This window comes from Paenibacillus sp. OSY-SE (assembly GCF_000283315.1).
Taxonomy (GTDB): domain Bacteria; phylum Bacillota; class Bacilli; order Paenibacillales; family Paenibacillaceae; genus Paenibacillus_B; species Paenibacillus_B profundus.
Genome location: NZ_ALKF01000163.1, coordinates 1 through 57,210 on the forward strand (window position 1 = coordinate 1; position 57,210 = coordinate 57,210).

The 57,210-nt window shown below is 51.5% G+C and carries 46 protein-coding genes and 2 pseudogenes; 41 read left to right on the top strand and 7 right to left on the bottom strand.

Annotation, left to right across the window (positions count from 1 at the left end):
• Positions 1-1,183 precede the first annotated feature (1,183 nt).
• Together A372_RS33550 and A372_RS33555 are read left to right on the top strand one after the other, a co-directional pair.
• A pseudogene (locus A372_RS33550) lies at positions 1,184-2,686 on the top strand (spore germination protein).
• A gap of 35 nt (positions 2,687-2,721) precedes the next feature.
• On the top strand, positions 2,722-3,048 hold the full coding sequence (locus A372_RS33555) for a Ger(x)C family spore germination C-terminal domain-containing protein (protein WP_337483664.1): 327 nt from the start codon (positions 2,722-2,724) through the stop codon (positions 3,046-3,048).
• Positions 3,049-3,134: 86 nt separating this feature from the next.
• Here the strand turns inward: A372_RS33555 and A372_RS0108025 are convergent, their stop codons facing one another.
• On the bottom strand, positions 3,135-5,129 hold the full coding sequence (locus tag A372_RS0108025; RefSeq protein ID WP_019420319.1) for a methyl-accepting chemotaxis protein: 1,995 nt from the start codon (positions 5,127-5,129) through the stop codon (positions 3,135-3,137).
• Positions 5,130-5,489: 360 nt separating this feature from the next.
• Between A372_RS0108025 and A372_RS0108030 the strand changes: the two genes are divergently transcribed.
• From A372_RS0108030 to A372_RS0108080, 12 genes and pseudogenes are all read left to right on the top strand, one after another.
• A complete protein-coding gene (locus tag A372_RS0108030) occupies positions 5,490-6,869 on the top strand; it encodes an Ig-like domain-containing protein (RefSeq protein ID WP_019420320.1) in 1,380 nt (459 codons plus the stop codon).
• 421 nt (positions 6,870-7,290) lie between these two features.
• Positions 7,291-7,473 carry a sigma factor gene (locus A372_RS39255; protein ID WP_019420321.1) on the top strand — a complete coding sequence of 61 codons (183 nt, stop codon included), beginning with the start codon at positions 7,291-7,293 and terminating at the stop codon, positions 7,471-7,473.
• 60 nt (positions 7,474-7,533) lie between these two features.
• Positions 7,534-7,647: pseudogene (locus A372_RS39260) on the top strand (sigma factor-like helix-turn-helix DNA-binding protein); the annotation flags it as partial.
• Entirely contained in the window at positions 7,644-7,781 is a 138-nt protein-coding gene (locus tag A372_RS37260; RefSeq protein ID WP_157259484.1) for a hypothetical protein, read from the top strand. The pseudogene A372_RS39260 and the gene A372_RS37260, both read left to right, overlap by 4 nt.
• Complete coding sequence (locus A372_RS0108045) at positions 7,778-9,517, top strand: DUF4179 domain-containing protein (RefSeq protein WP_019420323.1); 1,740 nt, start codon at positions 7,778-7,780, stop codon at positions 9,515-9,517. Before A372_RS37260 ends, A372_RS0108045 begins: the two co-directional genes overlap by 4 nt.
• Before the next feature lie 187 nt (positions 9,518-9,704).
• Complete coding sequence (locus A372_RS0108050; protein ID WP_019420324.1) at positions 9,705-11,351, top strand: SWIM zinc finger family protein; 1,647 nt, start codon at positions 9,705-9,707, stop codon at positions 11,349-11,351.
• Complete coding sequence (locus A372_RS0108055) at positions 11,348-14,404, top strand: DEAD/DEAH box helicase (protein WP_019420325.1); 3,057 nt, start codon at positions 11,348-11,350, stop codon at positions 14,402-14,404. Before A372_RS0108050 ends, A372_RS0108055 begins: the two co-directional genes overlap by 4 nt.
• Before the next feature lie 187 nt (positions 14,405-14,591).
• On the top strand, positions 14,592-15,266 hold the full coding sequence (locus A372_RS0108060; RefSeq protein WP_019420326.1) for an SOS response-associated peptidase: 675 nt from the start codon (positions 14,592-14,594) through the stop codon (positions 15,264-15,266).
• A gap of 241 nt (positions 15,267-15,507) precedes the next feature.
• A complete protein-coding gene (locus A372_RS0108065; RefSeq protein WP_019420327.1) occupies positions 15,508-16,455 on the top strand; it encodes a PD-(D/E)XK nuclease family protein in 948 nt (315 codons plus the stop codon).
• An 89-nt stretch (positions 16,456-16,544) separates the two neighbouring features.
• Positions 16,545-17,282, top strand: a complete 738-nt coding sequence (locus A372_RS0108070; RefSeq protein ID WP_019420328.1) for a DNA-3-methyladenine glycosylase — start codon at positions 16,545-16,547, stop codon at positions 17,280-17,282.
• 640 nt (positions 17,283-17,922) lie between these two features.
• A complete protein-coding gene (locus tag A372_RS0108075) occupies positions 17,923-18,360 on the top strand; it encodes an ArsR/SmtB family transcription factor (RefSeq protein ID WP_019420329.1) in 438 nt (145 codons plus the stop codon).
• Complete coding sequence (locus A372_RS0108080; RefSeq protein ID WP_019420330.1) at positions 18,329-20,590, top strand: heavy metal translocating P-type ATPase; 2,262 nt, start codon at positions 18,329-18,331, stop codon at positions 20,588-20,590. Before A372_RS0108075 ends, A372_RS0108080 begins: the two co-directional genes overlap by 32 nt.
• Positions 20,591-20,659: 69 nt before the next feature.
• On the opposite strand, the gene A372_RS0108085 is transcribed toward A372_RS0108080, so the two are convergent.
• The gene (locus tag A372_RS0108085) at positions 20,660-21,202 is read right to left on the bottom strand and encodes a GNAT family N-acetyltransferase (protein WP_019420331.1); all 543 of its coding nucleotides are present in this window, start codon (positions 21,200-21,202) and stop codon (positions 20,660-20,662) included.
• Positions 21,203-21,393: 191 nt separating this feature from the next.
• On the opposite strand from A372_RS0108085, the gene A372_RS0108090 reads away from it, so the two are divergent.
• The gene (locus A372_RS0108090; protein ID WP_019420332.1) at positions 21,394-22,698 is read left to right on the top strand and encodes a hypothetical protein; all 1,305 of its coding nucleotides are present in this window, start codon (positions 21,394-21,396) and stop codon (positions 22,696-22,698) included.
• 49 nt (positions 22,699-22,747) lie between these two features.
• Here A372_RS0108090 and A372_RS0108095 read toward each other — a convergent pair whose 3' ends face one another.
• Positions 22,748-23,527, bottom strand: a complete 780-nt coding sequence (locus A372_RS0108095; RefSeq protein ID WP_019420333.1) for a methyltransferase domain-containing protein — start codon at positions 23,525-23,527, stop codon at positions 22,748-22,750.
• A gap of 243 nt (positions 23,528-23,770) precedes the next feature.
• On the opposite strand from A372_RS0108095, the gene A372_RS0108100 reads away from it, so the two are divergent.
• The 6 genes from A372_RS0108100 to A372_RS0108125 all read left to right on the top strand — a co-directional run bounded on the left by A372_RS0108100 (position 23,771) and on the right by A372_RS0108125 (position 30,977).
• On the top strand, positions 23,771-24,487 hold the full coding sequence (locus A372_RS0108100) for a DsbA family protein (RefSeq protein WP_407672887.1): 717 nt from the start codon (positions 23,771-23,773) through the stop codon (positions 24,485-24,487).
• A gap of 22 nt (positions 24,488-24,509) precedes the next feature.
• On the top strand, positions 24,510-24,932 hold the full coding sequence (locus tag A372_RS0108105; protein WP_019420335.1) for a disulfide oxidoreductase: 423 nt from the start codon (positions 24,510-24,512) through the stop codon (positions 24,930-24,932).
• 38 nt (positions 24,933-24,970) lie between these two features.
• Positions 24,971-26,245: a methyl-accepting chemotaxis protein gene (locus tag A372_RS0108110; RefSeq protein WP_237728504.1), complete on the top strand. Its 1,275-nt coding sequence runs from the start codon at positions 24,971-24,973 to the stop codon at positions 26,243-26,245.
• A 212-nt stretch (positions 26,246-26,457) separates the two neighbouring features.
• Positions 26,458-28,200, top strand: coding sequence for a glycoside hydrolase family 35 protein (locus A372_RS0108115; protein WP_019420337.1), 1,743 nt, complete (start codon positions 26,458-26,460; stop codon positions 28,198-28,200).
• A gap of 171 nt (positions 28,201-28,371) precedes the next feature.
• Entirely contained in the window at positions 28,372-29,214 is an 843-nt protein-coding gene (locus A372_RS0108120; RefSeq protein WP_019420338.1) for an alkaline phosphatase family protein, read from the top strand.
• Positions 29,215-29,240: 26 nt separating this feature from the next.
• The gene (locus A372_RS0108125) at positions 29,241-30,977 is read left to right on the top strand and encodes a DUF4091 domain-containing protein (protein WP_019420339.1); all 1,737 of its coding nucleotides are present in this window, start codon (positions 29,241-29,243) and stop codon (positions 30,975-30,977) included.
• Positions 30,978-31,380: 403 nt separating this feature from the next.
• On the opposite strand, the gene A372_RS0108130 is transcribed toward A372_RS0108125, so the two are convergent.
• A complete protein-coding gene (locus A372_RS0108130) occupies positions 31,381-32,409 on the bottom strand; it encodes an alpha/beta hydrolase (RefSeq protein WP_019420340.1) in 1,029 nt (342 codons plus the stop codon).
• Between the two features lie 177 nt (positions 32,410-32,586).
• On the opposite strand from A372_RS0108130, the gene A372_RS0108135 reads away from it, so the two are divergent.
• From A372_RS0108135 to A372_RS0108160, 6 genes are all read left to right on the top strand, one after another.
• On the top strand, positions 32,587-34,143 hold the full coding sequence (locus tag A372_RS0108135; RefSeq protein ID WP_019420341.1) for a cobyrinate a,c-diamide synthase: 1,557 nt from the start codon (positions 32,587-32,589) through the stop codon (positions 34,141-34,143).
• A 151-nt stretch (positions 34,144-34,294) separates the two neighbouring features.
• Positions 34,295-36,145, top strand: coding sequence for an asparagine synthase (glutamine-hydrolyzing) (gene asnB, locus A372_RS0108140; RefSeq protein ID WP_019420342.1), 1,851 nt, complete (start codon positions 34,295-34,297; stop codon positions 36,143-36,145).
• A gap of 249 nt (positions 36,146-36,394) precedes the next feature.
• Positions 36,395-37,486 carry a cohesin domain-containing protein gene (locus A372_RS0108145; protein WP_019420343.1) on the top strand — a complete coding sequence of 364 codons (1,092 nt, stop codon included), beginning with the start codon at positions 36,395-36,397 and terminating at the stop codon, positions 37,484-37,486.
• 164 nt (positions 37,487-37,650) lie between these two features.
• On the top strand, positions 37,651-37,857 hold the full coding sequence (locus tag A372_RS0108150; protein WP_019420344.1) for a hypothetical protein: 207 nt from the start codon (positions 37,651-37,653) through the stop codon (positions 37,855-37,857).
• Positions 37,858-37,870: 13 nt separating this feature from the next.
• The gene (locus A372_RS0108155; RefSeq protein ID WP_019420345.1) at positions 37,871-38,167 is read left to right on the top strand and encodes a spore coat protein; all 297 of its coding nucleotides are present in this window, start codon (positions 37,871-37,873) and stop codon (positions 38,165-38,167) included.
• Positions 38,168-38,306: 139 nt separating this feature from the next.
• Entirely contained in the window at positions 38,307-38,591 is a 285-nt protein-coding gene (locus A372_RS0108160) for a WGxxGxxG family protein (protein WP_019420346.1), read from the top strand.
• A 197-nt stretch (positions 38,592-38,788) separates the two neighbouring features.
• Here A372_RS0108160 and A372_RS0108165 read toward each other — a convergent pair whose 3' ends face one another.
• Positions 38,789-40,426: an MDR family MFS transporter gene (locus A372_RS0108165; RefSeq protein WP_019420347.1), complete on the bottom strand. Its 1,638-nt coding sequence runs from the start codon at positions 40,424-40,426 to the stop codon at positions 38,789-38,791.
• A gap of 313 nt (positions 40,427-40,739) precedes the next feature.
• Between A372_RS0108165 and A372_RS0108170 the strand changes: the two genes are divergently transcribed.
• From A372_RS0108170 to A372_RS33565, 5 genes are all read left to right on the top strand, one after another.
• Positions 40,740-41,669: a TetR/AcrR family transcriptional regulator gene (locus A372_RS0108170; RefSeq protein ID WP_019420348.1), complete on the top strand. Its 930-nt coding sequence runs from the start codon at positions 40,740-40,742 to the stop codon at positions 41,667-41,669.
• Positions 41,651-42,388, top strand: coding sequence for an energy-coupling factor transporter transmembrane component T family protein (locus A372_RS0108175; protein ID WP_019420349.1), 738 nt, complete (start codon positions 41,651-41,653; stop codon positions 42,386-42,388). The genes A372_RS0108170 and A372_RS0108175 overlap by 19 nt, the downstream gene beginning before the upstream one ends.
• A gap of 132 nt (positions 42,389-42,520) precedes the next feature.
• On the top strand, positions 42,521-43,129 hold the full coding sequence (locus tag A372_RS0108180; protein ID WP_019420350.1) for an ECF transporter S component: 609 nt from the start codon (positions 42,521-42,523) through the stop codon (positions 43,127-43,129).
• 15 nt (positions 43,130-43,144) lie between these two features.
• Positions 43,145-44,785: an ABC transporter ATP-binding protein gene (locus A372_RS0108185; RefSeq protein ID WP_019420351.1), complete on the top strand. Its 1,641-nt coding sequence runs from the start codon at positions 43,145-43,147 to the stop codon at positions 44,783-44,785.
• 102 nt (positions 44,786-44,887) lie between these two features.
• Positions 44,888-46,435, top strand: a complete 1,548-nt coding sequence (locus A372_RS33565) for an MDR family MFS transporter (RefSeq protein WP_237728505.1) — start codon at positions 44,888-44,890, stop codon at positions 46,433-46,435.
• A 105-nt stretch (positions 46,436-46,540) separates the two neighbouring features.
• Here A372_RS33565 and A372_RS0108195 read toward each other — a convergent pair whose 3' ends face one another.
• Positions 46,541-47,014 carry a MarR family winged helix-turn-helix transcriptional regulator gene (locus tag A372_RS0108195; RefSeq protein WP_019420353.1) on the bottom strand — a complete coding sequence of 158 codons (474 nt, stop codon included), beginning with the start codon at positions 47,012-47,014 and terminating at the stop codon, positions 46,541-46,543.
• A gap of 151 nt (positions 47,015-47,165) precedes the next feature.
• Between A372_RS0108195 and A372_RS0108200 the strand changes: the two genes are divergently transcribed.
• The 4 genes from A372_RS0108200 (at position 47,166) to A372_RS0108215 (ending at position 50,675) form a co-directional block, all read left to right on the top strand.
• A complete protein-coding gene (locus tag A372_RS0108200) occupies positions 47,166-48,161 on the top strand; it encodes an NAD(P)H-quinone oxidoreductase (protein ID WP_019420354.1) in 996 nt (331 codons plus the stop codon).
• A 26-nt stretch (positions 48,162-48,187) separates the two neighbouring features.
• On the top strand, positions 48,188-48,886 hold the full coding sequence (locus tag A372_RS0108205; protein WP_019420355.1) for an ABC transporter ATP-binding protein: 699 nt from the start codon (positions 48,188-48,190) through the stop codon (positions 48,884-48,886).
• The gene (locus A372_RS0108210) at positions 48,886-50,190 is read left to right on the top strand and encodes an ABC transporter permease (RefSeq protein ID WP_019420356.1); all 1,305 of its coding nucleotides are present in this window, start codon (positions 48,886-48,888) and stop codon (positions 50,188-50,190) included. Before A372_RS0108205 ends, A372_RS0108210 begins: the two co-directional genes overlap by 1 nt.
• 68 nt (positions 50,191-50,258) lie before the next feature.
• Positions 50,259-50,675, top strand: a complete 417-nt coding sequence (locus A372_RS0108215) for a hypothetical protein (RefSeq protein ID WP_019420357.1) — start codon at positions 50,259-50,261, stop codon at positions 50,673-50,675.
• Between the two features lie 115 nt (positions 50,676-50,790).
• Here the strand turns inward: A372_RS0108215 and A372_RS0108220 are convergent, their stop codons facing one another.
• Complete coding sequence (locus tag A372_RS0108220; RefSeq protein WP_019420358.1) at positions 50,791-52,059, bottom strand: NAD(P)/FAD-dependent oxidoreductase; 1,269 nt, start codon at positions 52,057-52,059, stop codon at positions 50,791-50,793.
• Between the two features lie 145 nt (positions 52,060-52,204).
• Here A372_RS0108220 and A372_RS0108225 point away from each other — a divergent pair, with 145 nt between their 5' ends.
• The 5 genes from A372_RS0108225 (at position 52,205) to nadE (ending at position 56,489) form a co-directional block, all read left to right on the top strand.
• Positions 52,205-53,953: a two-component system sensor histidine kinase NtrB gene (locus tag A372_RS0108225; RefSeq protein WP_019420359.1), complete on the top strand. Its 1,749-nt coding sequence runs from the start codon at positions 52,205-52,207 to the stop codon at positions 53,951-53,953.
• A 46-nt stretch (positions 53,954-53,999) separates the two neighbouring features.
• Complete coding sequence (locus A372_RS0108230; protein ID WP_019420360.1) at positions 54,000-54,800, top strand: hypothetical protein; 801 nt, start codon at positions 54,000-54,002, stop codon at positions 54,798-54,800.
• Positions 54,801-54,879: 79 nt separating this feature from the next.
• The gene (locus A372_RS37895) at positions 54,880-54,999 is read left to right on the top strand and encodes a hypothetical protein (protein ID WP_019420361.1); all 120 of its coding nucleotides are present in this window, start codon (positions 54,880-54,882) and stop codon (positions 54,997-54,999) included.
• Between the two features lie 157 nt (positions 55,000-55,156).
• Positions 55,157-55,591, top strand: coding sequence for a BrxA/BrxB family bacilliredoxin (locus tag A372_RS0108240; RefSeq protein ID WP_019420362.1), 435 nt, complete (start codon positions 55,157-55,159; stop codon positions 55,589-55,591).
• An 88-nt stretch (positions 55,592-55,679) separates the two neighbouring features.
• The gene (nadE, locus tag A372_RS0108245; protein ID WP_019420363.1) at positions 55,680-56,489 is read left to right on the top strand and encodes an ammonia-dependent NAD(+) synthetase; all 810 of its coding nucleotides are present in this window, start codon (positions 55,680-55,682) and stop codon (positions 56,487-56,489) included.
• Positions 56,490-57,210: the final 721 nt, after the last annotated feature.

Below are 57,210 nucleotides of genomic sequence, written 5' to 3' on the forward strand. Positions count from 1 at the left end.
CAAACATTAGCTGGTTTTTTTGCCGTTCGACTTGTTGAGATAAGGAAGTCTGTTGCTGAGCACAATGAGCATAGAACTTATGATGCATCTGAGCCTTATGAGCCCCCTAGCTTCAGCGAATCTTTATATTTCTTGATTTCATTGGATTTTGTCCAATGAGACGGGGACGAATGCGAGTCTTGTATGAAAGTCATTGGATTTCATCCAGCCAGATCCGCCCAACAAGGCTGAAAAACAGAAATCCGCCCGATTTGACTGGAGGTTTTCCAATGGAATGAAGATTTCCAGTTTAAAGCAGGGGAAACCACTGCACATTTTCCAATGAATGCTCTGTCGCTCGTTACATCTCACTCCGTTAGAGGTTATAAACATCAAATAACATCCCGCCAGCTCGCCAGCTACCGTACTCATCTTCATCGCCTTTTACTCATTCTCCCACACGCTCAGAAACAGATTTTTGCTTAGAAGGCGAATCAACTTAGTAAATCAACCTGGGCAGGGCAGCTTAGATGCAATATTAGAATAGCAAAACCCAGAGCACAAACTGAGATACAGACTTAGACACAGAGCTAGACACAGACCTAGACACAGACCTAGACACAGACCTAGACACAGACTTAGACACAGACCTAGACACAGACCTAGATACAGACTTAGACACAGACTTAGATACAAACTGAGATACAGACTTAGATACGGATTTAGGAATAGAACCTAGGACAGAAACAGAACTCTTCTGGAGATGGAGTCAGAGTCGGCAAGCGGTACAGAGCTGTTTCGGAATATGCTGTTGTCACACAAAGGTGGCCACTTCTGACTCTATGGGAGAGTGAAGCTAAGGGCTTGGAAGGAGACTATAAGCGCTCAGGTCACAGAAGCGGTAACGAATGAGGGGCTTCCATCGGCAAATCACTTGCATAAGCTGTACGCTTGCACATACACGGTTAGCGTTATCATGGCCAAGCATGACTAACAGGATCGACGCTATGCCAGTGCAGAGGCTGTTTGACTAAAACGCATATTACTGAACAGGTGATCATGAATGTGGAATATGTTTGTTTCCTATCTTCCGAGCTGGAGCGTTCTCTTTCAGGCTGTGATTGCGGTGTCCATTCTATATGGCCTTTCAAGGATAATGTCCAAGACCAAACAACCCATCGATGAATAGACAGGACAAGAAGCCGTGGATCAAACTCCACAGCTTGACTTTACAGGGAAGCTGGATACCGATTTGGATCGGGTGCGAACCGAATTCGGACATCAATCAGATTTGAATTTTCGAACGTTTTGTCTGGGCAATACCAATCAGCAGGCAGCGATTTTATTTGTGAACGGCATTTCCGACAGGGATTTGATTGATAAGCATATATTGAAATCGCTCATGGGCGACCTCGCGTTGACGGGGCATGATCATTCCCCGGATTTGCCTGCACCGTCTTACACGGCACAATATATCAAAAACAACATATTGTCCGTCGGCATACTGAAAGAAGTCGATTGCTTGGCCGATTTATCAACCGAATTGCTGCGGGGTCATACCGCGTTGTTTCTAGACAACAGCCCGGAGGTCATTATTCTCGGCACGAGGAAGGAGATTACGCGCAGCGCGCAGGAACCGCCAGCGGAGATACTGGTTAGGGGCCCCCGGCTTGGCTTTAACGAGAGCATTTGCGATAATACAACGCTATTGCGGCAACATGGTTAAAATACGAACTTGACCATAACCCAACTCCGTGTCGGGCAACGCGTTACGAAGGAACTCGTTATAGCGTACGTCGAGGATATTGCCGATGAAAAATTGGTCCAAGAGGTTCGCGAAAGAATTGAGCGGATTAACCTTGATGATATCCAAGATACCGGATATATTGAACAGTTTATTGAGGACAATTTCCTGTCTCCGTTTCCGCAAGTTCAGAGCACGGAACGGCTTAATCGCGTCATCAGTGCAATAATGGAAGGGCGGGTTGCGATTATGCTGGATGGAACTCCCTTCGTCTTGACCGTCCTGACGACATTCAACATGCTGCTGCAATCGCCGGAGGACTATTATGAACGGTGGATTCTGGGGACATTGGTTCGCCTGCTGCGCTACTTCGCCGCATTTATTTCCACTTTTGGCCCGTCGTTGTATATTTCATTCATCTCGTTTCATCAGGGGCTGATACCGACGAAGCTGGCGCTCTCGATTGCGGATACCCGGGTGGGAGTGCCATTTCCATCGCTGATTGAAGTGTTGATTATGGAAGTGGCGCTGGAGATCTTGCGGGAAGCAGGGCTCCGATTACCCAAGCCCATAGGTCAGACGATTGGAATCGTTGGCGGGCTGGTTATCGGGGAAGCCGCGGTACAAGCCGGGATCGTCAGTCCTATCATGGTTATTGTAGTGGCGGATACCGCTATATCCTCGTTCGCGATTCCCCAGTACAATGCAGGCATTTCGTTAAGGGTTCTTCGTTTCATCGCCATGATTTTCGCAGCTGTATTCGGACTGTACGGGGGAGTGCTGTTCTTCTTGATGCTGTGCAGTCATCTGGTCAAGCTGAAGAGCTTCGGGGTGCCTTACATTAATCCGGCAGCTCCATATCGTCCTCAGGATTGGAAGGATTACCTCGTGCGGGCAGGGCGGTGTTGTCAAAGCATACGACTCACGGACCGGAAAGGTGATCGTATACGAAATCATCGTTAAAGAGCAAGATTCGCCCCCATGTAAATGGAAACCGCATTTCCTTCGATGTGCAGATTGAATCGGATGGCCGTATCGGGGAACAATGGACGAGCGGGAATGACTTCGACAACCGCTTCATCAGGCAGGTGGAGGCGGATACCGTCAAGCGGGTGAAGCAGCGGATAGGCAAGATGCTGCACAAGGTTCAGAAGGAATATTGCGCAGATGTCATCGGACTGGGCGAACAAGTGAGAATTCATTATCCGCGGGTGTGGGAAAAAATAAAAGGGGATTGGGATGACATCTTCGCTGATGCATCCATCCGGTATAGCGTGAAGGCGAAAGTGAAAGAGTTCGGCACAACGAGTATCAAAATAAAATAACGAACAGGCAGGAATCACTCAAAATAAAGGACGTAAGGAATATATCCTTACGTCCTCTTCTTTAAGCTGCCCGTCTGCCGCAGGCATTATCGTTTGCCGTTCGGCTCCATATTTAGCTTGAAGCCTGCAACCAATGCTTGCAGCTCCTCGGCGATGCTCGACAGATGAATCGCCGATGCGGCAATCTCCTCCATCGATGCGTTCTGCTCCTCGCTGGCGGCAGCCACCATGTCCATCTCGTTGGCGGTATCGTGGCTCATGACGCTGACCTCGTCGAAAGCGACAATCATCGCTTCATTGGACAGCGACAATTGCTCGCCCACGTGAGCTACCTGCCCGAGCTGCGTGTCGATGTTGGCAATTGCGCTGTACATGTCAGCGAAGCAATGTTCGACGGACTGCGTCAGCTCGCTTCCGGCTGAGGCGGACTCCACGCCTTCCTCCATGCGGTGCAGCATGAGACGGGCCCGCTCCTGTATATCACCGATAAGTGATGCGATCTTGCTGGCAGCGGTTCCCGCCTGGTCTGCCAGCTTGCGCACCTCTTGAGCGACGACAGCGAAGCCGCGTCCTTCTTGGCCTGCTCGCGCAGCCTCGATAGCGGCGTTCAGAGCGAGCAGGTTCGTCTGCGAGGCGATAGCTTGGATGAAGCCGGTAATGCCGCTAATTTCCTCGGCCACTTGGTTCAAGGTCTCCGTCTCTGCCTTGGAGCGGTTGGAATGGTCGAGTATGGCAACCATTTGCCGCTTGGCCGCGCTGAGCGCCTCCTCACCGGTATTCGCCAATTCATTGATATGCTGCGACGCTTCCGTACTTGCGTGTACGATGCGGAGCGTATTCTCCAGCTCTCTACGGGTAATCTCCGAAGTCTGCTTGACTGCTTGCACGCTGCTGTTCATATCGGAGGACTTCGCCGATACTTCCTGCATCGAGGCGGCCACCTGTTCGATCGTGCTGACGTTCTGCTCCGAATTGGCGGACAGCTCCTGTGAGGCAGCAGACACTTGCTCGGAGTGGGTGCTAATTTCAATCAGCACATCAGACAGCGATTGCGACATCGTATTAAAATTGGCTTCAAGCTGGCCGATCTCATCGATTCGCCCTTTCTCTGCGACACGAACGGTTAGATCCCCTTGAGCGACGGTGTCAGTCACCGACTTCAAGCGCATAATCGGCACGATCATCCGCTTCATAAATATCCAGATAAACAAACCGATCAGTCCGAGCAAAAGGGCGATAAACAAGCCTGCAATCCACTGCAGCTTGCTCGTCTTCTCTGCAATTTCGCTCGAGTCCAGGACAGAGACGACGTTCAATCCTAGAGCATTCCGTTTGTCATAGCTGTAATATTCCTTGCGGCCTTCACCCGCGAGCATGAACGTTCCTTGCTCCTGCTTGCGCATGTCCTCGAATTGTTCGCCCTTCACGGGCTCACCCTTCGTAAAGTGCGGGTGGGACATCGTGACATTGTTACGGTCGAATAAACTAACATATCCCCGATCTCCGATCGTGAATGAGCCGACCATCTCATTCAAGTTATCGATTGCGACATCGATGCCTGCTACACCGGAGCCGTCTGCTGTTGTCTTGGAAAAGGTAATGACATATCTGCCGCTCATGACGTCAATATAAGGATCCGTCATGGCCAGCTGCCCTTTCTGTTTCATGGCTTGTTTGTACCAACCGCGTGTAGCCGGATCGTAGTCGGTTTTTGCATTTTCGGAAGAGGTGTAGAAGTTCCCTTTTGAAGATACGAATGCGGCAAGCACATTATCCGAATCTTTCGCCACGTTGCGAATGCGGTCGTATATGTAGGTGTCGCGGTTCTGCCCAGGGGGAATGCTGAGGTCAGCAAGACTGCTTATCGTAACGGAGAAATCTTGTTGCGTTTCATTAAACACTTGGTTCATCATCTTGGTAACCTCGTCGACTTGGGACAGCAGCTCGCGCTCCAGCTGGTTGCGGGCTAGATGGGTCAACGTATAGCTTAGTACAACAGAAGGAATGACGACAAGCGCAATGAGAAGAAGCAACATCTGTTTGGTCAAGGATGCTTTATAACGGTCAAATAACTTTTTCATAATGAGTGGTAACTCCTCTCTAGGATGAAAAGATAATGAAGATCATGTTGTGGCAAAAGTATTTATCGGTATCTGGAGAAAAAAGTGAATATGGTAACCGTTCTCAATATTAATGTAAATATTGGTAAGGTAATTATGGAAGAATTTAATGGGCATCGAGGCGTGTGTGAAAGCGGTTGTACTAGGTTTGAACTGCCCGATTTCATCAAAAAGCAACACTTTTTCTCATCAACAGCCGTTATAAGGAATAGAGACTTTCTAAATCATGTGAACCTTTCGTATTGTTTAGAAACTCTAATTGTTAGGCATCGGAACGGAGAATCAAATTATTTAGCTAGGCAGTTGAGAGAGGAGAAACTTATGAAGTTAGTATTTGAACCAGGCAAACGCCGCTGCGGATTCATCTTGCTATTCGCATGTGCCATACTGATCCTTACCATATTATGGCCGGCAAGCATGCAAGCTCAAGGCAATACAGCTGCAGCTTCATTTAAATTGAAGGCTCAAGCCAAATCCTTATATCTTGTCATTGGCAAGGAAGCCGACGTGCCGAAGGTGAACGCTGTATATAAGGACGGCAGAATAGAAGACGTTACCGGATCCATCACGTGGCAGTCCAGTTCGGACGTGTTGACTATCGTTGGAGGCAAGGTGAGCGGCAGATATGGCGCCTCAGCGAAGCTGAAAGGCACATACGGCAATCAGACGGTTACCGTTCCCGTACGTATTCAAGAGGACTTCGTGAAGTATGGGGTGGAGCCAGCTTCCGTCACATTAAGTGTGGGTTCCTCCAAGCCGATTAAAGTAATGGGTTATTACTCCAGTGGTAAGAAAGTATCGATCGCAAATAAAATCCAATGGAAATCCGGAAATGAGCAAGTTGCGAGGGTAAGCGGCGCTACGATAAAAGGAGTGGCAGAAGGCAGTGCGACCGTGACGGGCGTTTTTGGCGAGCAAAAGTTCGAAGTTCCCGTGCAGATTACACCGAAGATTAAAAAATTAACCGTAACGCCTGCGAAGCTGGTTCTGACACCCGGTAAATCAGCCGCTTATTCCGTTCAAGCCATTTATGAAGGCGGGCGCAAGGTGGATGTCTCATCGCAGGTGACTGCTAAAGTTTCCGGTACGGGCATTCAAGTGAGCAACGGCACCGTTACGGCGGCAGGCCAGTCGAAGGGCAGTGCGAGCGTAAAACTGTATTATGGAGGAAAGGGGGTATCACTGCCCGTGAGCCTGCAGGAGAGCTTGACGGGCATCGAGGTTCAACCGACGTCTCTCGTTATCGGAGCCGGAGCCTCCAAGCCTATCAAAGTGATCGGCACCTATTCCAACGGCAAAAAGGTATCGCTTGCGAGCAAGGTCACATGGACGTCCGGAAATGGGCAAATCGCTAAAGTGACGGGTGCCAACGTTAAGGGCCTGACGGAAGGCACGACGAAAATCGTCGGCGTTTACGGTGACCGCACGTTTGAAATTCCGGTTCAGGTCACGCCGAAGTTGCAGAAATTGACGGTCACGTCATCGAGCTCAAAGCTCGCGCCGTATCAAACAACTACTTATCGGGTACAGGCCGTGTCCAGCAGTGGGAACAGCACCGATGTAACGTCGCTCGCCCAAGCCAAGTCAAATGGGAAAGCAACCGCCAATCAGGGCACGATCACTGCGGTGAGCAAAGGCAAGGCCGTCATTACATTTACATACGGCGGCAAAAAAGCATCCTTGCGTATCACGATAGAGTAGCATCGAGGCACAATGATGTGTGTGATGGCAACAACTCATAATAACGGGCACAGCTTCGCGTAACAGCGAGTGCTGTGCCTTTTGTCATGTGCGGAACACGCGCAGCGGAATCATGTTATGAGGAAATTAAAAAAAAGGAAAGCCAAAACCGACCGCCGTCTGTCTAATAGTACGTATTCAAAAAGATCACTTTTCAGCACCGAGAAGGTTGCAAGAACTTGAAGAAGGAGGAGCGGAGTGTAGGCGAGGCTACATGAGCACCTGAAATGTTTCCAAAGGAAACATGCTTCGGAAGCATAAGCTCTTCGAGAGTGAATGCAAGATTCGATGTCGAATGGCATTCTTGAGATACTTCGTGATCAAAAGTGGACTTTTTGAATAACCTCTAACAGGGAAAGGGAAAGGAGACGTCATCGTAGCAATGAATACCGATAAGCTGGTGAGGAAAGCGCAAAAAGGGGACGACAAAGCGTATGCCATGCTGTTCCAGGAATACGAAGAGATGATTTACCGGACGGCTTACATGTACGTGAAGAACGAAGAGGATGCGCTCGATGTCGTGCAGGAGACGGCGATCTCTCCTTTAAATCCATTACTTCCTTGAAAGAGGCGCACTATTTCAAAACATGGTTGACCCGCATCGCGATCAACTCAAGGTCACACGTTAAAGTCGATTTCGGAAATGTTGGATATCCCCTTAGGTACGGCAAAAACGATATTGTACCGAGGGCTGGACAAACTCCGCAAATGCGTGAAGAGGGGGGGGGATGTATCATGAACAATCGAATTAGCCGCGAAGTAGAAACGATTGAAATCCCCTCAGAGCTGCGGGAGAGAAGCAGGCGGCCAAGAAGGAGCAACAGGGAATTCGTCGCAGACGAACGGGAAGCTTCATCAAAAAAGCGGCAGTGACCGCCGCCGGCATCGCTATCGCCATCTCCGTAAGCGCCGCCGTGTCACCCGCCTTCGCTTCGATGATCAAGTCGCTATTTCTGTCCGTTGGTCTGGACGCCGGCATCGAGAAGGCAGTAGAGCAAGGGTATTCCCAGCCCGTCAATCTGGAAGTGACGGATCAGGGCATTACGCTCAGGGTGAAGGAAGTGATGGCCGATCCATTCCGCGTATCGCTTATGTACGGGATTGAGAAGGACGGTAAGCCGATTAATCCGGATCTGTTGTTTACCGATTTCATGTCAATGAAGCCTGACACGGATCCGTACATAAACAACTATGTGGTTACCGACTTGGACGGAAATGATCTGAAAGGCGTCAATCTGCCGCTAGCGCGTACCCATGGCGACAACGCGATTCTCGAGGTCGGGATTGATGACCCGACACAAGGGTACTTCATCCGCTCTCCGAAGGATATTCCGGACACGATCGTCGTTCATTTCGACATCAATCTGCTTGGGGAGACGAAGGGGAAGTGGCAGTTGAAGGTTCCGGTATCGCTGGCCCCAGCCAAGAGCGCGACCAACTTCATTCCGTTGAACAAGCGCTATGAGTCTCCATTTGGCTTCAAGCTGGACTTTCTCCAGCTCCGGCATGGGCCGAGCAAGTCGGAGTTGCTCGTCGACATTCGCGAATCTCAGGCTTGGAGTAACCAATATGGGACGTTGGGACCGCAATTCCTGTACCGCATAAAGGACGAGCAAGGGCAGGTTGTGGCGGCGTGGGACGGTATTAACGACATGACCTATAGTCTTGAAAGCAAAAATGCGCTCCTTAAGCAAAGCAGCGGCGGAGCCAGTCCCTTATGGCAATACCAAGGCCGAGTTGAAAGGACGGGGATTCATTCTCGAATTGGATCAGCGGCTGGATCAGCGAAAACGCGCTGGTTTTTGGAAGCAGAAGGCCGTGCCGCTATCGTGAGCGTGGACGCAACGACAAATGAAGTGCTGACGGTTAGTTTGAATTACGACATATCTGACTTGCCAGACAATTACGCGGAGGCGTTGAAGACCGCGCAAGCCGAATATAAGCAACAGATGGGTACGCACAAGGAGGTGTTTGCTTCGGTAAGCTACTACTACAATCGCGGCAACGGGCAAGAGCTTATGACCTTCAGCATGAAGCAAGAGGAGGGAGAAGTATTTATACAGCCTAATCTTGTCAGCGTAGATTTGAAAACGGGCAAAGTGGCTGGTTACTTCTTGTTCCCCGGATTAGCCAAAGCGGATGCCAAGATGAAGCAATTGGCGGAGCAAACCGTAAAGAACATGCCGCAAGCTAATGAACTTCCTTTCCAAGATGTTTTTCATTACAAGGACGGGCCTATCAACATATGGGAATTCCGTAATATGGCCGTCGACGGGAGCGCGCGGCAAGGCGGGAAGAAGGCGCAAAAAGCGGTTCAGTCCGTGACGATCGGGGCAGAGAGCAACAAGGTGCTCGAGGTCGTCATCAGTCCGAAGAATAACAATGGCAAAGATAAAGCGGTATCGAAAGCGGATGCTTTGAAAATCGTGACGCCAGTCGCCAAGCAGGTGTTCGGAATTGATTTGAAGTCGTATGAGCTGAAAATCGACCCGGATTGGGGAGATTGCATCTTCGCGAGCAAAGGCAAGCCATCGCTCGTTGCGAAATTCGACAATAAGGGAAATCTGAGCCGAATTCATCTGGCCGTGGATAGTAACAATCGCAAATAAAAGTGAGGCATTTCTGTAATAGTACGTTGCTGTGAATGGAATTGTTCATCCAAGCGGGTTGTTGATTTAAATCAGCAGCCCGTTTTTCGTTGTCTTTTCTTCTATATTCCGATTATTTTGTGTAAACTGAAAGGATATAGAATGCGGCTTTCAGGGTAGAACGCCGTCAAAGTGGAGGTACTTGTGGTTGTCACAACTGGGACTGTCCGTTAATGAATTCAACCGTTTAACCGAACAGATGAAGCGTCACTTCAGCTATTCCACGCTGGAACAGGGCTGGCGTTATTACCGCAAGCAAGCCGTGTCCGGGATGCAGGCAGAGGTGAATGCAGAGGTTAAGTCAAGCAAGGAGCAGTGGATAACGGCGGAGGTGCATGAAACGAAGCGCTACCGTGTCCGCTTCAACGTGAAGCAAGTAAAGCGAAGCGATTGCACATGTCCGGACGGTGGATATTGCAAACATATGGCTGCCGTGTTCTTCCAGCTGTGCGAGCAGACCGGCGGCAAGCCAGAATTGTATTTGGCCGAATTCCGTCAAGTATATATCGACGAGGAACGCCACCGAGCGGCTACGCGCAAGCGGGCGGAGCAGAAGGCGGAGCTTGAGCGCCGCAAGCAGGCAAGGCAGATGGCCTTGTCCCCGTCGGCTCCGGCCAAGGAATGGCATGATTTTTTTCATAAAAAGTATGGCAAGGCATTCACCGACTTCCATTCGCCAGTGACCGGCATTGTGAAATGGACGAAGGAGGAGCTGTATCGTGCTGCCGACGTGCTGCCGAAGCCGGTTGTGCCCTTGTACCACATGCATGTGCTGTTGTTCCTCATTCAACAGCTGTCCATCCGTTATCGCCATGGAGGCACCACGGGAATTCAAGGCAGGGATGCTCCCGTTGCAGAAGTCGTGGCGCCGTGCCTGAATCAATTGCAATCCTTGGCGGAATCTTTCGCGCTCTCATCTATACCGTCTGTCTACGAAAAGCATGTATCTGACTTGGGCGTGATGGCTGAGGCGATTGCTTTCTCGGAAGAGGAATCGCCAGTGGACGGGCTGGAGCCGTTCGCTGTGCTATGGTCGACGGTGCTCAATCGGCGTGAATGGATGGAGGAAGCTTGTGAGCGGCTCAAGACGATGCTTGCTCCTGTATCCGCGTTGCGGCCGCGGCGGAGGGATGCCATCCGTGCCGCGCTCCTTCATCTTGAGGTGATGCTCGGATACGAAGAGCAGGCGGTAAAGCGCTTGAACGAGCTGACGTATTATAAGGAGCCGGGGCGTTATTGGATGTATCTGCATGAGCACGTGCGGCACAATCGGCTGGATCGTCTCGCAATCTGGTTGGAGGCGCTCGCGCCTTTCGTGCGCCAGTCAGGCCGCCGTGAAGATATGAAGCAATATTGGGAATTTTGGGAGTGTGTATATGAACTGGCACAGGACCAGGCTGGAATGGAGTCGCTTATCTTAACGTTAATGCCAGGCGTATATCCTTATTTGTCTGCCTTTCTGTTGGATCGGAAGCGCTACCGGGATTGGGCGGAAATCCAATTGCTGCAGCGCATCTCTCCGGAAGAAGTGGCGCCTTCAGAGCTGGACATCGTGGAGCGTGCCGCGCCAGAAGTGGTGCTGCCGCTGTACCATCAAGCTGTGGAGCGGCATATCGAGGAGCGCAGCCGCGAGCATTACCGTGCTGCGGTGCATCTTCTGCAGCGCATGCATCGATTATATGAGAACATTCACTCGCTTTCCGTATGGGAGCGGTATATGGACGGTCTCTTCGATCGCTACTCCCGCCTGAGGGCGCTGCAGGAGGAAATCAAAAGAGGGGCGCTGATTGTATGATAGAACGAGCGTTGTCTTGGATGGTGGAAATCCGCAGGCGCGGGGATGGAAGCTTCTTTTTGTTCAATACTGGATTACTGCGCGATATACAGGCGCTTAAGCATATGTTGTTCGCTTGGCACGCGCCTTCCTTCTACGGCACGATGCTTCGCACGGAAGAGGACGATCGTAAAGAAGGAATCGTGGTGACAGCATCAGAACTGCTTGAGATGGTAACGCAGCCGGCTACGGCTCGCTGGGCGGAAGTGGCGCAGGGCGGCAGCCTCCGCATTGCGGCACAGAGCGCCAAGCTTTACGGGAAGATAGTTGCCGAGGGGCGATTTCAACCTTCTTACACCAAATGGAAGCAAGGGTCGTTCGGATGGGACTTGCTATTGACGGAGACGGAACAAACCGAATGGACTGATCTTCACGAACAAGCCCGCTTGTTGGGGGATGACGGTGCAGGATTGTCAGATTGGTTCGACGGCCTGATGGCAGAACTGCTGCAGCAGCGTGATGAATATTCGGTATTGTGGCGAAAGGCAGTAAGTGCCAGACCGGAATTAGAGGCTCTGCGCTTGCCTGTAGAGCGTTCTCCTTGGTGGGATGAGCAGGATTGGCTGAATTCCATCAGATGGGAGCAGGACGACACTCCATTCCGTGTCGTGCTGCGCTTGGATGAACCGGAAGAAGATCGCGGTTCTTGGAGCTTGCATGTGCTGTTGCAAGACAAGAATGATGCCGATCATCAGCTTGCATGCAAATTTGACCGCATAGCGGGAGAGGCTGCTCGCGACGAGGCGAGGCAGGCAGCGAAGGGAATTGCAGAAGACGTTGCAACTGTTGCAACAGGTGCTGCGGAAGTGGGAGCAGAAGGCGATATGGACCATTCGGACATACAAGCTGATGAGAAGACAGAAGAGCAAGTCTCCCCAGTCATCGGCTCGTTCCCGGAACTATGGCTTCCGTTCATCGGCCCTCGGCTCAAGCGGGATGTCGACAAGCTGCTGCAGATTTTGCCTTGGCTGGCGAACGACGAAGGCAGCAGCCGCATGAAGACGCGGTTGACCGAGACAGAGGCATGGCAATTTCTCGCTGACGGGAGCCTGCTTCTGGCGGAAGCGGGTTTCCACGTCGTAGTACCTGCCTGGTGGCAGAGGGTGCGCCAGATGAAGACGCGGCTCAAAGCCAAATTAACTTCTTCCGCCGGCTTCTCATCGGTGTCTATGATCGGCCTGGAGCATATGGTGCAGTTTGATTGGAAGCTGGCGGTCGGAGATTTGCAATTAAGTGAAGCCGAATTCCGAACGCTGATTGAAGAAGATCGCAGGCTTGTGCGTCTGCACGGTCAATGGATTCAACTGAATCCGGAAGAAGTAGAGCAGATTCGCAGCATGATGAAGAAGGTTGGTAGCGAAGGAGTCACCTTGGGCGAAGTGCTGGAGCTGCATTTAAACGCGGAGCGGGCGCGGCTCGAGGAGGAATTGGGCGAGGATGCGCTACAGCGGGGCAATGAAATGCAGCTGGAAATGGAACTGAACGAACAGCTGCAGCAACTCATCGGCAACCTGCAGCATCATTCGTCGGTCCCGCAGTGCGAAGCGCCAGCCGCGCTTCAAGGGACGTTGCGCGCTTATCAGGCCGAAGGGTACTCCTGGCTTATGTTCATGCGGCGCTTCGGCCTCGGGGCCTGTCTTGCCGATGATATGGGACTCGGGAAGACGATACAGTGGATCGCTTATCTTCTGCGTGTGAAGGAAGAAGCGCCTGCAGGAGGGCCCTCGCTTCTCATCTGCCCGACATCGCTTATCGGCAATTGGCAGAAGGAGCTGCAGCGCTTTGCGCCCCAATTGCGCGTCCGCTTGCACTACGGGCCCACTCGGATTAGAGGGGCTGGCTTCTTGAATGAGATTGGAGATGCCGACGTCGTTATCACGACCTATACGCTCGCTCTGCTGGACCGCGAGCAGCTGCGGATGACAACGTGGAATTCACTCTGTCTCGATGAAGCGCAAAATATTAAAAATCCGTATGCCAAGCAGTCCGTTGCGATTCGCAAGCTGAACGCGCAGCACCGCATCGCTTTAACGGGGACGCCGATGGAGAACCACCTAATCGAGCTGTGGTCGATTATGGACTTTCTCAATCCGGGCTATCTCGGCACGCTGTCACAGTTCCGGCGAACGTATGTGAATCCGATTGAGCGGACTCAAGATGCGGAGTGGACCATGCTCGTGCAGCGGCTCGTTCAGCCATTCCTGTTGCGCCGTTTGAAGAAAGACCCAGAGATTCAACTGCATCTGCCCGAGAAAAATGAATCCAAGGTGTATGTGCCGCTCACTGCGGAGCAAGCGTCCGTATATGAACAGACGCTGCAGCAGTTGTTCGGCGACCTGGAGCAGCTCGGGACGATGGAACGCAGAGGGCGTATTCTTGCGGCGTTGACGAAGCTGAAGCAGGTATGCAATCATCCGGGGCTGCTTAATAAAGAAGCGGCAGCCCGTTCGGGACCGGAACGTTCCGGGAAGCTAATCCGTTTGCTGGAGATGCTCGCCGAGCTCAGGGCTGAGAATGAGCGCAGTCTCATCTTTACCCAATATGCGGAGACTGGCCGACTGCTGCAATCCGTTCTTGCGAAGGAGCTGGGGGAGAAAATACCTTTCCTTCACGGCGGAGTGCCGAAGGCGGATCGGGATAGCATGGTGCAGCATTTCCAGGACGATACGTTGCCTGAAAATGAGCGTCCTGGCGTGTTCATACTGTCCCTGAAGGCTGGGGGAACGGGGCTGAATTTGACGGCCGCCAATCACGTATTTCATTATGACCGCTGGTGGAATCCCGCGGTCGAGAATCAGGCGTCTGACCGCGCCTACCGTATCGGGCAGACCCGCAACGTGCAAGTTTATAAGCTGATCGCCCTCGGTACATTGGAAGAGCGGATAGATGATATGATCGAGCAGAAGCAGGCGTTGAGCGAGCAAATTATTGGCACCGGCGACAAATGGATAACGGAGATGTCCACGACCGAGCTTAGGGAATTGTTCGCGCTGCGCAGCCAGTGGATGGATTGAGCAAATGAAAGATATAAGAATGAAATAAAGAAGCACACTTCGCAATTATTTGCGGCGGTTGTGCTTCTTTTTGCAATGATACCCCTCCTGTCTTGAATAATATTCCTTTCTTTACAAACAATACGATTCAAGTGTGTGTTCAAAAGGGGACTTTTTGAACAACCTCTTCAACAGGAGGATGATGTGGATGTGCAGGAGATTTTCATTAGCGGCGGATTTACCGGAGGTTACGCAATATTTTCAAATTAACAGAGTGATGTTCCATTACAAGCACCGGTTCAACATCAGCCCGACGCAGACGGTTCCGGTCGTGCTGCAAACAGGCGGCGAACGAATACTGGATGAGTACCGGTGGGGAATGGTCCCGTTCTGGGGCAAAGACTCGCTGAATGCGGACATTTATGCGGTACATGAGAATTCTGCCTATTGGAAAGTCGTTGAGCGGCAAAGGTGCATTATTCCTTGCAGCGGGTTCTATTATTGGCGGCAGGAAGGAAAGAAGAGCTATCCGATGCGTGCGGTGCTGCGGACGAGAGGAATCTTCGGAGTGGCCGGACTGTATGATATATGGAAGGATTCGCGCGGCGAGGCGTACCGTACCTGTACACTACTCATGACCCGGGCCAATGATCTGATTGCGGAATTTGATGCGCGGATGCCAGCGATTTTGGAGCAGAGTGAGGCGGAGGCCTGGCTGAACAGTGAGACGACAGAAGTAGAGGCGTTGGCCCGCATGCTGCGTCCTTACAGCCCGGCGCGAATGAATGTCTACCCGGTGTCGCCGCTTGTCAATAACGACTTGTATGATACTTCGGACTGCATCAAAGAGATGGATTTGAAAGTCGCATGGGTAAAAAATTGAAAGCACGCAAATCCGAAGCCGCTGCCCTATCGGGTAAGCGGCTTCGTTGATCCCGGTGAATTGGAGAGGGCAGACATATAGAAGTTATCCGGCAGTATCGTTGTCATGCATGAACGTTTTTTACAATCGAATACCGGACGGTATAATAGATTCAAGATGCAAAGAAGTCGTTCCTTCACCGCGGAAGAGGCTCAAGGTGCTGCGGGAAGCTGTGTGAACGATAAAAGGAGTGGATATATCCGTGCAGCGAAATGCTTACCCGGAATGGTCGTGGTCGCCGTCGCGGCATACGTTGTTCGAAGAGTGCCGCCGCAAATATTACTATCACTATTATGCTGCGCATAACGGCTGGTTGGCCGATGCGCCGGAGCTAGCCAAGCAGGCGTATCGCCTGAAGCAGATGACGAACCTGTATCTGGTATTTGGAGATGCGATGCATAAAATGGCGGAGACGACGCTGATGCAGTTCAATCAGGCAGGACGCCTGCTGGAAGCGGATGAGCTGACGCGGCGAGTGCGCAACTTGTTGAATCAAGCGTATAAGGATTCATTAGATCAAGCGGCATGGCGGGAGCAGCCGAAGAAGCGCACGATGCTGCATGAGATGTATTATGACGGCGAGCTTCCGCACCATGTAACCGACACGATTAAACGCCGCATTCCGATACTTGCGGACCGATTTTTAGGAAGCCGCAGCCTGCAGCAGTTCGTCCAGGAGCAGCAAGCTCGCCTGCTGGAAATCGAACGGCTCAATACGATCGAGGTAGCGGGTACGAAAGTGTATGTGAAGCTTGACTTCATGTTCCGCCAAGATAATCGGCACGTCATAGTGGATTGGAAGACGGGACAGGAAGACGAACGGAACAAGACGCAGCTGAGGCTGTATGGTCTGTACGTGCATCGGATGTACGAAGTGCCGTATGAACGTCTTGATATACGAACGGAGTATTTGCTGAGCGGACAATGTTACGAGGATCAGGTCGAAGGTGAAGAGATGGCGGAGTTAGAGCGGCACGTGGTCACAAGCATTCAGTTGATGAGAGATTATTTGGCGGAGCCGGCGATCAACCGCCCGTTATCGGTAGATTCCTTCGAGCCGACAGAGAATGCTCGCCGCTGCCGCCGCTGCGCATTCCTAGAAATATGTGAGTATGGACAGCGGTCGGAAGACACTTCCTCCGCCTCTTGAGCTTAGCGCCGTCGTCAGAAATCGAGTGGCATGAACAAAAGGAGAGCCAAACTGAAGCAACAGTATGGAAAAGGAAGGGGGATGGACAGATGACGGAAGCGGTGAATAGGGGGGCGGAACAGGTAGAGGACTCTACAGGAACGACGTTTTTTGTGCCGCTGCCGCCAGATGGGCGGTATACCCGTGGTACGTATCAGCACGATGCAGTTACGCTGGCCATTATGATGCTCGGCAGTGTGCTGGTGCGCAGGACGGAAGCGGGCATCATCAGGAGCCGAATTGTTGAGACGGAAGCTTATGCCGGTCCTGAAGATAAAGGCTGCCATGCTTATAATGGACGGCGGACGGCGCGGACGGAGACGATGTTCCATGACGGCGGAACGGCCTATGTCTATTTCATTTACGGCATGTATCATTGCCTGAACGTGGTGGCGAACGCAACGGACAAGCCGGAAGCGGTGCTTATCCGGGCAATCGCGCCGCTGACGGACGACGATGAAGCGAGAATGAAGCAGTTCCGCCGCATTCGTTCGCGGAAAGCGGCGGATTTATGCAACGGTCCGGGAAAGCTCTGTCAGGCGCTACAGATCGATAAGCAATGCAACGGCATAGATATGATGCATAGCGATGATCTGTGGATGGAAGGCGGGACATGGCCGGGGGCGGACAGGATTGTGTGTGCGCCGCGCATCAACATTCCGTATGCGCAAGAATATGAGAGCAAGCTGTGGCGGTTCTATGTGCAGGATGATCCGTACGTGTCGGTTAACGATAAGCAGGCCGTGCCGTTGACGGCGGCTTGGAGCGCGTTGTATGAAGCAGAGTGATTGGACAAGCGTTAGGCTAAAGGGAGCGACGGTAAGACGGTAATCTATGGTGTATCCTGTCGGTAATGAAGATGCCGAAAAGGGGATGCGCCTTTTTTCCATATCCTTTCAACAGAGAACATGTTGTCGGTCTACTGTGCAACGGTCCTTACGTCCACTCTCCCATACAGTCAGGGAGGATACTGACAGGGATATGGCACATGCTGTTAGTATAGATACCATGGCAATAAGCAGCCGATTATGATGACAGTGAACCAGAATTGTCATAGGTCGTGTCGTCTCCTGATGGAAGGGGAGAGTGATGCAAAGGGACGGTTGGGGGAATCCCCTTCAGTGTGAATGCATCACTGCACGAACGGAACATTTCGTTAATAATGAAGTGTCCATGCCTTACAATTTTACAGAGGCATTCAAACACTGCCGCTCATTTTTGTAAGGTGCCGATAAAGTTTTTTCATAACATTAAAATATTCGTTTGAATTTACGAACGAGTCGTTGTATACTACAAATATATAAACATTCAAACATTAGTTTGATTATTGTAATGTTTACGATTATCTTGCAAATGCAGTTCCGCTTTTCAATTTACATGCTTAATATTTAATCAACTTTACAACAATATACTGGTGAGGTGACGCAAATGGCTGCACGGAAAATAATGAAGTCTGACGAGAATGGGCTTGACCACGTGAAAGACGACGTATGTGAAATCGTATGCTACGATACGGAAAAGATTAACTCCTTAAAAGGGCGTGTAGAGGATAACGAAGTACAGGGAATGGCGCAGATGTTCAAAGCGCTGTCCGATCCGACACGCATGAAAATGGCGTGCTTGCTGGATGAGGGTGAGGAACTGTGCGTCTGTGATATGGCGATATTGACTGGCCAATCGATAGCGACGACGTCCCATCATTTGCGCTTGATGAAGTCGCTTGGCATCGCCAAGTCGCGCAAGGAAGGGAAGAACGTCTTTTATACATTGAACGACCATCATATCAGTACGCTGATTCGGATGACGCTTGAGCATCTCAGAGAGGAGCATTGCCATGACGACACGGGGCATTCCACAACAAACTGATGAACGAGCCGCATATCGTGTGCAAGGGCTGTCTTGCGCGAACTGCGCGAAAGGTCTGGAGGAGGAAATACGCCGCCTTGACCATGGAGACAATGCCGTCCTGAATTATAACAGCGGCACGCTGAAGCTGAGCCGCAACATTGATATGGCCAAAGTGAAGCGTATATTGCGAACGGATGGAGCTAGAATTGTCGAGTCAGGGTCTGGGGCAAGCTCGAAGTCGAAAGGGCATTCTCATGCTGAGGGACATAATCATTCACACGCCGACAGTCACGATCACGCTCATGGCCATGATCACGACCATGGGCATGAACATGGCGATGGTCACGGGCATGACCACAGCCACGGAGATATGAAGAAGATGAAGTGGTTCCTCGGCAGCTCCGGTATTTTATTTATCTCTACCTTTTTGTTGGATGGCCGGATTCCGAGCGCGTTTCTTATCGCCGTATATTTGTTGGCTATGCTGTTAAGCGGACATGTGACGTTCCTGAAAGGCTTGCGCAACCTGATCCGCCTTCGCTTCAACATGGATACGCTGATGACGGTGGCTTTGACCGGTGCGGTGTTGATCGGAGAGTGGAAGGAAGCGACGCTCGTTGCCATTCTGTTCGGTCTGAACGAACTGCTTGAGGGCTATGGGATGGAGCGTGCGCGCCAATCGATGGAAGCACTGCTTGCAGTAGCGCCGAAGCAGGCAACAGTACTGCGGGATGGGCAGTCGGTGACGATCCCGATTGAACAGCTCGTCATGGGCGATACAGTACTCGTTCGTCCCGGAGAGAAGATTCCTTCCGATGGTACGGTGCTTGAAGGGCATAGCGCCGTTAATGAGGCGGCTATTACAGGGGAGTCGCTGCCGGTATCGAAACAGAACGGCGACGTGGTGTTTGGTGGCAGCGTGAATACAGACGGCGTCTTGAAGGTGCGGATTGATAAGGCGTACGAGGATTCATCGCTCGCGAAAATACTGCATCTCGTTCAGGAAGCGCAGGATACGAAGACGCCGACGGAATTGTTCATCGACCGCTTTGCGAAGGTGTATACACCAATTATTATGATTGTGGCTGCGCTTGTCATTCTCGTACCGCCGCTGCTGTTCGATGGAGACTGGTACAAGTGGCTTTATCAAGGGTTGGCTGTACTCATTGTCGGTTGTCCGTGCGCGCTCATTCTATCGTCGCCAATTGCCATTGTAAGCGGGATTACCCGCACTGCCCGCAACGGTATTCTCGTAAAGGGCGGCGTTCATTTGGAGCAGCTCGGCAAGATTGAAGCACTCGCCTTCGACAAAACGGGTACGCTGACCAAAGGGGAACCCGCTGTGCAGGCGGAATCGATTTACCGGCCGGACCAATTCTATCAAGTAGTCGGTGCGGTGGAGCAAGCCTCGTTGCATCCGCTCGCCAAAGCTATTATGCGATACTTAGAAGCGAAGGGCGAAGCGGCGTTCCCAGAACCGTCGCATAGCGAGACGGTTCCGGGTGAAGGCATCCGTGCCATCATCGACGGAGCGACGTATTGGGTCGGCAGCGAGCGCGTGCTGGATAAATTGGCGCCGCAAGGAGATGCCGCGGAGCGCGTGCGGAAGGCGCGTGAAGAAGCGGAACAGCTGAAAGCGCGCGGTCTGACGCTCGTCGTAGTCGTCTCCGAGCATACGCAAGAGCCGCTCGGATTGTTCGGACTCGCAGACGAAATTCGCGAAGAGAGCAAAGATACGATCGCAGCGCTGCATGCAGCAGGCGTCAAGCATACGGTCATGCTGACTGGAGACCATGCGCAATCGGCACGGCAAGTTGCAGATAATGTGGGCGTAACCGATTGGTATGCGCAGCTGCTGCCGCAGCAGAAGGTTGAGAAGATTAAGGAACTGTCGCAGCAATACCGTGTCGCCATGGTTGGCGACGGCATCAATGATGCGCCGGCGTTGGCTTCGGCACAGCTTGGAATCGCGATGGGCAAAGGAACAGACAGCGCCGTCGAGACGGCCGACATCGTGCTGATGCAGGATCATCTTGGCAAGCTTCCGATTGCGATTCGTATTTCCCACAAGGTGAACCGGATCATCCGCTGGAACATTGGCATTACATTGGTTCTTAAAATTGTTGCCCTGCTGCTCACTATTCCAGGATGGTTGACGCTTTGGATCGCTATTCTGTCCGATATGGGCGCGACCATCTTAGTGACACTGCTCGGACTTACGATTCTGCTTGGCAAAGATCGCGAATAAGCATCTTATAACATAGAAGGCCGCTATCCCTCCTTAACGGGCGGAGCAGCGGCCTTTTTCGCAGCGAAGCTACATTGGGGAAGTTGTTTTTTCATAGATGTTAAATCCGCTCGAATGGCTCCCTTTATACTCATATCCAATACTCTGGTAGAAGGCGTTCAGCGCATCATTGCTTGCGATGCAATCCAAGCGAAGCCGGTCTTTGCCAGCGAATGAGATTCCTTGATCCACCCATCTCATCATTGCTGCGCCGAGTCGTCTGCCGGAATAAGCGCGATGAATGGCCAGTCGATGCAAATAAATGCTGCTCTCGTGCCCCTCTTCGCCCCATAGGGAGCAGTCCCATTCACTCGGCTGCTGCAGCATCATGATGACACCGGCTATCTGATCGCCCTGCTTGAAGACGAACACGTCTCCGTTTGCAATCGCGCCGGTCATATCATGTGTGTCTTCACCTTCCAATAATCCACTCCATTGGCTAGAGCCTTTGCTTCGCAGCCATTCGGCCGTCTGTACCAACAGCGACATCACTGCGCTCGTATCTTCTGGTGTTGCTTGAGCCGCTGCAATGTCGTCAGCAATCATATCTTCTTTTATAGTGAATTCACTCATATCTCCACTCCTCTCGTACGTTTCGCTGCGTCCATAATAATGCTATTTTAGCGCAATCCTGCAAGCGCGACAAAGTGCTGGCGTCAAATATGTCAGGATGGAATGATACCGCAATCAGGAGTAAAAAGTTGGATCGCCGGGCAACCTTAACACCATAAACTAACTGTTACTGTTAAGGAGTGGGCGAAGCGATGAATTCCATTGGCACCGATGGCCGGGGAGACCATACGGCACATCTGCGGCCGGAGGAACGGCCGAACCGGGCATATGCCGTCACAACAACCTATGCCAGACGATTGGCGTGCGTCCTTGCGGTGCTGCTGCTGGCAGGTTGCACCGATACGATGTCTGCCTCCACAGGAGAAGCGGCATTTCATGCAGGAGAGCCGCTTGTTAATGAGCAAGTCATACATGCGCCTTGGATTGCAACGAAGAACACGGTGCGCGTCAATACGAACGACCCGGTTAAAGCGGCTGTAACCATTTCACGGACGGTATGGCCAGCGACTGACGATAACCAGCGGCCGAATGGAGTGGTGCTCGTACCGAATGACGACTGGGCGATTGCCATGGCGGCAGCTGATTTAATTCATTTTCCGAATAACGGACCAGTGCTTTATATTAAGAAGGATGGCATTCCTGACGAAACGCTATCTGAGCTAAAACGGCTAAAACCGAAAGGTTCCCCAGAAAATGGCGGGGTGCAGGCGATCGTGGTCGGTGATGTAGATGCCAGCGTCACGGAAGAAATCAAGGAGCTCGGTTTGCAGGTTGATGTCATTAAAGGCGATCAGCCTGCGAAGGTTGCCGCTGATATCGATGCATATTATACGCGGGTGAACAAGGAACAGCCGAAATCGGTCGTCATTGCATCGACAGATGATGCGAAGTTCGCTCTGCCGGCTGTCAACTGGATTGCCCATATGCCGGAGCCGGTGCTCTACGTCAGCAATAAGGGGATCCCGCAGGCGACAGCCGATGCGTTGGCGAAGCGGCGCAAGCAAGCGGTCATGTATGTAATCGGGCCAGAGCAAGCGGTGCCTGAAGACGTGGCCAAGGAGCTAGAAGTGTTCGGCAGAGTCGTGCGCATTCAAGGGAAGGACCCGATGCAGCAAGCGATTGCGTTCGCCAAGTATAAAGATAACAAGACGGGCTTCGGCTGGGGCATTACGACGGCGGGGCATAACTTCTCCTTCGTGCGGGAGGGGGATGAATGGTTGGCGATTGCACAGGCTCCGTTCGCGCATCTGGGCAAGCATGCGCCGCTGCTATGGATGAGCGGGGGGCAAGTTCCGGACGATGTGCGGACGTATCTCGAGTCCGTCCGGCCAAGGTACAATACAACGCCGGTGGAAGGGCCTTATAATGCAGCTTGGCTTACGGGAGCCGAAGGGAGCGTAATGCCGAGCGTTCAAAGCGAGATCGATGCCTTGCTTGAGATTGAGCCTAAGAAGGCTGGGAGCAAGAGCAGCCCTCACGCGGGACATCATGGGTAACAAGTTAGAGAGCTTAGCTGTGGACTGACATGGCTAAGCTCTCGTCATGTCAGCCCGGCTTCAAGGCAGAGAAGCGCAGCCGCCTGTAGTCCGCAACCCATTGTCCCTGTACGTAAATGAACGGGCGGCACTCTTCTGTGACAAGCTCGAAGAATCGGCCTTGTTCCTGTGCTGGCAGTGCCTGCACAAAGTCCCCGGCGAAGCTCTTCAGCCAGTAGCTGAGGCCGTCGTCCCCATCCGGCAGCGGAGTGGGACGGTCGAAATGGACGGCGTAATCAACGCGGAACCCGGCCTGCTCCAAGCGCGAGGCGTACTCGCCTATGGTCGGATAATACCAGGGGCTGAGCGCAGCTGCGTCAATTCCGTATTTGGATGACAGCACGTGCGATATTCCGTGCAGAATGGTTCCGACATTGTCCCGCCCACCGAATTCCGCCACGAATCTGCCGCCTGGCTGCAGTGAGGAATATACGTGACGGATAACGTCGTCTGCGTTTTTCATCCAGTGAAGCGCGGCATTGGAGAAGACAGCGTCAAATGATGAGGTGAACCGGTTCGGAAGACTGTTCTCCGCATCGGCGATCTCAAAGGACAGCGTTGGATATTTTCGGCATGCCTGTTCAATCATGTCCGCTGATTTATCGATACCCTCTGTATGAGCGCCCGAAGCGGCAATCTGTGCAGTAAGATCCCCAGTGCCACAGCCCAAATCAAGAATGCGTTCCCCCTCCTGGGGGCGAAGCAGATCGACAACGTCTTTGCCGTAGACGGAAATGAAGCGCAGCTTATCATCATACAGCTCGGGTTTCCATTCATTATGAGACGGCATATTCATCACCTCGCGTGTAAAGTCGTTCAAAAAGTCCCTAATGTTTATTGTAGTATGGCAGAATTTAGATTATAGGACAAATATATAATACCTATCCCTATTATAGGGTACAACTATATAACATGGGAGATGTTAACAAATAATGGCGTAAGTCACGATTTTAAATGTTTTTTTTGACAAAAGAAATGGAAATATGACGAGCTTTCCAGTACATTTAAACTAGGTGAAAAAAAGTTAGAAGAGGTGAATGTATTGGCAAAGTCATCATCACGCAAAGGTAAAAAAGGAAACGAACGCATGTTTCTCATTATGTTGCCGATTGCCATTATCGTACTGCTCGGTATTATTTTTGTGTTAAATAAACAAGGAGAGAAAATTAAAACGGACGAAATGGCGAACAAGCCAGCGGTAGAATTCAATCTTGAAGGCCAGCCGACGCTTGGTTCAAAGGACGCGAAGGTGTCGATCGTGGAGTTCGGCGACTACAAGTGCCCGGCCTGCAAAATTTGGACGGATCAGCTTTATCCGAAGTTAAAAGCGGATTTCGTGGATACGGGCAAGGCTACGTTTACATTTATGAACAAGCTGGTCATTCCTAAATCCGAGCTGGCTTCCGAAGCGGCAGAAGAAGTATTTCGCCAAAACCCGGAATCGTTCTGGACCTTCCATCATGAATTGTATACATCCCAGCAAAGTGAGCAAAAGGATTGGGTAACAGTCCCGTTCCTTGTTGATTTGGCGAAGCGTGTCGTGCCCGATATTGACGCAGGCCAGCTTGAGCAGGCTTTAAACGATCGCACGATGCAAGGCAAGGTAGCAAGCGATGAAGAGATGGCTCACAAAGCCGGAGTGAACGGCACGCCGACCGTATTCGTGAACGGCAAAGAATTTACGGGACAATGGGATAATTACAGTCAATTGAAAGCGTTTGTTGAGACGGCGCTGAACGAAGCGAAATAATGGATGGGGGCGTGGAAGCTATATGATGGTTATCCGGCGTTACGCCTTGCATTTCGCTTGGCTCGTTTCATTTGTCGCGGCAGGCGGGAGCTTGTATATGAGTGATATTTTACTGTGGGAGCCGTGCAAGCTGTGCTGGTTTCAGCGCATCTTCATGTACCCGATGGTGATTCTGCTCGGCATTGCCGCTTACCGGAATGACCGCAGTGTAGTTCGTTATGCCCTGCCGTTATCGATAGTCGGAGGATTGATTTCGACTTATCATTACATGGTGCAAAAAATTCCTGCAATGGCCAACACATCGCCTTGTCGCTCCGGCATCCCTTGCAATACGGATTATGTGGATGCATACGGATGGATTACGATACCGCTTCTGGCATTCGTTGCTTTTTTGTTCATCACGATATTGCTGCTCCTTGCGCGTAAGCACGAACCACAAGAATAGAGTGCGACGGGTTATCATCAACACATGGGGGAGATAGAATGATGAAATTCGGACTGCAGAAGAAAATGGTGTTCGGCATGCTTATCGTATCTGGAGTTACCTATGCGACAAGCGGTTTCTTTATCTTCGTACTGAAGCCGTATATTGCCCCGAATATGGGCGATATAGCATATGATGCGATTATTTTTATGCTCGGCATATTTTGGACGTGCCTGCTCGGATGGTTGGCCGCAAGCTTGATTGTGAAGCCGCTCATTCAGCTGACGAAAGCGGCGGACGAAGCGGCGCAAGGCCGATTGAGCGTGACGCTGCCTACCTATCGCTTCCAGGATGAAGTTCGGGTCTTGACCCATTCTTTCGGTAAAATGATTCATAACCTTCAAGGGATGATTGTAGAAATTAAGAGTAGTGTAGACATTACAACTCGCAATACTTCCATGCTCAGCGACGCGATGACGCATGCGGCCGAGCAAATTGAGCATATTTCACGCACTGCGGAGGATATGAACCATGGGGCGGAGCAGCAAGCGACCTGGACGGCGCAATCGGCTGCATCGGTAGAAGAAATTCATGCCTCTGCCGTCGCCGTACAGGAACGAGCAGGTGAGACCGAGCGCATGACGGCAGATACGCTGGACACGCTGGCAGAGAGCGAAGATATTTTGAAATCGATCATCGATGGCATGCTGCATGCCGCGGAAGCCGGACAAGCCTCGATTAACTCGGTACAGCGGTTGAACGAGCAGGCTGAGCAGATCGGGGATATATCGATCGCGGTGCGTGAAATTGCGGACCAGACGCATTTGCTCGCCCTGAACGCTTCCATTGAAGCGGCGCGCGCAGGAGAGCAGGGGGCAGGCTTTGCCGTCATTGCGTCCCAAGTCCGGAAGCTGGCGGAACAGAGCGCGGCAGCTGTCAGCAGCATCAACGAGCGGATTGTCCATATGCAGTCCCAAGTGGTGGAAGCAGTGGGGCACATTACGGCTCAGGTCGAGACGGTAAGTCTGGAAGCCGGGAAAAAAGATGATGCTGCGCGTGCGCTCAATACGATTGCTGAGGTAACGAAGCAGGCGTCGACAGCTGTGCATGACATTGCGACGTCGGTCGGTCAACAGACGGAACGGTTCGCGTCCACGTTGCACCAAACGCGGCAAATGGCCGCCGTCGTCAATGAAATGGCGGCAGGCACGCGCCAAGTGGCGAGCGCAACGCAGGAGCAGACGGCTGTCATGGAAGAAATGGCAGCTTCCTCCGACGTTTTGCGTGATCAAGCGAGCCGTTTGAAAGCGCAAATTGAAGTGTTTAAAAGCTGATTATAAGCTATAATTTCATACAGAATGATTGCGACCTGCACACTTTTGAGTGATGCAGGTTATTTTTTTGCAACATTTGTGCATATAGAGGTAAATAAAATGCATGTTCAATCTCGAAAAAAACGCTATCATGGAGATACAATGGAAAAGTTCTTTATTTCTTCTTTACGACTATGTAGGAACATAATGATACAGCTGAAGGAGAGAGATTCATGACAACGCTTTCGTACCAAGGCAAGCAGTTTTTTGTAGAGGGCAAGCCAACTCAACTTATCTCGGGCGCCGTTCATTATTATCGTATCGTGCCGGAGTATTGGGAAGATCGGCTGCTTAAGCTGAAGGCGCTCGGCTGCAATTGTGTGGAGACGTACATTGCGTGGAACATGCACGAGCCGCGGGAAGGACAGTTCAATTTCGAAGGGATGGCGGATGTAGCCGAGTTCGTTCGTGTCGCTGAGAGAGTGGGACTGTATGTCATTGTTCGTCCAAGCCCGTACATCTGCGCGGAATGGGAATTCGGCGGTCTGCCGGCTTGGCTCTTGAAGGACGAGATGCGTCTCCGCTGCAGCGATCCGCGTTATTTGGACAAAGTAGCCGCTTATTATGATGCGCTCCTTCCTCAACTTACGCCGCTGCTCGCTACGCAAGGCGGTCCGATTATCGCGGTGCAAATCGAGAACGAATACGGCAGCTACGGGAATGACCATGCCTACTTGCAGTCACTGCGCCAGATGCTTATCGAGCGCGGTGTAGACGTGCTGCTGTTCACCTCCGACGGACCACAGGACGATATGCTGCAAGGCGGCATGGCGGAAGGCGTGCTGGCGACAGTCAACTTCGGCTCCCGCGTGGAGGAAGCCTTCGATAAGCTGAAGGAATATCAACAGGATGCGCCGCTCATGTGCATGGAGTATTGGAACGGCTGGTTCGACCATTGGTTCGAGCAGCATCACACCCGCAATATCGAAGACGCATCCAATGTGCTGGACGACATGCTGCGCATCGGGGCATCGGTCAACTTCTACATGGCGCATGGCGGAACGAACTTCGGCTTCTGGAACGGGGCGAACCACGGCGGCAAGTACGAGCCGACCGTCACGAGCTATGACTATGACGTGGCAATTAGCGAAGCAGGCGATCTTACGCCGAAGTATTATGCGTTCCGTGAAGTGATTGGGAAGTACGCGGAGCTTCCGGAAGGTGAATTGCCGGCGAATACGCCTAAAGCGGATTATGGCGCTGTGCAGGTGTCACGACGTGTCAACTTGTTCGACACACTCGCTTCGATGGCCGATGCGAAGACAAGTGTATGTCCAGAACCGATGGAGAAATACGGGCAGAACTACGGCTTTATTATGTACTCCACGCGTATTTCGGGGCCTCGTCCGGAGAGCCGCCTGACGATTCAAGACGTGCGCGACCGCGCCCTCGTCTTCCTGGATCGGAAGCTGGTCGGTGTCGTCGAGCGTTGGGATCCGAAGTCCATTCCGGTCGTCATTCCGGAAGGCGGCGCGCAGCTCGACATTCTCGTGGAAAATATGGGCCGGGTCAACTACGGTCCTGAGCTGTATGACCGTAAAGGCATCACGCACGGCGTACGCTTGAATGGGCAATTCCTGTTCCACTGGGAAGTGCGCAATCTGGAGCTGGAAACGCTCGACGGCCTGCGCTTCGATGCGCCGGCTTCAGAGCTGGAAGGCGAGCAGCCGGGTTTCTATGAAGCAACGCTGACGATTGAGGGGACGCCGAAAGATACGTTCCTGCGTCTCGACGGATGGAAGAAAGGCGTTGTCTTCATCAACGGCTTCAACCTGGGCCGTTATTGGGAAGTGGGGCCCCAGCAGACGCTGTTCGTGCCTGCGCCGATATTGCGCGAGGGTGGCAACGACATCGTCGTGTTTGAATTGCACGCAGCGGGAAATCAACTTTGCTTCGAAGCGGAGCCTTCCTTGTAAGGCCGGGGCGGACGAAAATTGAATGCGAAGGGGGTGTCTGTTTCCTGCGGGCATCCCTTGATTGCCTTTACTACAGTTGTCTTTGCAACGGTTGTCTGTGTACGAAATGTCGGATGCTGCTGATACTGTTTCAATCCGAAAGCCATTTTTCAACATAAGGGGAGAACTTGAATGAGTAAGCGCACACGTATCGCCACACGCGTATTTATTCTCGGCATGGACGGGGCAGGCAATTGGAACGAGGAAGCCTCCACCCCGAATATGGACCGTATTATTAAGCAAGCGGGCGTCATGACGCAGCACGCACAGACGGAATTGCCGACGATTAGCGCCCAATGCTGGGGTTCGATGCTGCATGGGGTGACACCGGATCGGCACGGCGTCAACAACGATATTGCGGCGGAAACCCCGTTTCCGAAGAATTCTCCTTATCCGTCGTTCTTCCGCGTCGCGCGGGAAGCGGATGCCACGATGAAGCTGGCCTCGTTCACGGCATGGGTGCCGATTAACTTCGGACTTGTGGAGGACGGCCTGGACATTTATAAAGCTTCTGCCAATGATGAAGAGCTGACGCGACTCGCAAGCCAATATTTGCGCGAAGTTGATGATATCGATATCTTCTATTTCGCGATTGACTTGCCAGATGCCGCAGGACACCGGTATGGTTACAGCACTGCAGAGCACGTGGAGTCGATCGGGGCAGCGGATGAGATGTTCGGTCAAGTGCTGGACGCGATTGAAGCAAGAGGTTGGCTGGAAGACAGCCTCATTCTGTTCGTCACGGATCACGGTGGCGGCGGGGCGGTAGCGACAGGTCACGGCAGCGACCATCCGATGGATCAGACGATATTTTGGGGTAGCGCGGGTCCGGGGGTGAACCGTTCGGCCCGACTGGACGGCTTGACGTTCAAAGACACGGCAGCTGTCGTGGCGACAGCGCTCGGATTGCCGATTCCGGCAGCTTGGGATGCACGGTTGCCAGAGGATGTGTTCGTACGTGAAGTCATTCTGTAATCGGTAAAAAAGGGGGGATACACGGTATGACGATGTATGTAGGCGTAACAGATATGTTCCACAAGGAAGTGCGCAGCTACAATGAATGGAATCGGTATACGACACTCGCGAAGAAGCGGCATCAGCGCGTTGTCAGCTGCAAGCGGGATAGTGCAGCGTTTCAAGTATTGGTATCGAGCGACGAGCCGTTCCTTCTCGCGAAGAATGCCGATACGCTGTTCTGGAAGGGTGGAGCGCTGAACATTGCTCGCGTGGAGGTTGCCATTGCAGGAGCATCTGTTCATCCAGACGTGAAGCTGATCGGATTCATGCGGGACGACGACGGAACGCCGAAGGCAGATCTGCTGCTTGAAGATTCGCATATGCGGGTGGAAGCGCGCCAAGTGCAGCCGGTATGGGTGGAACTTCCAGCGGGAGAGTCGATGAGGGCAGGAACGTACCATGGCCGTGTCCGCCTATTCACTCATCAAATGTTCGAGGATGAGCAGTGTGTCGGCGAGTGCACGTTCGAATGGATCGTGGCGGAAGAGACACTTCCTGAAGCGAAGGATTACCGCTTCTATCTGGATTTGTGGCAGCATAGCTCGAATATCGCGCGGAAATATAACACCGGCCTCTGGACAGAAGAGCATTTTGCTGTATTGGATGCTTATTTAGAAAGTATGGGCCAACTGGGGCAGAAATCCGTCACGGTCGTCGTCTCCGAAGTTCCATGGTCTGGGCAAATGTCCCATAACGACCGGGACCCGTCGGACTTGTTCGAATACAGCATCGTATCCGTGCAGAAGGCGGCGGATGGGGCGTTCCGTTACGATTTCTCCGCCTTGGAACGCTATATCGAGCTCGGCGAGCAGCACGGCATATCTCGTGAAATCGAAGTGTTCGGCCTTTTGAACATTTGGCAGGACACGCATGCAGGATATGGTGCGCTGGTCGAAGGCGTATCAGATGCGATTCGTGTCCGTTACTATGACGAAGCGAGCAGCACATACCGCTTCATGCGCGGGGAGAGCGAGCTGCGCGCCTACGTTCAAGCGCTGGAGGCTCACTTTACGGCTACGGGACGGGTGGAGCGAGTGCGGATTTTGGCGGACGAACCGGCGGATTACGACCTCTTCAATGAGAAGCTCTCTTGGCTGCGCCAGGCGGCGCCGACCTTCAAGTATAAAGTCGCCATCAATCACGTCGAGTTCGTGGAAAAAGGAATGGAAGGCGTGTCCGATTACGTGCCGAGCTTCTACTGTGTCGTGAAGGAGCATGAGCGGCTGATGGAGCAGCGCCCGTCGATTGACGGAACGCTGTTGTATTACGTCTGCTGTAGTCCGGACCGCCCGAACACGTTCCTTGGTTCACCGGCGCTGGAGAGCCGACTCGTCGCGTGGTATGTTGAGCAGCTTGGACTGGACGGCTTCCTGCGCTGGAATTATACTGTATGGCCAGATCATCCTCTCGAGAAGTTAGCATACCGCTCAGAGATTTGGAAGGCCGGGGATACGAACTTCGTCTATCCGGGTCCGCTCGGCAAGCCGCTCTTGTCGCTGCGCTACAAATGGCTGCAGCGCGGCATCCGCGATTTCGAGCTCATGCAGCTGCTGAAGGAGCAGGGCGAAGGCGAACGGGTTAAGGCGGCCTTGGCACGCGTATTCCGCTATAAGCAGATTGCAGATTGCGATCCCGACCGCCGTGCACATGCAGAGGCGATGTATAGCTTGAGCGTGGCAGACTATGACGAACTGCTTCTCGGTGTAACAGAGCGAGTATAAATTATAAATGGAGAGGCTGTTCCAATGGTCACACAGACCAAGGGTCAGCCCCTTTTCTTTTAAAACGAGAACAGATTGACGGGCTTCCGTTCAATAGTCCTTATGTCCATTCTCCCATATAATCAGGCAGGATAACGTTAAGGGCAAGGAGTATGCAGCTTCGAATAGATACCATGGCATGAAGCGGCTGATATGATGTAAGTTAATGGGAGTTAACTATAATTATCATTGGACATGCCACCTTCTGAAGAAAGGGGAGAATGGAACAAAGGGGCCGATGAATCGAATCGCTCTGTTCGCATCATACCATTGCACGAACGGATCTTTTCGTTAATATTGCAGAGTCATGCCTTGCTATTCGATAGAGGTTTTCTCATGATGTGGTCTGCATGGCTGCAATCACTTACGTGGCACCCTGCAAGACCGAACTCCCTTCATTGGGGGCCAACTGCTCCGGTAGTGAATCACATACTGGCATTCTCGCGGAAGCTGGCTGCTCCAATTCCTCTGATTGAGGTTTTCCAACCACTTGCAGGACAAAGTCCGTAACATTAGCTTCATACCGTTCTTTATCTATGCAATAGGAAACACCATGTGTGGCCCCATCCACCAGCATGAACGCTTTCGGTTCGGGCTTTGCGTTGTACAGGTCGGCACTCATGTAGGTCGGAACGAAAATATCCTTGCTGCCATGAATGAACATAATCGGCAGTCTGCATGTCTTCATGACGCGGATAGGGCTTACATCCTCAAGCTCGAATCCGGCTTTGCGCTTTAACAAGCGATTGATGAGCGGCATAATCGGCCAGGCGGGCATATGATTGAGCTTCGTGACCTGATGATGGATTAGCTCCGTTAAGTCCGAATACGGGCAATCCGCAATAATGAACCGGACCTGTGGACGGTGCATGGCGGCATACTCGAGTACGGTTCCGCCGCCCAGCGACTGGCCGTGCAGACCGATTGCGCAGTCTTCCCCTTTACGGGCGATGACCCAATCTACCCATGCCTGCACGTCTTTTTTTTCGTTAAATCCGAAGGTGGTATACTGCCCCTCGCTCTGGCCGTGACGGCGCTGATCTACGAGCAGAACGTTAAAGCCCAGCTTGAAGAACATCGCCATGAATTGGGCGGACCAGGTCAGTGCCGACGTATAGCCGTGCACGATGATGATGACACGTTTGGATGCAGGAAATGATTCGATATAATACCCGTGCAGCGCTAAGCCATCATGGCTGCGGATGAACAGCTCCTCTTTATCGCAATCGTCATACTGCTTCTTACGGAACACCTTATGCTGTTCAAGCAAATCGAGGCATTGCTCATAGGTGGAGCTCTTCATCCGCGTCATCTGAAAAACGGCAAATTGCGGAATTATCCAGATGGACAGCAGGATGAACAGAATGATGCCGCCTACTATCGAAATCCACATGTCAATCCACTCCTTAGTCCACGTAGTCTTGTCTTCTTATGTCTATTAGAGTGTGCAATTTCATCCCAATTTACACTTGTCATTCGACTGCATTCTACTCACGTACTACATAGTGCAGGTTGGCGAAGATGTTCAGGTTTTGTACAATGAGAACATAAGGAATGAAGAAAACGGGGGATGACATTGAATTCGGAAGAGCATGTAATTCAGGAAGAACGCAGTGCGCGTGAACGGAAGGGCAGTGTGGGGGGAACGGTGGCGAATTGGCCAAGTCCGGCACGCAGGCTGCTTATCGCTGGAACGGGGAGCGGCGTCGGCAAGACGACCGTTACACTCGGCATTATGAGGGCGTTAACTCGCAATGGCTGGAAGGTGCAGCCATTCAAGTGCGGCCCTGATTACATTGACCCCACTTATCACACCGCAGTGACAGGCGTACCGTCGCGCAATCTTGACAGTTGGATGTGCGGTCCAGATGGCATGCGTGACATCTTCGCCCGGAGAGCGAACGGAGCGGACATCGCCATTATGGAAGGCGTCATGGGATTGTATGACGGACGTAGAGCAGACTCCGACGAGGGAAGCTCTGCTTCCGTTGCGAAGCAGCTGGATTGTCCGGTGCTGCTCGTCATTGATGCTTCGGGCATGGCTAGAAGCGCTGCTGCTATGGTAGCTGGCTTTCAACATTTCGATGCGGAGGTTCGCATTGCCGGAGTGATCGCTAACAACGTCGGCAGTGAGGGGCATGGCAAGCTGCTCCGCGAAGCAATTGAGTCCGCATGCGGCGTGCCGCTGATCGGCTTTGTGCTGCGTGATACAGAGCTGGCCGTTCCAGAACGACATCTGGGGTTGGTGCCAGCCATCGAACGAGGAACGCTTGACTCACTGTTCGAGCGTATGGCTGATGCCGTCGAAGCGCATACGGATCTGAATGAGATCGTTCGGATCGCAGAGTCAGCGCCGTTGCGGAACATGGACGACTTGAGCTTAGGCGCAGCGGATAGCAACGATATTCCGAGCAAGCAGAGCAGCTTCTCTTCCGTACGAGAGGCAGGGCAAGAGCTCGGCGTCACTCAGGAGCCGCTGCGTTTGGCGCTTGCTTATGACGCGGCATTTCACTTCTACTATCCGGACAATATGGAGCTGCTCGAAGCGTGCGGCTTCGAGCTTGTCCGCTTCTCGCCGCTGGCAGATGAGCCGGTGCCGGATGGTGTCGACGGCTTGTATATTGGCGGCGGCTTCCCAGAAGCGTTCGCGCCGGAATTGGCGAAGTGCAGCCGCGCATTGGCTTCCATCCGCCAAGTTATTGAGGCAGGAACACCGACATTTGCTGAATGCGGGGGTTATATGCTTCTGACCGAGCGGCTTGTGTTAACGGATGGAAGCGTCTATCCGCTCATCGGCATCCTCCCAGGCGAGACGCGCATGGGAACGAAGCTGGCTGCACTCGGTTACCGTGAAGTGACAGGGGAAGCAGGTAATTTCCTGCTGCCAATGGAGCAGATGGCGCGCGGACATGAGTTCCATTATTCGACAGTTCACGTGGAGGAGGCGCAAGCGCTCCCTCCGGCATACCGTTCCCGCGGATTGGCCGGAGAGCGGCCCGAAGGAGCGGTGTATCAGGATCGACTCCAACTCGTGGCCGGCTATACGCACATCCACTTCGGGTCGAATTCCGCCATTGTGACAAATTGGGCGCAAGCCTGTGTCGCATTTCGTCAAAAACGTTTATAATGTATCCTAGGACGAGCCCCGCGCATGCGGGGTCTTCCACTGTTCATGAATAAGAATTCACAAGCTTCATACTAGTGTGGTAAACAACCTCTATTAAATACTTAGACAATGAACGTTACGTTATGCTGATAAGCGAAAGGATTTGGAACAGATGTGTGGCATTGCCGGTATATATCATTTTCATGATCAACAACCTTCTGAACATATCGTCCGCAGCATGATGGATTTAATTCATCATCGCGGACCGGATGATGCAAAGCTGTGGATCGGCGATCGCGTCGGTCTCGGATTTCGCCGTCTATCCATTATTGACGTTGCCGTTGGGGCACAGCCGCTCAGCAACGAGGACGATTCGGTATGGATTATATTCAACGGTGAGATTTATAACTATTTGGAACTGCGCGAAGATTTGATTCAACGCGGCCATCAGTTCAAGACACATACCGATACGGAAGTTATTCTTCACCTATATGAAGAGCACGGCTCCAAGTGCGTGAATCACCTGCGCGGCATGTTCGGGTTTGCGATCTGGGACCGCAACAAGCAGGAGCTATTCATTGCGCGCGACCATTTCGGTATCAAGCCGGTCTATTATTTCATGAACGAAGAGATGTTCCTCTTCGGTTCGGAGATTAAGAGCCTCTTGGCCGTACCGGGTGTACCGCGTCAAGTGAATATGAACGGCTTGTATAATTATTTGACGTTTCAATATGTGCCTGATCCTGAAACGATGTATGCGGGTATTCACAAGCTGCCGCCTGCACACTGCATTACGATTCCGTTCGGTGGCAAGCCGGTCATTGAGAAGTACTGGGACCCGATGTTCGAGCCGGTGGAGCGTCCGCTGACGCAAATTATCGAGGAAATCCGCGATGTTATGCGCGACTCTGTGGAGCATCATCTGCATAGCGAAGTACAGCGCGGCTGCTTCCTCTCTAGTGGTATCGACTCGACCATTACGTCGACTTTGATGCGCTCCATCGAACCGATTAAAACATTTAGCGTCGGATTTGAAGGTCCGAACGATGAGACGATCATTGCACGTGATACGGCCAGACAGATAGACACGGAGCATTATGACCGCATAATTACACAGGAGATGTATTTTGATGCGGTGCCGCGTGCCATCTGGCATTTGGATGAGCCGGTAGCTGATCCTTCTGCGATCGCATTATACGAGGTGGCGCGCCTAGCGAAGGAGCATGTCACCGTGGTACTGTCGGGCGAAGGGGCCGATGAGCTGTTCGGGGGATACCGCATCTACCGTGAACCGCATTCATTGCGTTACTTGTCATGGATGCCGGAAGGTATGCAGCGCATGATGAACCGTATTGTGCGTTCCGTTCCGTTCTCGTTCTACGGGAAAAATTATTTGCTGCGCGGAACGACTCCGCTTGAGGAGCGTTTCTTAGGCAATGCGAACATTATGACGGATGATGCGAAGACAGAGCTGTTGCGGGCAAGCGCAGACGAAATGTCATCCTTCACGAAGCCGTTCGATATTGCACGCCAATATTATGACCGGACGCGGCACCTTGATCCGGTGTCCCGCATGCAGTATATCGATATGAACCTGTGGATGCCAGGAGATATTCTAATGAAAGCGGACAAGCTGACGATGGCTCATTCGCTCGAACTGCGCGTGCCGTTCCTGGACCGCAAAGTATTCGATATCGCCCGCCGCATCCCGGCTCAACACCGCATTGCGGAAGGGACGACGAAGTACGCGTTGCGCAAAGCGATGGAAGGCATCATTCCGGATTCGGTCCTGCATCGTCCGAAGCTCGGCTTCCCGGTTCCAATGCGGGATTGGCTGCGTACAGAGCGCGCGAACATTATGTGGGAAGAGTTGTCTTCCAGCGGCATCGATCACATCATTAACCTGACGTCGGTCGAGGATATGTTCCGCCGGCATAAGAACGGTCAAGGAGACTACTCGCGCAAAATTTGGGTATTGTATGTGTTCGGTCTGTGGTACCGGACATATATGAGAAAGCAGTAGCATCGAATTATAGAGTAATGAGACGGATACCCGCCATTCTTGTTTTTTGCATGAATTCGGGTTGTCGACAAGATTAGCACTTCTCCATAGGAGAGGTGCTTTTTCGCTTGTTCATGCAAATATCGACAATTATACATGTTAAATAATACCTATATTGACATATATAGAAAGTATTGTTTGGGAAATGCTGAAAATCTATATTAAAGTACTAGGTGAACCTATTAAATATTGATATGGAGGTCATCGCGTATGTACAAAAAAATAGTTCCCGCGTCTTTGTTTGCCTTGGTACTCATTTTTGTGTTTTCTGTAACGACTGTGTTTGGAGCTGCTAAAATAGGGGAGCCGCTTAATTATCCGGAAAAGGGCTGGGATCGATATTCGTATACGTCACCCGAAATAACCTATGAAGGAAATTGGTGGGTTGGGAATGTCGCAAAACATAGCACCAATAAGGATGCTTCATTCAAGTTTAATTTTGAAGGCACATCATTCCGAATCATTACGCAAAATTATGGATATGTAGACACTTCGGACAATATTTCAGTTATCGTTGACGGCAAAATTAACGGGAAATTATCATTGCAAGATATTCCATATGATTATTATAATTCAAGACTGGCATATGAACTCAGTGGGCTTGAGTATGGCGAGCATACGGTTGAATTCGTTAACAATCAAAGCAACAAGCATATATTGCTGACGGCAATTGACCTTCAGCAGGGAAGTCAGTTAAAGCCATATAATCCAGATGCCATCAACAGCCCTAAGCTGAGCGTTACATCGGTTACCTATGCTGTATATTTGAATCAGACGTTCGACGTTCAGATTTCGCTCGATAATGTGAACTATATTTATGCGGAAGACTTTACGATGCAATATGACAAAACACGCTTCCGTCTGGAAGAGGTTGCAGTCGACAATAAATTAATGCTAGCGCATCAAAGCGACACAGACGCGTTGTTGCGGCTCATTACGGCAAGCAAAGGGAAATATAACGGGATTCACGGAAAAAGTAAGCTCGTTAATTTGAAGTTTAGAGCGATTGGATTGGGAGACGGGAAGATTCAAGCCGTGCAGGCAAAGATTGCAGATAATGGAACGCGGGAAATCGACCTGCTGCCAGGTAATTTAGGAGGACGAACCTTTACGGTCGTCGGCAGTTCAGAATTCAGTCTGAAGCATTTAGGCGTGCTTGCCTATTACTATGAAGATGACAAAGCCAAATTACCTCAAAATCTTCAAAATGTGATCGGCGGCCAAGGAATGGTTGGAGAAGTTGATTTAACCCAACTCGTCAAATCGATTTTGTCGAATCCCCATTATAATGTGAAATCCTAACAATAAGGAAGCTGCAAGTTGTTTTCGAAAGAAATTGTGAAAACAGCCTGCGGCTTCTTCTCATTTTCCGACATATGAGTTGGAAGCGAACACCTACGGATGCCGCTGAATAATCAGCGACTGTACTCCACAAAATAATCCTTGATTGCCAAGGAGGTGTAGCTATGAACAACAGACAACTAGGTACGCACGAAATGTTGGAAGTGCATGAACTTTTGAACTTTAAAAATGTTTGCATGACAAAAACCAAAACAATGATGGGGTTGGTGTCATGTCAAGAGTTGCAGGGATTAATGCAAGAAGATGTCCAAAACTCCGCCAAAGCAATTCAGGATTATCAAGCTCTATTGTCGCGAGCAAATTATATTTAAAGGAGGTGTCTCTATGAATCCAATCGTTCAAAACATGACAGGTATGAGCACATTATCCGATCAAGTAATTGCAACGGATATGTTATTGGCTTCAAAGTCCGGCATAAAGGACCTGGCCGTTGCCATTACCGAGTCAGCCACGCCTGAAGTGCGCACTGTATTAAAGTCGCATTTAGATACAGCCATCACCTGTCATGAAAAGCTTACCAACTATATGATGAATAAGGGATATTACCATCCGTACAATGTGAATGAACAGTTGCAAATCGACATGCAAAGCGCCAATGCTGCATTGGGACTTCAGCAATAACATACTCGTACCCAGTCCAAAGCACCCATGAGATACGGGTGCTTTTTAATATACCTTAAAGCGTGACTGTTTCGTATAAGGATTGGATCACATGGGAATCTTACAACTGATATAACATTACTAACCGGAGGTGAATGAATTGAAAAAACGATTGTCAGCTATTCTGATAATGGCATCCATTTCTATGGTTCTCGCCGTACCAGCCTTTGCAGTAGATGGTTCCAGTTACGATGGCGGTATGAACACCAACGCGACTAATGGTTACAACACCAACACGACTGGCAATTACAACACAAGCAACGTCAGAACTAACGCTGTAAATGGCAACAGAGGAAACAATTATGGTTGGCTCGGTCTGCTTGGACTAATTGGCTTAGCAGGGCTGCGTAAAAGAAACGATGAATATTCCGGTCAACGTTCATAAGCTGTAAATTTCGATATTTAGCTGTTCTAAAGTAAATATGAGATGCAAGATGCACCCACATGAGACATCATTATATCTTTGGGGTGCATTTTTTATGTCTGCGCCGTCTCCAATACTTTTCATTAAAAAGCCGCCCCCGAAGGAGCGGCTGAGAACAACTTACGTGTGACTTTATTGTGAGGGTGACCGTTTTTCCATCATGAGTTGGAAGCGGACGCCTGAGGATGGGAATGTCCATCCATTGCTGACTCGTCATCGGCTCCCCGCTTGCGTTTCTTGTCCATCCCGTCACGGGAGATACGGCCGTTGCCGATAAGCAGCGATACGAAGATGCCGAGCACGATAAATCCTAATCCGGTCAGGAACACGGTGGAGAAGGAGGAAGACCACGCTTCTTTGACGGTATCCAACAGGTTCGTTTTTGCTTCTGCAGGAAGCGGAATTTGTTCGCTGTTAATGAGCATTTGATACAGCGTATTCGAGTCGGTGCCGGTCTTATCCAGCACAGTCTGCGTCATCGCATCAGCGCTCGCCTTGGCTTTGGCTATGTTGGTTGCGATGACCGCATTCATGATGACATTGAACAGCGTCGCTCCGATTGTGCTCCCGATAGAGCGGAAGAAGGTCGTCGCTGAGGTGACGGTGCCCAATTTTTCACGCGGGAACGCATTCTGGACGACAATCGTAATAATTGGCATTACAAGCCCCATCCCGAAGCCGAGCACCATCATGAAGCTATAAGCGGTAATCTGCGTCGTATGGACGCCCATCGTGCTCATCAGCAGGAAGCCAATGGAAGTGATGAGCATTCCCGCTGCCATTACCGAACGATAAGGCATGCGCAATACGAGGCGGCCGCCGAGGACGCTGGCAATAATGAGCGCAATCATCATCGGTGTCATTGTGGAACCGGCCTGCGTCGGTGTCACGCCTAGCACGCCCTGCATGAACATCGGCACGAACATGATGGCGCCGAACATGCCGAGACCGACGAGAAAGCCGAGTGTGACGGATACATTGAATACGCGGCTCTTGAACAGGGACATCTCGATAATCGGTTCTTGCGCCCGACGTTCCACGAAGACGAATAGAACGAACAGCAGCAGCGCGCCAGTAAAGATAAGAATGCTCGTTGCCGAAGTCCAACCATATTTATCGTGATTCAAAGACAACCCGAGCAGAAGCAGCACGATACCTGGAATGAGTGTGAAAATACCTAACCAGTCGATGGCCACTTTCTTGCTCTTGTCCCGCGGAGCATCCACGGACTTCATCCCGATAAAGATAAGGATGGTCGATAATAATCCGAATGGAACATTAATTAAGAAAATCCAATGCCAACTAATATTATCTACGATAAATCCGCCAAAGAACGGCCCGATCACGGAACTAAGACCGAATATCGCCCCGAAGATGCCTTGCCACTTCGCGCGCTGCTCCGGAGTGAACATCATGCCGATGATCGTCTGCGACATCGGCATCAGCATCCCGCCGCCGATCCCTTGTATGGCTCGATAAATGATTAATTGCTCCATGGTGGTAGCTGTCGCACATAGCCCAGAACCGACGACGAAGATAAGCCAGCCGATCAAATAAATAAAGCGGCTTCCGAATAAGTCGGCCAGCTTGCCGGCTAGAGGAATAACGGTGGTGGAACAGATCATATACGCTGTAGTAACCCATGCAAAGATGGAAAACCCGTTTAGATCCTTAATGATGGTCGGCATAGCCGTACCGACAATCGTTTGCTCAAGGGAACTGAAGAACATCCCCATAATAAGACCGAATAAAACCATGTTGCGACGAGACCGGGTGGGGTCATTCGTCATCGTCATTCGCAATCACCTTGCTTTCGTTCAGTATGTTTTTTCCTCTGCAGCCGTTGTGTACCTATGAGTGATAACTTGCGATAAATCGTAATTATCCGCATCCATTTCACAGCTGACTTTCCGGTCAACCAAATGACATGTTGATACTATAATTCCGGTTGACCCGAAAGTCAAATGTTTTGTTTCTAAAATATTTCACTCATATATCCATGTGTGGTATGGTTAGCTTATTAAATGATTGCCTCCTTGACTTCGCAGTCATTGACGTGACGGTCAAATGCTCAATGATGTCCGGTCAATTAGGCATGGAGGACGCGACATGGAAGATAAGAAGAGTCAGATTATGGAGACCGCACTCGCGTTATTCGCGGAGAAGGGCTATCATAATACCTCGATTCAGGAAATTGCGGATCGGATTGGCATTGCCAAAGGATCCGTGTATTCGTTTTTTCGTTCAAAAGAAGAACTGTTGATTACGATTTTCGACCATTATCATCAATTGATGTATGAGATGCTTCGCCACACGTTGACTGAGAGTTTGCCTCCGCGTGAGAAATTGGAGAAGTTGATTCGTGTCTCGCTTGAGCAATTCAGGCGTTTCAAGCTGTTCCTGACGATGCAGCGGAAAGAATCGCACTTGCATCAGAAACGGGAAATTCGCGACATGGTGTTCGAGTTCCGGGCCAAACGGTTCTTTGCTTTCCGTCAAGTTGCTGCCGAAGTATACGGGAAAGAGACAGAGCCATATTGGATCGACCTCGCGACAATCATTAGTGGTATGACCTTCGAGTTCATGAATTATGCGGCGTTCGATCGGAAAAATGTGGACTTTGGCAAAGTGAATCATTTTATTATTAACGTGCTGGATGCGACGGCGGAAGCGTTGGTGAAGAAGAAAGCGGAACCTGTCCTGACGCTCAGCATGATGAACGACTATATCCGGGCAGGGAAAATCGGCCTGTCAGACGAGCAGCAGCATTTGCTGCAGCGAGTGTGGGAGCTGAAGGATGCGGTGCTGCAAAGCCCTTGCGGTGTCAAGCAGCGAGAGGAAGCGGAGCAGGCATATTCCACCTTGGAATCCGAGGTGCTGCGGGGCAATGCAGGTGGAGTCAATGCGCGCGCAATGGCGTTGTTTCTCGGTTCACTGCCGGAAGAATCGATACAGCAGGCGGCGAAGCAAGTGCTCGTCACATTACAATCTCCGCGTTGGGGTGAAGGTGAAGGCAACTCGTGCGTACGTGGCTGCTGAACTTGGACCCGATAACGAAAGGGATATGGCTCCTGAGCACCGGACTTGCCGCGATTGTCACCTTGAACTTGTCGTGGCAATCCGCTTGGTTCGCAGCAGTGCTTGCGATCGGCCTGTCCGGCGCAGATTGGTCACTCGGCCGATGGGGCAAGACACTGCTCTGGCTATTAGGCTTCGGCCTTCCTCTCTTTCTGTTTCAATGGCTCGTCCTGCCCGGGGAGACGCCGTGGCTGCGCGCAGGCGGGCTCGTCTTGACGGCGGAAGCGTGCCGGGATTCGCTGACGCTGACGCTCCGAGCGATGACGCTGTTCCTGTCATCGCTGCTGTACGCGTCAACGACAGCGCCGCGTGATGTGGTCGTGGCGCTGTCGCATCATATGCGGCTGCCGGACCGCTTTGCGTTCGCGGTCGCCATTGCGCTGCGCTTCGTGCCGCTTCTTACGGAGGAAGCGGCACGTATTCGCCACGCGCAGCGCATGCGTCAGCTAGCGCCTCCGCGCGGGCTCGGCGAGCGGCTAGGCATTGCTCGCCGCTACGGGGTAACCGTGGCGGCGAATGCGCTCCGCCACGTGCAGGAGGTGGCGACCGCGATGGAAGTGAAGCGGTTCGGCGCGGTCGCCACGCGCACGCACTGGCGCAGGCTGCGCTTTGCGCCTGCTGGAATCGGTGTCGCGGCCGCCTCCGTAGTGGCGGCGGCCGCGACATGCTTGTTCGGCTAGGGCAGAGGAAGACTCGTTCCATTCAGCCCTAGCCACGCAACATTATTACTTGCAATTCCTTCATAAGGCTTGTAACGTTAAAACAAGATATTCCAGAGTTAACGTTGTCAAGGAAATGGAGGAATTATACTCGTGCAACATAGACCCGCTGAACGCTTCTCCTTGCGTTCGTTATCGTTGTCCGAATGGGTGCTGATGGCGCTCTTGGCCGCGGCTAATGGCGTGCTCACAAGTGGATTGTCATGGGTGAACAAGCTGCTTCATTCTATGGGCGGTCCCATGCTCACGTCATCGCTTGTCGGCTTATACATGATTTACGGTCTGCTTGCGATGTATATCATTCGCAAACCGGGTGCGGCGCTAATGACCTATGCGCTTGGCGCTTGTATCCAAATTCTCGTCGGCACTGCATACGGGGCTTGGTCGGCTATTGCGGCGGCCGCCTGCTATGCAATCGTGATCGAGCCGATTTTTTATTTGTTTCACTATCGTCATTATAATTGGGGCGCCATGTTATTTGTCGGTACCGCCGCGGTGCCGCTCTGGTTCGTCGTGTCCGCCTTCATGTTCGGGTACATACAGTACGAGTCATGGGTGCTCATCGTTACGTTACTTATCCGCTGTCTGAGCGGCATGCTGCTCTGCGGCGCGCTTACGAAAGTAATCGGCGACCGCTTGGCGCCGACGCGGGCGGTTCGCCCCTTTGCGCTCGGCCGTGACTATCGGGAACATCAGGGATAGGAGGAAGACGATCTGATGGGGCAATCGTTAAGCCTGGATGAGGTCATGCGTGCCGAACGCGTGGCCTTTACCTATTTAGGAGAGAACGAGCCAGCGCTCGAAGAATGCAGCTTCTGCATTTTACGCGGCAGTGTCACACTTATCGCCGGTGGCAACGGCAGCGGCAAGACAACGCTATGCAAGCTGCTTGCCGGTGCGATGCAGCCATATGAAGGAACGGTGCGCGGAACGATAGATTCAGCAGCGGCACACGTCGATTCGTCCCCGCTTGTCGGCTTCGTGCTGCAGGAGGCAGATGAGCAGTTCGTTATCGGGACGGTGGAAGACGAGCTTGCCTTTGCGCCTGAAAATTTGGGCCTGCCGCGCGATGTCATTGGCAAGCGGGTGGAAGAGCAATTACGCAGAGCTAGCCTTACTTCCCTGCGCCATCGGCAGGTGCATCAGCTGTCCGGAGGGGAGAAGCAGCGGACGGCAGTCGCTTCGGTTTTGACACTGGAACCCGACATTCTCATTATGGATGATGCGTGGAGCCATATGGACGCGCCGGCTCGCCGGCAGCTGGATAAATCGCTGCAAGCCTGGCATCAAGCAGGCCGCACGCTCATTCTAGCCGTGTCACGATTGGATGAGATGGACTGGAACTGGTTAGATAATGCCCAGCTTCTTCTTCTGCACGATAGACGCATTGCCTTCGACGGTCATCTGGCAGAAGGATTGAGGTACGGACAGACTGAGAAGTCGGTAACGGAGGATGACTTCGCTTATCCCAACCTGGTCAGCCTGTGCCGCAAGGCAGGAGTGCTTCCCTCTGGACCTGTTCCGATCCAACTGCAGGATAGTCTGGTATCTGATTGTGCAGCACCTAAGTGTACAACGAAATCCGCATGTCCTTCAGACGCGGCCGGGGCGTTACTTCAAGTGTGTGAGCTCGACTTCCGCTACCGCCTCGGAGCCCATTCGCGCTCGTCGCGTGACTATGCGCTGCACAGTATCAGCTTTCAGCTTTTGCAAGGGCAATGCGTTATCCTGCACGGTCTGAATGGTTCAGGGAAATCGACTCTTTTCCGCATACTAACGGGAGGGATGCCGCCTAAGGCCGGGTATACGAGCGGTACGGTGATGCTCGAGGGGCGCCCATTCTCACAATGGTCCACTTATGATCTTGCGGAGCGCATCGGTTTTGTCGCCCAACATCCGGAGAACGGATTGTTCGCTGATACGGTGGAGGAAGAAATACGTGATGCCGTTCTGATGGCGCAGCGCAGCGGCCGCTCGTGTCACGATGCAGGTGACGGCCTCATGACAAGCCAAGCTCTCGATAAGCAGGTAGAGACCTGGCTCGAGCATAACGATTTAAGTTCGGTCCGGCACCTTCACCCACATGATCTGCCTACCGGCGCGAAGCGTCTCTTAAGTCTCACCTTGGCCGTTATTCACGATCCGCCTATCTTATTGCTGGATGAACCGACCGCAGCGCTCGATGCCCGCCATGCCGAGGCGGTACGGGATTGGTGCCTCGCGCAAGCGGAGAAGGGGCGAGCGCTTATCGTGGCTACGCATGACCCGATGTGGGATCAGGTTCGGCATTCGAGTATGCGTCAGGCATATATGGATGAAGGAAGGTTTACAGAGGTTGTTCAAAAAGCCCCCTTTTGATCACGAAGCATGTACTAAATACAGTGAAAATGCCGTTTAGCGGCTCGATCTTGTTACATTTTAAAAATACATTTTACAGATGGAAAGGGGAGGACAATGATGATGAACACAGCTACCATGCAAGCCGGGCGCAGCCGCAAACTGGTAACCCTGGCGCTGCTGCTGTCCACATTTCTTGCAGCTATTGAAGTGACGGTCGTTAGTACCGCCATGCCGAAGATCGTATCTGACTTGGGCGGTATGCAGCTGATCAGTTGGATATATGCCGCCTATTTACTGACGACGGCTGTATCGACGCCGCTGTTCGGTAAGTTGGCTGATTTATATGGGCGCAAGAAGCTTTTTATTTTCGGCTCAGCCTTGTTCGTCGCAGGTTCCATGTTATGCGGATTGTCGATGAACATGACGCAGATGGTCATATTTCGCGCGATTCAAGGGATAGGCGCTGGCGCCGTACTCCCGGTCACGTTCACGATTGTGGCCGACATTTACACGTTTGAAGAGCGAGCTAAGATCCAAGGGCTGTTTAGCTCCATATGGGGGATTGCGGGACTAGTAGGTCCGCTTGTCGGAGGATTTTTCGTCGACTCTCTGTCCTGGCATTGGATATTTTTCTTTAATGTTCCTTTTGGCATCGTATCCGTCTGGATGATTATCGTCTGCTTCAAAGAAAAGGTGGAACGGAAGGACAAACCGGTGGACTACGCAGGGGCTGCCACGTTCACGATTGGCATGACGGCCTTCTTGTTCGCAATTATTACCGGGGGGCAGAGCATTGCTTGGAACTCTCCATGGATGGTGCTATTGCTCGGGATCGCAGCTGTCTTTCTCGTCATGTTCTACTTTATTGAAATCAAAGCGCCGGAACCAATGGTGCCATTTCAGCTGTTTCGCATTCGAGACATCGGCGTATCGAACTTGGTCGGATTTTTGATTAGCAGCGTTCTCATCGGGATCAACTCGTATTTGCCGCTATGGATTCAAGGGGTGCTGGGTGAAAATGCGACAAGCTCAGGTTTGTCCTTGACGCCGATGTCGATCGGTTGGCTCATCGGTTCGATTATTGGGGGGCGGATGCTCATTAAGAGCGGAGCGCGCTTGACCTCTTCCATAGGGATGACCTTCATCGTCATTGGTTCCATATGGCTAGCAATGATTACCGGGGCGACATCGGTGTGGGTTATCGTTGCGTTGATGGCGATATCGGGTCTTGGCTTCGGCTTCTCGATAACCGTCTTTACGATCATTGTCCAATCTTCCGTGGAATGGAACATGCGCGGGGCATCGACGGCGCTGAATACGTTCGTGAGAACGTTGGGTCAGACGCTCGGTATTGCCGCCTTCGGAACGTTCCTGAATGCCCGCATTGCCTCGTTAGTCAGCACGGCGGGACCGGAAATTTCTTCGCAGATTACAAGCGATGATTTGAACAATTTGTTGAACCCCGAGAGTGCAAGCCAATTGGCGCCGGATATGATGAACATTTTACGTGGTTTTTTGGAAACGGGGCTATCTAATGTATTTGCCGTTATGGCTGCGATCGCGGTCATCTGCTTCGGGTGTACACTGCTGATGCCGAAGTCAAAGACTGGCCAAGGCACCAACCAAGCAGGTAATACTGCAGGTTCGGCAAGCCATTCCGCTTCGTAATGAATGCATCCGCATCGCTGTGAGGCTGCGGAATGAACTGGATGCTGCCCGTATAAAGAAGAAGAAACGGCGAATACGCTTATTCATTTGCCGTTTCTTCGTCAATTAAGAGCCTTTCTTCGTGACGAGACTCAATTTCTCCGCTTGTATACCTAATTTTTTAAGCAAAGAAATGGCTTGTTCCTTCTCTTCCAAGGTCAGACCACTCATGGCGCGCCGCAGCGTCTGCGCTTGCTTAGGGAATATGGCATTCATCTCTTCGTGTCCCATATCGGTAAGCTCCGCAAAAATGACACGGCGATCTTTGGCGCAAGGATGTCTGCGAAGCAGGCCGTTGCGCTCCAGCTTGTCGATGACGTAGGTGACGTTACCACTTTGCAGAAGAAGCTTTGCCCCGATTTGTTGTATAGGCTGAGGTCCTTTATGATGAAGCATTTCTAATACAGCAAAATCAGTAGGGTTGAACCCTTCCACTTTACATCCCGCGGCGGAATGGTCTGCGACACTCTTGAAAGCCTTGGAAAAGACGCGGAACAGATGTAGCGATGTTTCGGTCTCGCGATCGATTCGCTCAGACATTCGAATCCCACCTTATACTAGTAGTTGCGTAATAATCGTATAACGGAAGCGAACATGACTAAAATATCATTTATCACATTTGTGAAAGAAAGAACAAAAAAATTTTAAAATGTTTAAATTCGTTCAATAACGTAAAAAGGAGGCGGAACGATTGAAGAATGATGAACACGCTGAAATGATCGCTTGTCGAGTAGGGGAAGAACAGAAGCTGTATTGGGGATTGTGGAACAAGCCCGCATTGAAGTCCGGAGAGCTGCTTGTCCGCATCTACGCAACGGCGTTGAACCGGGCAGATCTGCTGCAGAAGCGCGGGAAATATCCGGTTCCGGCAGGGGCTTCGCCCATATTGGGGCTGGAGATGTCGGGTACCGTTGAAGCAATCGGAGAAGGCGTCACCGGTTGGAACATAGGCGATCGGGTGTGCGCGCTGCTGCCGGGAGGTGGCTACGCCCAATACGCGGCCATTCCTTCGAATATGGCGATGCGCGTTCCCGATAACATGACGCTGGAACAGGCGGCCGCAATGCCTGAAGCTTATTTGACCGCATTTTTGAATGTATTTCAGCTTGGCCGTCTGCAAGCAGGGGAGTCCGTGCTTATCCACGCCGGCGCAAGCGGAGTAGGAACGGCGGCGATTCAGCTTGCCCATGCTGCCGGTGCGCGTGTGGCCGCCACGGCCGGATCGGAGGAGAAGTGCGGAGTAATCAAGCAGCTCGGTGCCGAGCTTGCAGTGAATTACCGCAAGGAGCCGCTTGCCGAGTCTGTGTTACAATGGACGGGGCAAGCAGGTGTACATTTGGTGCTCGATCCGGTCCTTGCTCCGTATTGGAAGGACCACCTTCAATGCATGGCGATGGACGGTCGTCTCGTGCTAATAGGCACGCTGGGCGGTTCCAAGGTTGAGGTGGATTTTATGTCTGTCATGCTGCGTCGGCTCCAGATTATTGGCAGCACGCTCCGCGGGCTGCCGCTTGAACGCAAGGCCCGGTTGACGGCTGATTTTGTTTCCTTCGCGATGCCGCGGTTCGAAGCGGGGCAGTGTATGCCTGTCGTGGATTCCGTATGGCAGCCGGATCAAATAAATGAAGCACATGGGCGTATGGAACGTAATGAAAATGTAGGGAAATTAGTTCTAATCGTGCCTTGAGGCACAACTGAAAGGGGAAATTCCTCTTGATTGTACTGGATACACATATTCAATCAGCGGGTTACGATAAAGGTGAATCAAAAATTCATGATATTACGTTTCAGGTCGAGGCCGGCCAATTGGTGGGCTTAATCGGACCGAACGGTGCGGGGAAGAGCACCACGATCAAGTCGATATTAGGAATTATGCGTGATGTGCAAGGAAGCGTACGAATTGGCGACGGCAAGGGGACCTACGCTTACGTTCCGGAACAACCCGTGCTATATGATTCCATGACATTGTGGGAGCATTTGGAACTGGCTGCGGCAGCGCATGAGATGCCGCGTGACGAGTTCGAAGCACGGGCCGAGGAGTTGTTGCTGGAGTTCCAGATGACGGAGCAGAAGCATCATCTGCCGACCAGCTTCTCCAAAGGAATGCAGCAGAAGCTAATGCTTATTATCGCCTTCCTGCTGCGTCCTTCTCTCTATATAGTGGACGAGCCGTTCGTCGGATTGGATCCGCGCGCCACCCGACGTTTTCTCCGCATGCTCGACAAGGAACGACAGCGCGGGGCAGGTGTGCTGATGAGCACGCACGTGTTGGATACAGCCGAACGCGTGTGCGATTCCTTCGTGCTCATCCACCAAGGGCGCATTGTTGCCCGTGGAACATTTGAAGAGGTGCGGCAGGCGTGCGGATTGCCTGAGGGCACTTTATTCGATTGCTTTGAGGCGTTGACCTGATGGCGAAGCAGCGAACTATCACAGCGATGGAACCATGGACGCTGGCTTCGCGGCGCTTGAAGATGAATGCCGTCTACCAATGGAAGGCGCTGCGTACCGTATTGGATTGGACGGTGTGGCTGTATATCGTCATCCCGCTATTGCTGCTCGGGCTCAAGTTCTACTATGATTGGTGGACGGATCCGCTGCCTGCCTCATGGATTGCCGGGCCGTACATCCTGTTTCTTCTACCCTGTATTTTGCCTGTCATTATGGGGATGATGCATACTTGGGCGGAAGGGGGAGACATCTTATTTTTGCGTCAAAAATCGACATGGTGGAAACGGTTGGTACTATTCGGCTTGCTCGGGTACATCATTCGCAGTGTGCTGGTTACCGGCTTCGCGCTGCTTCTCGTCTCTCCATGGCTCGTTCGCGGGTATGGCTTGCCCGTTACTCTGCTGCTTGGCTTCGGCCTCGCCGTCAGTGTATTGTCTGTCTTGACTGCATTGCTGCGCAATCGTGTCCATATTGCATATGGCGGTTGGCGAAGATGGGGGATATCGCTTATCGTCGGTATACTGTCTATTGCAGCATTCGGATTCACATTGTATGTGCTGCAACTCCATTATCTGATCTGTATTGGCTGGGCGGCAATACTGGCAGTGCTTGCGACTCCACTCTTTCTGTGGCGCATCCATGCACGGCACACTTTTGACCGGGATGTCGAGGTAGAAGGGGAAATAAAGCTGCGCTTGACAGCGTTGTTGCTGTCCCGAAGCGTAGAGAAACCGACGCGGAGCAAACGCAAGCGCCCACTCCTATTCCCGAGATCCGGATATTTTATGAAGCGAAAAAATGGCAGCCAGCAAATCGGCGCAATTGCCGTCAAATCTTTGCTGCGCAGCAGATCTCATCTGACTTTCTATATTCAACTCACCATGGTTGGCCTTGGAGCATCGTTCGTTGCATCCCAGTTCGGGCTCTTTCTCATTATTGTGCCTGTATTGTACGTCATCCTCAGTTATTGGCTTAGCATGTACTGGCGAGAGTTCATTGAAGGCGATGTTCCTGCCATGTTCTCATTCCGTTCCGAGCAGCTGCATAAAGCAGCGCAGCATATGGTAATGGTGCTCTGTGCAGTTCCTGGCGCTCTGTGGGCGCTCGCAGGGGGCTTAGTTATGACGACGCCTCTCCTAAGCATCGGCTTGGCGGCATTCGGAGGGCTGGCCGCTGCGTATATCGGCAGTATTGTCATACTGATGACCGGTTGGAAAGAGAAGCGGAAGCAGGCAGATGCTGCGGAAGATATGGCAGGGCAATAATGGGCGGGGTATGTTCCTCTTCGACTCGGGCATATTAACGGATAGCTCACCAAATAGGAGGAACGAGTATGCCAGAAGCAGCCATTCGGTTCCGGTTCACGGACGCCGCCAGTGCCATGTTGGCATTTGATACGTTGGAGGAATTGGGATACACTCCGGCATATGACGGAGACAACCATACGGAACTTCATGTGCATGTGGAAAAAAGAGATCTCACGTCTGCGCTCGAAATAGCAGAGGCGCATGGTGGACAGCTTGTAGAGGAAGCGGATTTAACTGAAGTGTCCGTCATGAACCAGGCCTACGGCATGGATTGGATTCCGATTCCGGCACATGTTGTTAATGAGGATTGGGTTGATGATGATCGATATGCTGTGAAGGACCGTACTCCGAATCATGATGACTTGTCTCATCGGGAGGAAGAAGCTTTTGGTTGGATCGATGACGAGACGACCAATCAATTCCCAGGCGGCATTCATATCTGAGTCGCAGAATATACGATGAACATAATTTAATGGTGCATTTTATGAAATAAGGGCAGTTCCGTCTATTTTACCCCGAAAGGGAATAGCGGACTGCCCTGTTTGTCATTTAGTAGAGCTATTCATGAACAGCTTGGGCAGCGTGTTTGCCGGCTGTATAGCCTGTCGCAAAGGCGGCCGTAATATTGTATCCCCCTGTATAGCCGTGAACGTCTAAAATTTCTCCGCAGAAGAACAACCCGTGCATCTTCCGGGATTGCATCGTCTTTGGTTCAATCTCCTTCAGGTGGACTCCGCCTCCGGTTACGAATGCTTCTTCCAATGAGAGGGTTCCGTTCACTTTGATCGGAAATGCTTTTATAAGACGGCATAGATCCTGCCAGGGCTGCTTCGGAATATGATCGTAGGTTACCGTGTCATCGATTCCTGCTTGCTGTAACAAAATGGGGATGATTCGCTCGGGCAGCAGCAGCTTGAGCACATTTTTTACGGCTTTCTTCGGTTCTTGCGCGCAAAGCTGCAAAGATTTCCGTTCGAGTTCGGCCAGAGACATCTCTGGCTGGAGGTCGATCGTCAGATTGACGGTCTCGCGTCCCGAACGTTGTAATTGCTTGATGACGAACTGACTGCAACGAAGCGCGGTCGGTCCAGATAGACCGAAGTGAGTGAACAGCAGGTCGCCTTCGTGTTCAACCACCTTTTTGCCTTTCTCATTCCATACTGCGACACGAACGCTGCGCAGCGACAACCCTTGCAGCAGTTTCTCTCGAATAAAGTACGCATTTGAAGTAAGCGGCACTTCGGTCGGATACAACTCCGTTATCGTATGGCCTGCTGCCGTCGCCCAAGCGTAACCGTCGCCGGTGGAGCCGGTGTGAGGTACAGATTTTCCGCCCGTTGCAATAATGACAGCGTTACTATGCAGCGTTGCTCCGTTTTTGAAGCGCACGCCTTGAACTGCTCCTTCGTGATATAATACGTCGGCGACCGGTTGGTTTACGAGTATCGTGACGCCAAGGCGGCGAACCTCGCCGATTAACGCTTCGACCACAGTCTTTGCTTTATCCGAGACGGGAAACATACGTCCGTTATCTTCTTCCTTCAAAGCGATGCCAAGGCCTTCAAAAAAACGGATAATATCCCGATTATTAAAGTGGGCGAAGGCACTGTGCAAAAATTTACCATTACCCGGAATGTGTCGAATTAGTTCCTCTTGGTCTTTAATGTTAGTTACATTGCATCGTCCGCCGCCGGATATGGCGAGCTTGCGTCCGAGCTTGTCCCCTTTGTCGACAAGCACCACCCGCGCGCCGTGTTCAGCAGCTGCGATGCAGGCCATTAGACCGGAAGGGCCTCCCCCAATGACGATAATATCGGTTTGTTTCATTTCGTTCTCCTTCTGCTATTGTTCTTACGCTATTGTAACGCAAAAATCGAAACTTGACGAAAAGGTTGTGTTGCTCCATTGTTAATAAAGAATAATTATGATTTAACCAAGGCATCTTTAACTTACTTTATAGAGGAGATATAACATGTACGTGGCCCTCAAGGAAACCCTGCTGCAAGTTCTAATTGCTTGTATTCCGGCGTTCTCTTGGCAGCTCTGCTCCATCAAGCCGGAGCGCGTAGCGCGCGCACCGGTTATCATCGGACTGACATCGGCTTTCTCCGTACTTCTTTGCATGGTGTTCTCATTTTATATGGATACGGCGCAACCTTTTGATTTCCGTTTGCTCCCGTACATGCTCGGTATTTGGTATGGAGGTTACCGTATCGGGCTTGCCATCGTTGGGCTCTATATATTAATGATGTTCGGCTTCCAAGGAGTTCAACAGCCGCAAATGATGTGGGGCGATGCGCTTATTTATTTGACGCCGTTTATTTTTGCTTTCATTAATAAATTCCGTCAATCTGGATTGCGGATGCGCCTTTTTATTTATCTTTCCTTTTCTTTGCTCGGAATTATGCTTTATTACGGGTTTTATGCAACCGCTTCACCACACGGGAAGCTATTTTTGTTCACCGATGCGAAAGTGATGCTGTTCATGGTTATGTTCGCCGTCATGTTTCTGATTACCGCCTGCCTGCTCATTTATATGATTGAAGAAACGCGGGAGAAAGCTTTTTTGCAGCAAGGATATCAGACGGTCTCTCGGCGCTATCGGGAAGAAATGGAGAAGCTAAGTCAAATTTTGAATACAGCGCCGCTCTGTGTAATTGCTATTGATGTTGAGACGAGAATTACAGCAATTAACGATAATATGATTGAAGGAATACTTTTGCAAGTGCCCAATGTTGCACGGGCTGAGTTGATTGATCGGCCGCTGAGCGAATTGCTGCAAAAGATGGGGGATAATCCGAATCAGTTCATTATTTTAGAGGGGGCGCTGCAGGGAGGCGTCGTGGACGGGGAAGTGGCCCGGTTCGGAGATCGGGAATATTACATACTTGCCAATGCCATTCGAAGTCAGGAGACGGGAGAAATCGTCGGAGCGGTCGGTATGGCGCACGATATCACGGAGCTAACCCAGCTGCGCACCGAAATCGGCAATATGGAACGGCTCCATCTGGTGGGGCAGATGGCAGCAAGCATTACACATGAAATTCGCAATCCGATGGCGGTTATTCGCGGTTTTATGCAGCTGATGCAAGAGAAGAGTCCTGACAATTTACAAAATTATTTTCATATCGTTATGGATGAAATTGACCGTGCCAACGGGATTATTAATGATTTTTTGGCGCTGGCGCAAAATCGAATCGTGGAGAAGGAACAGATTCATCTGCACGATATCATTCAGCAACTGTCTCCGCTCCTCTGGGCGGATGCGAATCTCCGCGGTCAACAAATCATATTCCGGCTTGCTGAACATGAGCTTATTCCAACGCTATATTTGAATACCAAGGAAATGAAGCAGCTCATTCTGAACTTGGCGCGAAATGCGATGGAGGCGATGGAAGCTTCGGATACGGAGGGAATATTAACTTTAGAGACGGTGCTTGTTCCGCAAGGCGTTCAGCTCCGGGTACGTGATACGGGATCAGGCATTCCTCAGGTAGAGCTGGATAAGTTGTTCGAGCCTTTCTATACGACCAAATCAAAAGGAACGGGGCTCGGCTTGCCTTTGTGTTTGAGCATTATGGAGCGGCATAAGGGGACGATAGAGGTATTCAGTACTGAAGAAGGAACTGTTTTTGAAGTGACGTTCCGGTTACATGCCGCTGATTCGGAGGGAAGCTTCCCGTCACTCAATGATGAAGCTGGGGCCCCCGCATTGAATTGAACCCGTCGTAAACGTTCGTTATGATAGACATATGGGGGGGGACCGTATGAATGTGCTTCAAATCGGAAATATTACAATCAATTGGGAGTTGTTTGTCAGCTTTGCCTCTTTTCTTATCGCGGTATTCATCATTTCACTTCGCTCACGTATGGAAGGGCAAGCTTTACGGCATTATACCGACTGGGCGCTAACGGTAGCACTTCTGTTTATTTTGAACGAAAAACTCGGATTTCTGTGGGATTCCCCGTCTATTATATGGCAGCAGCCGCGTACGCTGCTTTATTTGAACGGAACGTCTGCGAACGGCAATATGCTGCTTCTGCTCGGGATTGCCGTATGGACGACTATATATGTACGTAAGCACAAACTTTCATATACGATATTGTTTGATCTGTTGGCTCACGGTATCTTCACGTGGGTAGCGGCCTACGGCTGGCTCTATACGCTGAACGGGTCCAATGCTCCGGGCTTTACGCCGCTGCCGCTGCCAAGCGGGTTTCCGGCTCATGGCCTGCCTCCGGCGGAGACGTTGGCTTGCCTCATCCTGCTTGTCGGGATGTGGATGCGCCGCCGCCCGTTAGGTACGCTTGCAGATGCTGAGCTTGGCTTTCTCGCAGGAGGGAGCATCGGCATGCTGGGCAGCTACTTCAAGCCGTACGAGTCGCTTTGGCTCGGATTGGGGTATGAGCAATGGCTGTGTGCCGCAATGTTGGCTGCAGGCTACGTCGCTGTGCGCCGCCGTGAACAAGGGAAGCAAGGGGCGGCTGAACCGACTGAATCGGTTGAACTGGCTAACCTGACTGAACAAGCACCGGAGGCTGATGAAGCAGATCATCTGAAAGGATAGGCTTCCTTCTCTATGCGCATAATAGAGGTTGTTCACACGCACTTTATAGAAGCGACATAGCGGAAAGGAGGCCCATGCGATGAGCAGTCAAGACTCGAAAGCGCAGGAGCGGCAACAGCAAAAAAATCGTGAAAATAAGTCGAACGAGAGCACTGTCGTAGATAAGAAGTTGGATGGACCTAACCGTCCTTCCACGTAACGGTGACGGGACTGTCCGAGGGAAAGCAAAGATTCTGTTTACGGGATCTTCGGCTTTCCCTTGCTTTACGTCGCTGCAAATGGTTAAATATTTAACGATAGCTTATATTCAACCAATCTATCAACGGAATTATTTATAAGGTAAGGAGTGAGCACTGATGTCCATGTCTTTTGAGCAATATATGAGTGATATGGTTCAACCGATGCGTAATGAACTGACTTCCATCGGCTGTGTTGAGCTGCGGACAGCGGAGGAAGTAGAAGAAAAATTGCCTGCAGCAAAGGGCACCGCATTGGTTGTGGTGAACTCGGTATGCGGTTGTGCGGCTGGACAATGCCGTCCGGGCGTGCGTAAAGCGCTGGAACACGAGGTGACACCGGATCATTTGTTCACCGTGTTCGCCGGCCAAGATAAAGAAGCGACAGCGAAGGCGCGCGAATATTTCGCACCGTTTCCTCCGTCTTCTCCTTCCATCGCATTGATGAAGGATGGCGAATTGGTGCACTTTATTGAGCGTCATAGTGTGGAAGATCGCTCGGCAGAAGATATTGCAGCAGATTTGAAAGCTGCATTCGATCGCTTCTGCCGCTAAGAAGACGAAAGCATGCAGTGATAGCCCCGCGCCTTTATGGTGCGGGGATTTTTACAAAGAGCAGCTGGAATAGGAAGGAGACGAGACGATGAGCTTGCAACAAGACATTATTAAGCGTTTCGGCGTACAACCACAAATTGATGAGAATGCGGAAATTCGCAAGCGCGTAGACTTCTTGAAGCAATATGTGAAAAGCTCCGGAACGACAGGGCTTCTTATCGCGATTAGCGGCGGGATAGACAGCGCAGTCGTTGCCGGCTTGTGCAAGCAAGCGACGGATGAGCTGGCGAAGGAGTCGGGACAAGAATACATCACACTCGGCGTGTTTCAACCGTTCGGCAATCAAGTGGACATCTCGGACAGCTATGCCGTGGCGCAAGCGTTCGCTCTCCAGCATACGGTGGAGACGAACATTGAAGATGCGGTGAACGAGGTGACGCTTGAGGTGGAGCAAGGCTTCAAGCAATTGAACCAACCGCGCCATCTCAGCATTCCGGGCAAAGGGAACGTGAAGGCGCGCGTCCGCATGGTGGCCCAATACGCTCTTGCCTTTGACTTGAATTTGCTTGTCGTGGGTACGGATCATGCATCGGAAGCATTAACTGGCTTCTATACGAAGTGGGGCGACGGCGCCGTGGATATTACGCCGCTATCTTCACTCAACAAACGCCAAATTCGCCAATTGGCCGCCCACATGGGCGTTCCAAAAAGTGTGATTGACAAGGTGCCGACGGCTGGTCTGTGGGACGGCCAGACAGACGAGAAGGAGCTCGGCATTTCCTACGATCAAAATAGCGACTATTTGGAAGGCAAAGCCGTACCAGATGACGTGCGCGAGAAAATCGAGCGCCAATACCGCAAGACAGAGCACAAGCGCTCGCCGATTCCAGGAATATAGTCAGATGTCGCCCAGGTTTTATTTGATCGAAGACGAACATAATCTGACGGCGAATGCATTGCAGCACCCCAAGGCTTAAGCAACTGCCTCGGGGTACTTTTATGTTTGCTGCTCTCTCTTAGCTTTACTCTCCCATTCAATCAGTAATTTGAATGCAGCGACGTAACCTAACGAGTGGAAAGAGAGTTATTTCGAGTTGACTGGCTGCTTTAAGGGGGATTTTAAAATTCTACGTGTCTCTCTGTAACTCTAAGTAGATCTATGTAACCCTAAGTAACCCTAAGTAACCCTAAGTAGTTCTAAGCAGATTTATGTGTCTCTCTGTAGCTCCCTGTAAACCTCTGTAACTATCTGTAACTATCTGTATCTCTACATATATCAACATATCTCTAGGTATATCTAGCTATCTCTACATATCTCTGGGTATCTCTACGTATCTTTACGTATCTCTACATATCTCTACATATTTCTAGGTATCTCTACGTATCTCTACGTATCTCTACACATCTCTATGTAGTTCTTGTCACTCCCCCTTTGCTCACTCTACCCTTTCGTCAGGAGCGGGTTCCTTTTTGCTCTTTTTATCATCTCTTCGTTATTTTCGTTACTTTTCTAGGTTGCTACCGCTACGAATGTGAAATTCGAAAACGGTTCAATCTTAAGCCGTATTCCCCTGTACAAATTCCAAATCTCTTATAATTCTGAGTGTAGGGGAGAATGG

Coding starts and splice junctions, on each gene's coding strand:
- A372_RS0108025 (WP_019420319.1), bottom strand. CDS start 5,129: ATGAAAAAGTTATTTGACCGTTATAAAGCATCCTTGACCAAACAGATG.
- A372_RS0108030 (WP_019420320.1), top strand. CDS start 5,490: ATGAAGTTAGTATTTGAACCAGGCAAACGCCGCTGCGGATTCATCTTG.
- A372_RS39255 (WP_019420321.1), top strand. CDS start 7,291: ATGAATACCGATAAGCTGGTGAGGAAAGCGCAAAAAGGGGACGACAAA.
- A372_RS37260 (WP_157259484.1), top strand. CDS start 7,644: ATGAACAATCGAATTAGCCGCGAAGTAGAAACGATTGAAATCCCCTCA.
- A372_RS0108055 (WP_019420325.1), top strand. CDS start 11,348: ATGATAGAACGAGCGTTGTCTTGGATGGTGGAAATCCGCAGGCGCGGG.
- A372_RS0108060 (WP_019420326.1), top strand. CDS start 14,592: ATGTGCAGGAGATTTTCATTAGCGGCGGATTTACCGGAGGTTACGCAA.
- A372_RS0108070 (WP_019420328.1), top strand. CDS start 16,545: ATGACGGAAGCGGTGAATAGGGGGGCGGAACAGGTAGAGGACTCTACA.
- A372_RS0108075 (WP_019420329.1), top strand. CDS start 17,923: ATGGCTGCACGGAAAATAATGAAGTCTGACGAGAATGGGCTTGACCAC.
- A372_RS0108080 (WP_019420330.1), top strand. CDS start 18,329: ATGACGACACGGGGCATTCCACAACAAACTGATGAACGAGCCGCATAT.
- A372_RS0108085 (WP_019420331.1), bottom strand. CDS start 21,202: ATGAGTGAATTCACTATAAAAGAAGATATGATTGCTGACGACATTGCA.
- A372_RS0108090 (WP_019420332.1), top strand. CDS start 21,394: ATGAATTCCATTGGCACCGATGGCCGGGGAGACCATACGGCACATCTG.
- A372_RS0108095 (WP_019420333.1), bottom strand. CDS start 23,527: ATGCCGTCTCATAATGAATGGAAACCCGAGCTGTATGATGATAAGCTG.
- A372_RS0108105 (WP_019420335.1), top strand. CDS start 24,510: ATGATGGTTATCCGGCGTTACGCCTTGCATTTCGCTTGGCTCGTTTCA.
- A372_RS0108110 (WP_237728504.1), top strand. CDS start 24,971: ATGATGAAATTCGGACTGCAGAAGAAAATGGTGTTCGGCATGCTTATC.
- A372_RS0108115 (WP_019420337.1), top strand. CDS start 26,458: ATGACAACGCTTTCGTACCAAGGCAAGCAGTTTTTTGTAGAGGGCAAG.
- A372_RS0108120 (WP_019420338.1), top strand. CDS start 28,372: ATGAGTAAGCGCACACGTATCGCCACACGCGTATTTATTCTCGGCATG.
- A372_RS0108125 (WP_019420339.1), top strand. CDS start 29,241: ATGACGATGTATGTAGGCGTAACAGATATGTTCCACAAGGAAGTGCGC.
- A372_RS0108130 (WP_019420340.1), bottom strand. CDS start 32,409: ATGTGGATTTCGATAGTAGGCGGCATCATTCTGTTCATCCTGCTGTCC.
- A372_RS0108135 (WP_019420341.1), top strand. CDS start 32,587: ATGACATTGAATTCGGAAGAGCATGTAATTCAGGAAGAACGCAGTGCG.
- asnB (WP_019420342.1), top strand. CDS start 34,295: ATGTGTGGCATTGCCGGTATATATCATTTTCATGATCAACAACCTTCT.
- A372_RS0108145 (WP_019420343.1), top strand. CDS start 36,395: ATGTACAAAAAAATAGTTCCCGCGTCTTTGTTTGCCTTGGTACTCATT.
- A372_RS0108150 (WP_019420344.1), top strand. CDS start 37,651: ATGAACAACAGACAACTAGGTACGCACGAAATGTTGGAAGTGCATGAA.
- A372_RS0108155 (WP_019420345.1), top strand. CDS start 37,871: ATGAATCCAATCGTTCAAAACATGACAGGTATGAGCACATTATCCGAT.
- A372_RS0108165 (WP_019420347.1), bottom strand. CDS start 40,426: ATGACGATGACGAATGACCCCACCCGGTCTCGTCGCAACATGGTTTTA.
- A372_RS0108170 (WP_019420348.1), top strand. CDS start 40,740: ATGGAAGATAAGAAGAGTCAGATTATGGAGACCGCACTCGCGTTATTC.
- A372_RS0108185 (WP_019420351.1), top strand. CDS start 43,145: ATGGGGCAATCGTTAAGCCTGGATGAGGTCATGCGTGCCGAACGCGTG.
- A372_RS33565 (WP_237728505.1), top strand. CDS start 44,888: ATGAACACAGCTACCATGCAAGCCGGGCGCAGCCGCAAACTGGTAACC.
- A372_RS0108195 (WP_019420353.1), bottom strand. CDS start 47,014: ATGTCTGAGCGAATCGATCGCGAGACCGAAACATCGCTACATCTGTTC.
- A372_RS0108210 (WP_019420356.1), top strand. CDS start 48,886: ATGGCGAAGCAGCGAACTATCACAGCGATGGAACCATGGACGCTGGCT.
- A372_RS0108215 (WP_019420357.1), top strand. CDS start 50,259: ATGCCAGAAGCAGCCATTCGGTTCCGGTTCACGGACGCCGCCAGTGCC.
- A372_RS0108220 (WP_019420358.1), bottom strand. CDS start 52,059: ATGAAACAAACCGATATTATCGTCATTGGGGGAGGCCCTTCCGGTCTA.
- A372_RS0108225 (WP_019420359.1), top strand. CDS start 52,205: ATGTACGTGGCCCTCAAGGAAACCCTGCTGCAAGTTCTAATTGCTTGT.
- A372_RS0108230 (WP_019420360.1), top strand. CDS start 54,000: ATGAATGTGCTTCAAATCGGAAATATTACAATCAATTGGGAGTTGTTT.
- A372_RS37895 (WP_019420361.1), top strand. CDS start 54,880: ATGAGCAGTCAAGACTCGAAAGCGCAGGAGCGGCAACAGCAAAAAAAT.
- A372_RS0108240 (WP_019420362.1), top strand. CDS start 55,157: ATGTCCATGTCTTTTGAGCAATATATGAGTGATATGGTTCAACCGATG.
- nadE (WP_019420363.1), top strand. CDS start 55,680: ATGAGCTTGCAACAAGACATTATTAAGCGTTTCGGCGTACAACCACAA.